Source organism: Tepidimonas charontis (assembly GCF_007556685.1).
GTDB classification, from domain to species: Bacteria; Pseudomonadota; Gammaproteobacteria; order Burkholderiales; family Burkholderiaceae_C; genus Tepidimonas; species Tepidimonas charontis.
In genome coordinates, this window is sequence record NZ_VJON01000013.1 from 1 (window position 1) to 55,453 (window position 55,453).

Annotated in this window: 53 protein-coding genes, 1 tRNA gene and 3 pseudogenes (1 of these 57 cut by a window edge); 24 read left to right on the forward strand and 33 right to left on the reverse strand. The window is 66.1% G+C overall.

What is annotated here, in order from left to right; translation table 11 throughout:
• Positions 1-329 (reverse strand): transposase (locus Tchar_RS05385; protein ID WP_144328053.1); only part of this gene is annotated, 329 nt, incomplete at its 3' end.
• Between Tchar_RS05385 and Tchar_RS13975 the strand changes: the two genes are divergently transcribed.
• The 4 genes from Tchar_RS13975 to Tchar_RS05405 all read left to right on the forward strand — a co-directional run bounded on the left by Tchar_RS13975 (position 328) and on the right by Tchar_RS05405 (position 5,740).
• Positions 328-588: a restriction endonuclease subunit S gene (locus tag Tchar_RS13975; RefSeq protein ID WP_144328054.1), complete on the forward strand. Its 261-nt coding sequence runs from the start codon at positions 328-330 to the stop codon at positions 586-588. The two genes, Tchar_RS05385 and Tchar_RS13975, sit on opposite strands and share 2 nt — an antisense overlap.
• A complete protein-coding gene (locus Tchar_RS05395) occupies positions 585-1,442 on the forward strand; it encodes a GIY-YIG nuclease family protein (RefSeq protein WP_144328055.1) in 858 nt (285 codons plus the stop codon). Before Tchar_RS13975 ends, Tchar_RS05395 begins: the two co-directional genes overlap by 4 nt.
• 74 nt (positions 1,443-1,516) lie before the next feature.
• Positions 1,517-2,515 (forward strand): virulence protein RhuM/Fic/DOC family protein, encoded by a 999-nt coding sequence (gene rhuM / locus Tchar_RS05400; protein WP_144328056.1) that lies wholly within the window; start codon positions 1,517-1,519, stop codon positions 2,513-2,515.
• A gap of 3 nt (positions 2,516-2,518) precedes the next feature.
• Positions 2,519-5,740 carry a type I restriction endonuclease subunit R gene (locus tag Tchar_RS05405; protein WP_144328057.1) on the forward strand — a complete coding sequence of 1,074 codons (3,222 nt, stop codon included), beginning with the start codon at positions 2,519-2,521 and terminating at the stop codon, positions 5,738-5,740.
• Between the two features lie 81 nt (positions 5,741-5,821).
• Here Tchar_RS05405 and ispH read toward each other — a convergent pair whose 3' ends face one another.
• A complete protein-coding gene (ispH, locus tag Tchar_RS05410) occupies positions 5,822-6,763 on the reverse strand; it encodes a 4-hydroxy-3-methylbut-2-enyl diphosphate reductase (RefSeq protein ID WP_144328058.1) in 942 nt (313 codons plus the stop codon).
• Positions 6,763-7,239, reverse strand: coding sequence for an FKBP-type peptidyl-prolyl cis-trans isomerase (locus Tchar_RS05415; RefSeq protein ID WP_236640254.1), 477 nt, complete (start codon positions 7,237-7,239; stop codon positions 6,763-6,765). The genes ispH and Tchar_RS05415 overlap by 1 nt, the downstream gene beginning before the upstream one ends.
• A 46-nt stretch (positions 7,240-7,285) precedes the next feature.
• Between Tchar_RS05415 and radC the strand changes: the two genes are divergently transcribed.
• Positions 7,286-7,957, forward strand: a complete 672-nt coding sequence (gene radC, locus Tchar_RS05420) for a RadC family protein (protein WP_144328059.1) — start codon at positions 7,286-7,288, stop codon at positions 7,955-7,957.
• A gap of 33 nt (positions 7,958-7,990) precedes the next feature.
• A complete protein-coding gene (locus Tchar_RS05425; RefSeq protein ID WP_144328060.1) occupies positions 7,991-8,653 on the forward strand; it encodes a Smr/MutS family protein in 663 nt (220 codons plus the stop codon).
• A gap of 92 nt (positions 8,654-8,745) precedes the next feature.
• Here Tchar_RS05425 and Tchar_RS05430 read toward each other — a convergent pair whose 3' ends face one another.
• The 5 genes and pseudogenes from Tchar_RS05430 to Tchar_RS05450 all read right to left on the reverse strand — a co-directional run.
• Positions 8,746-11,352, reverse strand: a complete 2,607-nt coding sequence (locus Tchar_RS05430; protein ID WP_144328061.1) for an ABC transporter permease — start codon at positions 11,350-11,352, stop codon at positions 8,746-8,748.
• A gap of 78 nt (positions 11,353-11,430) precedes the next feature.
• Complete coding sequence (upp, locus tag Tchar_RS05435; RefSeq protein WP_144328062.1) at positions 11,431-12,075, reverse strand: uracil phosphoribosyltransferase; 645 nt, start codon at positions 12,073-12,075, stop codon at positions 11,431-11,433.
• Complete coding sequence (locus tag Tchar_RS05440; protein ID WP_144328063.1) at positions 12,072-12,953, reverse strand: formate dehydrogenase accessory sulfurtransferase FdhD; 882 nt, start codon at positions 12,951-12,953, stop codon at positions 12,072-12,074. The genes upp and Tchar_RS05440 overlap by 4 nt, the downstream gene beginning before the upstream one ends.
• A gap of 111 nt (positions 12,954-13,064) precedes the next feature.
• On the reverse strand, positions 13,065-13,394 hold the full coding sequence (locus Tchar_RS05445) for a hypothetical protein (protein ID WP_144328064.1): 330 nt from the start codon (positions 13,392-13,394) through the stop codon (positions 13,065-13,067).
• 22 nt (positions 13,395-13,416) lie between these two features.
• Positions 13,417-13,647, reverse strand: a pseudogene (locus tag Tchar_RS05450) (formate dehydrogenase subunit gamma); the annotation flags it as partial.
• On the opposite strand from Tchar_RS05450, the pseudogene Tchar_RS05455 reads away from it, so the two are divergent.
• Positions 13,622-13,786, forward strand: a pseudogene (locus Tchar_RS05455) (IS3 family transposase); the annotation flags it as partial. The pseudogenes Tchar_RS05450 and Tchar_RS05455 sit on opposite strands and share 26 nt — an antisense overlap.
• An 8-nt stretch (positions 13,787-13,794) precedes the next feature.
• Here the strand turns inward: Tchar_RS05455 and Tchar_RS14255 are convergent.
• Together Tchar_RS14255 and apbC are read right to left on the reverse strand one after the other, a co-directional pair.
• Positions 13,795-14,001, reverse strand: a complete 207-nt coding sequence (locus Tchar_RS14255) for a hypothetical protein (protein WP_328592031.1) — start codon at positions 13,999-14,001, stop codon at positions 13,795-13,797.
• A gap of 337 nt (positions 14,002-14,338) precedes the next feature.
• Positions 14,339-15,430 (reverse strand): iron-sulfur cluster carrier protein ApbC, encoded by a 1,092-nt coding sequence (gene apbC / locus Tchar_RS05465; protein WP_144328065.1) that lies wholly within the window; start codon positions 15,428-15,430, stop codon positions 14,339-14,341.
• Positions 15,431-15,697: 267 nt separating this feature from the next.
• On the opposite strand from apbC, the gene metG reads away from it, so the two are divergent.
• From metG to Tchar_RS05495, 6 genes and pseudogenes are all read left to right on the forward strand, one after another.
• Positions 15,698-17,812 (forward strand): methionine--tRNA ligase, encoded by a 2,115-nt coding sequence (metG, locus tag Tchar_RS05470; RefSeq protein ID WP_144328066.1) that lies wholly within the window; start codon positions 15,698-15,700, stop codon positions 17,810-17,812.
• A 315-nt stretch (positions 17,813-18,127) separates the two neighbouring features.
• Positions 18,128-19,853, forward strand: a pseudogene (locus tag Tchar_RS14205) (SulP family inorganic anion transporter).
• Positions 19,854-20,028: 175 nt separating this feature from the next.
• Positions 20,029-20,241, forward strand: coding sequence for a DUF3460 family protein (locus Tchar_RS05480; RefSeq protein ID WP_144328067.1), 213 nt, complete (start codon positions 20,029-20,031; stop codon positions 20,239-20,241).
• Complete coding sequence (locus Tchar_RS05485) at positions 20,238-21,086, forward strand: segregation and condensation protein A (RefSeq protein WP_144328068.1); 849 nt, start codon at positions 20,238-20,240, stop codon at positions 21,084-21,086. Before Tchar_RS05480 ends, Tchar_RS05485 begins: the two co-directional genes overlap by 4 nt.
• Before the next feature lie 20 nt (positions 21,087-21,106).
• Positions 21,107-22,723 carry an L-aspartate oxidase gene (nadB, locus tag Tchar_RS05490; protein WP_144328069.1) on the forward strand — a complete coding sequence of 539 codons (1,617 nt, stop codon included), beginning with the start codon at positions 21,107-21,109 and terminating at the stop codon, positions 22,721-22,723.
• A 95-nt stretch (positions 22,724-22,818) separates the two neighbouring features.
• Complete coding sequence (locus Tchar_RS05495; protein WP_144328070.1) at positions 22,819-23,775, forward strand: DMT family transporter; 957 nt, start codon at positions 22,819-22,821, stop codon at positions 23,773-23,775.
• On the opposite strand, the gene Tchar_RS05500 is transcribed toward Tchar_RS05495, so the two are convergent.
• Positions 23,744-24,415, reverse strand: coding sequence for a sulfite exporter TauE/SafE family protein (locus Tchar_RS05500; RefSeq protein ID WP_144328071.1), 672 nt, complete (start codon positions 24,413-24,415; stop codon positions 23,744-23,746). The two genes, Tchar_RS05495 and Tchar_RS05500, sit on opposite strands and share 32 nt — an antisense overlap.
• Positions 24,416-24,547: 132 nt before the next feature.
• On the reverse strand, positions 24,548-25,942 hold the full coding sequence (gene hemN / locus Tchar_RS05505; RefSeq protein WP_144328072.1) for an oxygen-independent coproporphyrinogen III oxidase: 1,395 nt from the start codon (positions 25,940-25,942) through the stop codon (positions 24,548-24,550).
• Positions 25,943-26,096: 154 nt separating this feature from the next.
• Between hemN and fnr the strand changes: the two genes are divergently transcribed.
• Positions 26,097-26,855, forward strand: coding sequence for a fumarate/nitrate reduction transcriptional regulator Fnr (gene fnr, locus Tchar_RS05510; RefSeq protein WP_144328073.1), 759 nt, complete (start codon positions 26,097-26,099; stop codon positions 26,853-26,855).
• A gap of 6 nt (positions 26,856-26,861) precedes the next feature.
• Here fnr and Tchar_RS05515 read toward each other — a convergent pair whose 3' ends face one another.
• The 9 genes from Tchar_RS05515 to Tchar_RS05555 form a co-directional block, all read right to left on the reverse strand.
• Positions 26,862-27,197 (reverse strand): hypothetical protein, encoded by a 336-nt coding sequence (locus Tchar_RS05515; RefSeq protein ID WP_144328074.1) that lies wholly within the window; start codon positions 27,195-27,197, stop codon positions 26,862-26,864.
• Between the two features lie 45 nt (positions 27,198-27,242).
• Positions 27,243-27,554, reverse strand: a complete 312-nt coding sequence (locus tag Tchar_RS05520; RefSeq protein WP_144328075.1) for a hypothetical protein — start codon at positions 27,552-27,554, stop codon at positions 27,243-27,245.
• 53 nt (positions 27,555-27,607) lie between these two features.
• A complete protein-coding gene (gene ccoG / locus Tchar_RS05525; protein WP_144328076.1) occupies positions 27,608-29,032 on the reverse strand; it encodes a cytochrome c oxidase accessory protein CcoG in 1,425 nt (474 codons plus the stop codon).
• Positions 29,033-29,094: 62 nt separating this feature from the next.
• A complete protein-coding gene (ccoP, locus tag Tchar_RS05530; RefSeq protein ID WP_144328077.1) occupies positions 29,095-30,000 on the reverse strand; it encodes a cytochrome-c oxidase, cbb3-type subunit III in 906 nt (301 codons plus the stop codon).
• 26 nt (positions 30,001-30,026) lie between these two features.
• The gene (locus tag Tchar_RS05535) at positions 30,027-30,164 is read right to left on the reverse strand and encodes a cbb3-type cytochrome oxidase subunit 3 (protein WP_144328078.1); all 138 of its coding nucleotides are present in this window, start codon (positions 30,162-30,164) and stop codon (positions 30,027-30,029) included.
• Between the two features lie 24 nt (positions 30,165-30,188).
• Positions 30,189-30,887 carry a cytochrome-c oxidase, cbb3-type subunit II gene (gene ccoO, locus Tchar_RS05540; RefSeq protein WP_144328079.1) on the reverse strand — a complete coding sequence of 233 codons (699 nt, stop codon included), beginning with the start codon at positions 30,885-30,887 and terminating at the stop codon, positions 30,189-30,191.
• An 18-nt stretch (positions 30,888-30,905) separates the two neighbouring features.
• Positions 30,906-32,345, reverse strand: a complete 1,440-nt coding sequence (gene ccoN, locus Tchar_RS05545; protein ID WP_144328080.1) for a cytochrome-c oxidase, cbb3-type subunit I — start codon at positions 32,343-32,345, stop codon at positions 30,906-30,908.
• Positions 32,346-32,416: 71 nt separating this feature from the next.
• Positions 32,417-32,554 (reverse strand): cbb3-type cytochrome oxidase assembly protein CcoS, encoded by a 138-nt coding sequence (ccoS, locus tag Tchar_RS05550; protein ID WP_144328081.1) that lies wholly within the window; start codon positions 32,552-32,554, stop codon positions 32,417-32,419.
• A gap of 17 nt (positions 32,555-32,571) precedes the next feature.
• Positions 32,572-34,992, reverse strand: a complete 2,421-nt coding sequence (locus Tchar_RS05555) for a heavy metal translocating P-type ATPase (protein WP_144328082.1) — start codon at positions 34,990-34,992, stop codon at positions 32,572-32,574.
• 147 nt (positions 34,993-35,139) lie between these two features.
• On the opposite strand from Tchar_RS05555, the gene Tchar_RS05560 reads away from it, so the two are divergent.
• The gene (locus tag Tchar_RS05560; protein WP_144328083.1) at positions 35,140-35,583 is read left to right on the forward strand and encodes a universal stress protein; all 444 of its coding nucleotides are present in this window, start codon (positions 35,140-35,142) and stop codon (positions 35,581-35,583) included.
• A gap of 158 nt (positions 35,584-35,741) precedes the next feature.
• On the opposite strand, the gene Tchar_RS05565 is transcribed toward Tchar_RS05560, so the two are convergent.
• The gene (locus Tchar_RS05565) at positions 35,742-37,304 is read right to left on the reverse strand and encodes a malonate--CoA ligase (RefSeq protein ID WP_144328084.1); all 1,563 of its coding nucleotides are present in this window, start codon (positions 37,302-37,304) and stop codon (positions 35,742-35,744) included.
• 4 nt (positions 37,305-37,308) lie between these two features.
• Positions 37,309-38,118 carry a prolipoprotein diacylglyceryl transferase gene (lgt, locus tag Tchar_RS05570; protein WP_144328085.1) on the reverse strand — a complete coding sequence of 270 codons (810 nt, stop codon included), beginning with the start codon at positions 38,116-38,118 and terminating at the stop codon, positions 37,309-37,311.
• A 99-nt stretch (positions 38,119-38,217) separates the two neighbouring features.
• On the opposite strand from lgt, the gene Tchar_RS05575 reads away from it, so the two are divergent.
• The gene (locus Tchar_RS05575) at positions 38,218-38,463 is read left to right on the forward strand and encodes a hypothetical protein (RefSeq protein WP_144328086.1); all 246 of its coding nucleotides are present in this window, start codon (positions 38,218-38,220) and stop codon (positions 38,461-38,463) included.
• 10 nt (positions 38,464-38,473) lie between these two features.
• Here the strand turns inward: Tchar_RS05575 and ilvD are convergent, their stop codons facing one another.
• Both ilvD and Tchar_RS05585 read right to left on the reverse strand, forming a co-directional pair.
• On the reverse strand, positions 38,474-40,348 hold the full coding sequence (ilvD, locus tag Tchar_RS05580) for a dihydroxy-acid dehydratase (RefSeq protein WP_144328087.1): 1,875 nt from the start codon (positions 40,346-40,348) through the stop codon (positions 38,474-38,476).
• A gap of 256 nt (positions 40,349-40,604) precedes the next feature.
• On the reverse strand, positions 40,605-40,844 hold the full coding sequence (locus Tchar_RS05585; protein ID WP_144328088.1) for a TIGR04438 family Trp-rich protein: 240 nt from the start codon (positions 40,842-40,844) through the stop codon (positions 40,605-40,607).
• 220 nt (positions 40,845-41,064) lie between these two features.
• Here Tchar_RS05585 and Tchar_RS05590 point away from each other — a divergent pair, with 220 nt between their 5' ends.
• Positions 41,065-41,370, forward strand: a complete 306-nt coding sequence (locus Tchar_RS05590) for a c-type cytochrome (protein ID WP_144328089.1) — start codon at positions 41,065-41,067, stop codon at positions 41,368-41,370.
• A 185-nt stretch (positions 41,371-41,555) separates the two neighbouring features.
• Here Tchar_RS05590 and acs read toward each other — a convergent pair whose 3' ends face one another.
• A complete protein-coding gene (gene acs / locus Tchar_RS05595) occupies positions 41,556-43,550 on the reverse strand; it encodes an acetate--CoA ligase (RefSeq protein WP_144328090.1) in 1,995 nt (664 codons plus the stop codon).
• Between the two features lie 141 nt (positions 43,551-43,691).
• Between acs and Tchar_RS05600 the strand changes: the two genes are divergently transcribed.
• Together Tchar_RS05600 and Tchar_RS05605 are read left to right on the forward strand one after the other, a co-directional pair.
• Positions 43,692-44,291: a YqhA family protein gene (locus Tchar_RS05600; RefSeq protein ID WP_144328091.1), complete on the forward strand. Its 600-nt coding sequence runs from the start codon at positions 43,692-43,694 to the stop codon at positions 44,289-44,291.
• 33 nt (positions 44,292-44,324) lie between these two features.
• Entirely contained in the window at positions 44,325-45,875 is a 1,551-nt protein-coding gene (locus Tchar_RS05605; protein WP_144328092.1) for a fumarate hydratase, read from the forward strand.
• 65 nt (positions 45,876-45,940) lie between these two features.
• On the opposite strand, the gene Tchar_RS05610 is transcribed toward Tchar_RS05605, so the two are convergent.
• Entirely contained in the window at positions 45,941-46,558 is a 618-nt protein-coding gene (locus Tchar_RS05610; protein ID WP_144328093.1) for a DUF6806 family protein, read from the reverse strand.
• Between the two features lie 96 nt (positions 46,559-46,654).
• On the opposite strand from Tchar_RS05610, the gene Tchar_RS05615 reads away from it, so the two are divergent.
• A tRNA-Leu gene (locus Tchar_RS05615) sits at positions 46,655-46,739 on the forward strand.
• Positions 46,740-46,892: 153 nt separating this feature from the next.
• Here Tchar_RS05615 and Tchar_RS05620 read toward each other — a convergent pair.
• A complete protein-coding gene (locus Tchar_RS05620) occupies positions 46,893-48,275 on the reverse strand; it encodes an RsmB/NOP family class I SAM-dependent RNA methyltransferase (protein ID WP_144328094.1) in 1,383 nt (460 codons plus the stop codon).
• A 73-nt stretch (positions 48,276-48,348) separates the two neighbouring features.
• On the opposite strand from Tchar_RS05620, the gene Tchar_RS05625 reads away from it, so the two are divergent.
• Both Tchar_RS05625 and Tchar_RS05630 read left to right on the forward strand, forming a co-directional pair.
• Positions 48,349-49,968 carry a peptide chain release factor 3 gene (locus Tchar_RS05625; protein WP_144328095.1) on the forward strand — a complete coding sequence of 540 codons (1,620 nt, stop codon included), beginning with the start codon at positions 48,349-48,351 and terminating at the stop codon, positions 49,966-49,968.
• Between the two features lie 37 nt (positions 49,969-50,005).
• A complete protein-coding gene (locus Tchar_RS05630; protein WP_144328096.1) occupies positions 50,006-50,590 on the forward strand; it encodes a YqaA family protein in 585 nt (194 codons plus the stop codon).
• 52 nt (positions 50,591-50,642) lie between these two features.
• On the opposite strand, the gene Tchar_RS05635 is transcribed toward Tchar_RS05630, so the two are convergent.
• Positions 50,643-50,957: a cupin domain-containing protein gene (locus tag Tchar_RS05635; protein ID WP_132963670.1), complete on the reverse strand. Its 315-nt coding sequence runs from the start codon at positions 50,955-50,957 to the stop codon at positions 50,643-50,645.
• Between the two features lie 38 nt (positions 50,958-50,995).
• A complete protein-coding gene (locus Tchar_RS05640) occupies positions 50,996-51,382 on the reverse strand; it encodes a cupin domain-containing protein (protein ID WP_279388356.1) in 387 nt (128 codons plus the stop codon).
• Between the two features lie 172 nt (positions 51,383-51,554).
• On the opposite strand from Tchar_RS05640, the gene Tchar_RS05645 reads away from it, so the two are divergent.
• Both Tchar_RS05645 and Tchar_RS05650 read left to right on the forward strand, forming a co-directional pair.
• Positions 51,555-51,944, forward strand: a complete 390-nt coding sequence (locus Tchar_RS05645) for an AraC family transcriptional regulator ligand-binding domain-containing protein (protein WP_144328097.1) — start codon at positions 51,555-51,557, stop codon at positions 51,942-51,944.
• Between the two features lie 187 nt (positions 51,945-52,131).
• A complete protein-coding gene (locus Tchar_RS05650; RefSeq protein WP_144328098.1) occupies positions 52,132-53,583 on the forward strand; it encodes an IS5 family transposase in 1,452 nt (483 codons plus the stop codon).
• Positions 53,584-53,770: 187 nt separating this feature from the next.
• Here Tchar_RS05650 and Tchar_RS05655 read toward each other — a convergent pair whose 3' ends face one another.
• The 3 genes from Tchar_RS05655 to Tchar_RS05665 form a co-directional block, all read right to left on the reverse strand.
• Positions 53,771-54,142 carry a RusA family crossover junction endodeoxyribonuclease gene (locus Tchar_RS05655; RefSeq protein ID WP_019561894.1) on the reverse strand — a complete coding sequence of 124 codons (372 nt, stop codon included), beginning with the start codon at positions 54,140-54,142 and terminating at the stop codon, positions 53,771-53,773.
• Positions 54,143-54,218: 76 nt separating this feature from the next.
• Entirely contained in the window at positions 54,219-54,713 is a 495-nt protein-coding gene (locus Tchar_RS05660) for a hypothetical protein (protein WP_108377502.1), read from the reverse strand.
• Between the two features lie 90 nt (positions 54,714-54,803).
• Positions 54,804-55,453: the 3' portion of a C39 family peptidase gene (locus Tchar_RS05665; RefSeq protein WP_236640257.1), read on the reverse strand. It continues 73 nt past the right edge of the window; only the last 650 of its 723 coding nucleotides appear in the window; its start codon lies off the right edge, out of view; the stop codon is at positions 54,804-54,806.

Sequence of the window (55,453 nt, forward strand, 5' to 3'; positions counted from 1 at the left end):
ATGGTGCTCTCATCCGGCACCACATCCACCCCCAGGTCCAACCCAACAAACCGGGCCAGCAGCGGCGTGTCATACAGGGCTTCCTCCACCGCCGGGTCCGACAGACCAAACCACTGCTGCAAAAAATGAATCCTCAGCAGCTTCTCTACCGCAAAGGGTGCACGACCACCCTTGGGGCCTGCCTTGGGCGCATACGGCTCGATGAGCGCAACCAGCTCCTTCCAGGGCACCACACGCTCCATCTGCTCCAAAAACTCACGCTTGCGGGTGCGCTTGGTGCGCAGCTCAAAGCCCGTATACATCGGCACCTGAAGACTCATCTGCTTCATGTCGCTATTGTCCCATCCCGGCAGTCAGGTGGGGAGGTTTTGCAGACCTTCCTTAGCTCATTTTCAAGTCGTGGCACCACCAGGGCAAATAGCTGAGGCGTTTGGTCGTGCAGTGAAACCAAAATTCGCAAGATCCAGTGCTGCGATTCGTGAATCCCGCACCCTCGCCGCCCTGCGCGACACGCTGCTGCCCAAGCTCATCTCCGGCGAGCTGCGGGTGAGGGATGCTGAAACTTTTCTGGAACGGGTGATGCCATGAGCAAAGGCCAAGCCTTCTCGGTGCGGATCTTCATCCCCTCGGGTGAACCGGAGGGCCTGCGCGTGATTGAAAAGTCCAACTGGACCGGCCAGGGCCTGGTGTTCCCACGGGCGCTGTATGCCGAAGTTCGGCAGCGGCCCGAGTTGAAACGCACCGGGGTGTACCTGCTGTGGGGGCCCGCGGATATGGGGCAGCTGTCCAAACTCTACGTAGGGGAAGGTGACGCGGTGCTCCCCCGGCTTGACCAGCACGCCAAGCAGAAGGATTTCTGGACCCATGCCGCGGTGTTTACCAGCAAGGACCAGAACCTCAACAAGGCGCACGTGCAATATTTGGAAGCGCGGCTGGTACAACAAGCAAGAGACGCCAAGCGGGTGGAACTGGACAACGGCAACGTGCCGCAATTACCCGCTCTTTCCGAGGCGGATGCCGCCGACGCCGAGGCGTTTTTGCTCGATTTGCTGCTGTGCCTGCCGCTGATGGGCGCGCCGTTTTTTGAGCAGGCACAGACGCCACAGACCCGAGGGCGCGAGCTGATCCTCAAGGCCAAAGGTATCGAAGCGCGCGGCGTGGATACGGCCGAGGGCTTCGTGGTGCGCGCAGGCTCGCAGGCGATCAAAGAGGAAGTGCCCTCCATTCACGCCTATCTGGCGGAGCTGCGAAAGACGCTGCTGGCGCAAGGCGTACTGGTGCCGGATGGGCCGGTATGGCGCATGACCCAGGACTACGTCTTCAACTCCCCCTCCACCGCCGCCGGGGTATTGCTGGGTCGCAGCGCCAATGGCCGCACGGAATGGCGCGACGCCAAGGGGCGCACGCTCAAGGAGATTCAGGAGGCCGAGCTTGGCGGTTGATGCGTCACAATGGCGTAAAGCACGAATGCCGTAAAACTCCAGGCAACCGGCTGCCGTTTCAGGGAGGAACACCGATGAAGCCCACCGCCGAAGTCATCATCTACGACAGCGCCGAAGCGCGGGTGGAAGTGCGCGTCGAGCGAGAAAACATCTGGCTGAGCCTGCAGCAGCTGGCCGAGCTGTTCGGGCGCGACAAGTCGGTGATTTCCCGCCACCTGCGCAGCATCTTCGCCAGTGGCGAGTTGGAGCGGGAGGCAACCGTTGCAAAAAATGCAACGGTTCAACGAGAGGGTGCGCGCGAGGTAGTACGAGAAATCGAGTACTACAACCTCGACGCCATCATCTCGGTGGGCTACCGGGTGAACTCCACCCGCGCCACGCGCTTTCGCCAATGGGCCACCCGGGTGCTGCGCGAGCATCTGACCCAGGGCTACAGCCTGGACCGGCAGCGCTTCGAGCAAAACGCCGCCGAACTGGAAGCCGCGTTGGCGCTGGTGAGAAAGGCCGCGGCCGGCGAGACGCTGACCGCCGAGCAGGGCCGTGGGCTGGTGGACGTGATTGCCCGCTACACGCAAACGTTTTTGTGGCTACAACGCTACGACGAAGGCTTGCTCACCGCCCCGGCAGGCAGCCCGGGCGGGGTGCTGCCCGCCCTGGACGAAGCCCGCGCGGCGATCGCGCGGCTCAAAGCCGATCTGATGGCGCGCGGGGAAGCGTCCGATCTGTTCGGGCGCGAGCGCGGCGACGCCTTCGCCGCCATTCTGGGCAACCTGGAGCAGACGGTGTTCGGGGAGCCGGCCTACCCCAGCATCGAAACCAAGGCGGCGCATCTGCTGTATTTCGTCATCAAGAACCATCCGTTTTCCGATGGCAACAAGCGCAGCGGGGCCTTCCTGTTCGTGGATTTTCTGGCGCGCAACGGGCGCCTGCTGCGCAACGGCGAGCCCATCATCAACGACGTGGGGCTGGCGGCGCTGGCGCTGCTGGTGGCGGAATCCGACGCCAAGAACAAGGACGTGATGATCCGCCTGATCGAGAACATGTTGGCGCTGCCAACACCGGCCGGAGCTTGAAGGATGGCCTTTCTGTCGGAAGCCGAGGTAGAAAACGCCCTTCTGGATCAGCTGCGCGCGCTCGGCTACAGCATCGAACGCGAGGAGAACATCGGCCCCGACGGGCATCGCCCCGAGCGCGAAAGCCACGACGAGGTGGTGCTGAAGCGGCGCTTTGAGGAAGCGGTGGCCCGCCTGAACCCCTCGCTGCCCGCTGAAGCCCGGCACGACGCGATCCGGCGCGTGACGCAGTCCGAGCTGCCGAACCTGCTGGAAGAGAATCGCCGGCTGCATCGTCTGCTGACCGAAGGCGTGGATGTGGAGTACTACGCGGATGATGGCGTGCTCACCGCTGGCAAGGCGCGGCTGATCGACTTCGATGACCCGGCCAACAACGACTGGCTGGCGGTGAACCAGTTCGTGGTCATCAACGGACAGTATCAGCGGCGGCCCGATGTGGTGCTGTTCGTCAACGGCCTGCCGCTCGCGGTGATCGAGCTCAAAGCGCCGGGAGACCACCAGGCCACCGTCGTGGCCGCGTTCAACCAGTTGCAGACCTACAAGCAGCAGATTCCGCAGCTCTTCCACACCAATGCGGTACTGGTGGCGTCCGATGGACTCATGGCGCGGGTGGGCTCGCTCTCGGCCGATCTCGAACGCTTCATGCCGTGGCGCACCACCGACGGCCGGGAGGTGGCGCCCAAGGGAGCGCCGGAGCTGGAGACGCTGATCGCCGGCGTGTTCGAGCCTCGGCGCCTGCTGGACCTGCTGCGCGACTTCACGGTGTTCGGCGAGACGGGAGCCAGCCTCGTCAAGATCATCGCCGGCTACCACCAGTTCCACGCGGTGAAGAAGGCGGTGGAGCAGACGGTGCGTGCCATGCCGCCTGCCCATGTCGTGCAGGAAGACCCTGCCGATTACGGCCTGCCCTCGGTCAAGAGCCAGCGCCCCGGCGACCGGCGCGCCGGCGTGATCTGGCACACCCAGGGTTCGGGCAAGAGCCTGTTGATGGCCTTCTACGCCGGCCTCTTGGTCAAGCATCCCGCGCTGGAGAACCCCACGCTGGTCGTGCTGACCGACCGCAACGACCTCGACGATCAGCTCTATGCCACCTTCTCGATGTGCCGCGACCTGATCCGCCAGACGCCGGTGCAGGCCGAGGGGCGCGAGCACTTGAAGGAACTGCTCAACCGGGCGTCGGGCGGGGTGATCTTCACCACGTTGCAGAAGTTCGGCGAGGTCGAGGGGCCGCTCACCTTGCGGCGCAATGTTGTGGTCATCGCCGACGAGGCGCACCGCAGCCAGTACGGTTTCAAGGCCAAGGTGGACGCCAGGACCGGCGAGATTTCCTACGGCTTCGCCAAGTACATGCGCGATGCCCTGCCGAACGCCTCGTTCATCGGCTTCACCGGCACCCCCATCGAGGCCGACGACGTGAACACCCCGGCGGTGTTCGGCCACTACATCGACATCTACGACATCAGCCGCGCGGTGGAAGATGGCGCCACGGTGCCGATCTACTACGAGTCGCGCCTGGCGCGCATCGAGCTGGCCGAGGACGAAAAACCCAAGCTCGACGCGGAGATCGAGGAGATTCTGGAAGGCGAGGAAGAGTCCGCCCGCGAACGCACGAAGCAGAAGTGGGCCACGGTGGAGGCCCTGGTCGGCGCGGACAAGCGCTTGAGGTTGGTCGCGGAGGACATCGTCCGCCACTTCGAGGATCGGGTGGCGGCCCTGGACGGCAAGGCGATGATCGTCTGCATGAGCCGGCGCATCTGCGTCAAGCTCTACGACGAGATCGTGAAGCTGCGTCCCGGATGGCACAGCGATGACGACCACGCCGGCGTGATCAAGATCGTGATGACGGGCGCGGCGAGCGATCCGCCCGAATGGCAGCGGCACATTGGCAACAAAGCGCGGCGCGATTTGCTCGCCAGACGCATGCGTGACCCAAACGACCCCTTGAAGCTTGTGATCGTGCGCGACATGTGGCTGACCGGCTTCGATGCACCCTGCCTACACACCCTGTATGTGGACAAGCCGATGCGCGGCCACGGGCTGATGCAGGCCATCGCGCGCGTCAACCGCGTGTTCCGCGACAAGCCCGCCGGGCTGATCGTGGACTACATCGGCATCGCGCAGAACCTGAAATCGGCGCTGGCGCAGTATTCGCCACGTGATCGCGACCAGACCGGCATCGATGAGGCCGAGGCCGTCGCAGTGATGCTGGAGAAGGTCGAGGTCGTGCGCGCCATGTTCCACGGCTTCGACTACCTTTCGGCCTTGAACGGTTCGCCGCAAGCGCGTCTTGCGATGATGGCTGGCGCCATCGAGTGGATTCTGGAGAGGCAGCAACAGTGGGCCGCCCAGGAAAGGACGCCCGAGGGCAAGAAGGCGGCGCACCGACGCTACCAGGACGCCGTGCTGGCGCTGTCCAAGGCGTTCGCGCTGGCGGCATCCAGCGATGAGGCGCGGAATATCCGCGAAGAGGTGGGCTTCTTCCAGGCCATTCGCGCAGCGCTGGTCAAGTCGAGCGTAGGCGCAGGCACCTCCGCCCAGGATCGGGAGCTTGCGATCCAGCAGATCGTCAGCCGCGCCGTGGTCTCCACCGAGATCGTGGACATCCTGAAGGCCGCCGGGCTCAGGAGCCCGGACATCTCCATCCTCTCGGACGAGTTCCTGGCCGAGGTGCAGCAGATGGAGAAGAAGAACCTGGCGCTGGAAGCCCTGCGCAAGCTCCTCAACGACGGCATCCGCTCACGCGCCAAGGCCAACGTCGTGCAGACCCGTGCGTTTTCGGAGCGGCTGGAGGAGGCGGTCGCGCGCTACCACGCCAACGCGATCACGACGGCCGAGGTGCTGCAGGAGCTGATCCAGCTCGCCAAGGACATCCGCGCGGCGCGCCAGCGCGGGGAAGAAGCGGGCCTGTCCGATGAGGAAATCGCCTTCTACGACGCCCTGGCCGAGAACGACTCCGCCGTGCAGGTGATGGGCGACGAGAAGCTGCGCGTCATCGCCCACGAATTGTTGGTGAGCCTGAAGGCGAATATCACTGTCGATTGGGCGCACCGCGAATCGGCCCGCGCGCGAATCCGGGTGCTGGTCAAGCGCATCCTGCGCAAGTACGGCTATCCGCCGGATCTTCAGGACGCGGCGGTGCAGACGGTGCTGGCGCAGGCCGAGGCGCTGTCTGCGGCGTGGCAGCCAGTGCTTGGTGCCAGCGTGTGCGTGCCTGAAGTCAGATAAAGCAAGTCCACCCTGGCGCAGCAAATCGTCGACCGCCACACGTCGAGCAGCGCCTCTGCGCGGCGGCAGCATCGCGGTCCGTCAACCGGCTTTCAACCCCTTGGGCAGCGGAAAACGCATGGTCTCGACCGGCCCGACGAGGCGCCGCACGGCGGTCGCCCCCAGCGCCTTGAGGCGCTGCACCACGCCCTGCACCAACGCCTCCGGGGCGGAAGCACCTGCCGTCACGCCCACGCGCGGGGCATGGGCGAACCACTCCTCGCGCAGCTCGGTGGCGTCTTCCACCATGTGGGTGGACACGCCCAAGCGTTCGGCCAGCTCGCGCAGCCGGTTGGTGTTGGAGCTGGTGGGGCTGCCCACCACGATCACCACGTCCACCTGCCGCGCCAGCGCTTTGACGGCGTCTTGCCGGTTTTGCGTGGCATAGCAAATGTCTTGCTGCTTGGGCTCGCGCAGAGTGGGAAAACGCGCCCGCAGCGCCGCCAAAATCTCGGCCGTATCGTCCACGCTCAGCGTGGTCTGCGTGACCACGGCCAGACGTTCGGTTTGTGCGGGCTGCACGCGTACTACGTCCTGCAGCGTTTCCACCAAATGGATGCCGTCGTCCACCTGCCCCATCGTGCCTTCCACCTCGGGGTGCCCAGCGTGGCCAATGAGGATGAATTCGTAGCCTTCGCGGCGCAATTTGGCCACTTCCACGTGGACTTTGGTCACCAGCGGGCAGGTGGCGTCGAAGACGCGAAACCCGCGACGCTGTGCCTCGGCCTGCACGGCGCGGCTGACGCCATGGGCGCTGAACACCAGCACTGCCCCGGGCGGCACCTCGGCCAGGTCTTCGATGAAGATCGCACCACGACGGCGCAGGTCGTCGACGACGTGGCGGTTGTGCACGATCTCGTGCCGCACATAGACCGGCGCACCAAAGCGATCCAGCGCACGCTCGACGATCTCGATCGCCCGGTCCACCCCGGCGCAAAAGCCGCGCGGCTCGGCCAGCAGCACTTCCTGCACGGCAGCACGCATCACAACACCCCAATGATGTGGACTTCGAAGCGCACCGCCTGCCCGGCCAGCGGGTGATTGAAGTCGAACAGGACGGCACCGTCGGCGCGCACCTCGCGCACCGTGCCCGCGTATGCCCCCCGCCCATCGGGCGTGGGAAATTGCACCACCTCGCCCACCGGATAGCCCTCGGGCGGCGCACCCAGCTCCTCCAGCAGAGGGCGGGCCACCCACTGCAGCAACTCGGACCGGCGCGGGCCGAAGGCCTCACCGGCCGGCAGATCAAACGCCGCCCGCGCCCCTTCCGCAAGCCCCAGAAGGCGCTGCTCCAGGGCCGGCGACAGCTCACCCGTGCCCAGCGATAGCGTGGCGGGTTGCGCCTCGAAGGTGTCGATGAAGGGCGTGCCGTCGGCGGCGCTGAGGCGATAGTGCAACGTGAGAAACGATCCGGGTTCGACGACGGGCATGGTGCGGCGGCCGTGGCACGACCAGGTCATGGAAAATCGCCATTGTAGAGAAAGACCCATTTTCAGGGAGAACACCATGGTGCGCGACTTGCCCCGCGACGCCCGCCCGCGCGAAAAACTGTTGACGCGCGGCCCGCAAGCCCTGGCCGACGCCGAGTTGTTGGCCCTGCTGCTGCGCACCGGCACCGCGGGACAGTCGGTGCTGGTGCTGGCGCAGCAGCTGCTGGAGCGCTTTGGCGGACTGAGCGGCCTGCTGCAAGCCACGCCCGCCGCGTTGGCGCCGGTGAAGGGTTTGGGGCCAGCCAAGCGCGCGGAGCTGCTGGCCGTGACCGAAATGGTGCGGCGCGCGTTGGCCGAGCGGCTACGCGAGCGCCCCGTGCTGGACTCCCCGGCCGCCGTGGCCGACGTTTTGCGGCTGCAGTTGGGACACCGCGCGCATGAGGTATTTGCCGTGCTGTTTCTGGACAATCAGCACCGCTTGATCGCCCTGGAGGAGCTGTTTCGCGGTACGCTGGACCAAACGAGCGTGTATCCGCGCGAGGTGGCCCTGCGGGCGTTGCACCACAACGCGGCAGCGGTGATCTTGGCACACAACCACCCCAGCGGCGCGCGGGAGCCGTCGGCGGCCGATGCCGCCCTCACCCGCGCCTTGAAAGACGCGCTCGGCCTACTCGATATTCGGGTGCTGGATCACTTGATCGTCACGCGTGCTGGCTGCACGTCGATGGCCCAGCGTGGTTTGGTGTAGCTCGGCCCGGCTTGCCCGACAATGCGCCCTGCGATGAAGGTCAAGACTCTGTCGGAACTGCGGGAGCTGCAGCGGGTGATGAAACAGCGCGCTGCGCAAGCCGCCGCCCAGCGCGCCGCGGCCGAAGCCGCTCAGCGGGCCGCCGCCGAGCGCGCGCAACGCGATCGGCTGTTGTTTCAGCGGGCCGTGGGCGCGGTGCAGCCGCTGCCCCCGCATGGCCGCGCCGAGCCCGCGCGCCGCCGCCCGCTGCCGGTGCCACACCAGCGCCAAGCCGACGAACAAGCGGTGATGCAGGCAGCGCTGAGCGACGCATTCGACGTCGAGACCCTGCTGCACACCGACGAGCACTTGAGCTACCGCCGACCCGGTCTCGGGCCCGATGTGGTGCGGCGGCTGCGCCGCGGCGAGTGGACCATACAGGACGAACTGGACCTGCACGGCCTGCGCACCGATGAGGCGCGCACCCAGCTCGCTGCCTTCTTGCGCAACGCGCACAAGCAGGGGCTGCGCTGTGTGCGCGTGGTGCATGGCAAAGGGTTGGGGTCGCCGGGCAAGACACCGGTGCTCAAGGGCCGCGTTCACAGCTGGCTGGTGCAGAAAAGCGAAGTCTTGGCGTTCGTACAAGCGCGCCCGGCCGATGGCGGCGCCGGTGCCCTGATCGTGCTGCTGCGGGCGGCCACACACCACCGGGCGTGACCCTGACGGGTGCAACGTCTCTGGCGTTCTTCGGCGCGCCAGCCGCAGCGACGGCGCTGGCAGACACCGCCGCACACAGCGCCAACGTGGCCTCATTCCGCCGCGTGCCGCAAGGTCTGCACCACCGGCGCACGCAGCACCCCGCGCAGAGACCACCACCCCGCCAGCAGGGCCAGCAGTGCCCCCGCCACCGCCCCGGCCAGCGGCACCCAGGGCGATACCTGCCAATCGAACTCGAACACGCGCCGCGCCAGCGCCCAGCCGACCGCCGCTGCCGCTGCGGCGGCCAACAGGCCGGCCAGCGCCCCCACCCCGGCCAATTCGGCCCGCTGCATGCGCCGCAGCAACGCGGCCGACGCCCCCAGGGCACGCAGCACCGCATACTCGCGCTCACGTTGCGTGCGCGTGGCGCTGACGGTGGCCAGCAGCACCACCACGCCCGCCGCCACGCTGAAAGCGAACAGAAACTCCACCGCTCGAATCACTTGCTCCAGCACCCGCTGGACTTGGGCCAGCGCGGCGCTGGTGTCCACATTGGTCACATTGGGAAAGCGGCGCAACAACGCGCGGTCGAAGCCCGCCTGCGCAGGCGCGCGAAAGGCCGCGATATGGGTGTAGGGCACGTCATCAGCCAGCCGCGCCACGGGGTAGAGCGCAAAAAAGTTCACCCGCATCGACGCCCAATCCACCTTGCGCAGCGAGGTAATGCGGGCGGTGTGCAACACCCCAGCAATGTCGAACGTCAAGGTATCGCCCACACGCAGCCCCAGCGTCTGCGCCAGCCCCTGCTCGATACTCACGGCTTCTGCCTCGCCCGACTGCCAGCGCCCGGCCACCACCGGGTTGTGTGCGGGCAGCTCGGCGCTGTACGACAGGTTGAACTCGCGCTCGACGAGGCGCTGGGCGCGCTCGCCGGCAAATTGCTCGGGGCGCACCGGCCGTCCATTGAGCGCCACCAGTCGCCCGCGCACCATCGGGTACCAGTCGAAGCGCTGCACGCCGTGCTCGGCCAAAAAAGCCTGGAACGACGATGCCTGATCCGGTTGGATGTTGATGACGAAGCGATTGGGGGCATCCGGTGGCGTGGCGCGGCGCCAACTGTCGATGAGGTCGGTACGCAACAACACCAACAGCAACAGGGCCAACAGACCCACCGCCAAGCTGCATACCTGCACCACCGCATAACCGGGCCGAGCGGTGAGTTGGCGCGTGGCCAACACCAACCAACGCGGCGCCGACGATTCGGCCACCAGCGCCCGCAGCAGCCGCAGCGCCAGCCAGGTGACGGCGGCAAAAACGGCCACCGCGGCCCCAAAGCCGCCCACGGCAATGCCCCCCAGCGTCAGGTCGCGGCTGGCGGCCACCAGCAGGGCCACGAACCCGCCCGCTCCACCCAGCCACACCAGCGCCGAGGCAGCACGCACCCCGCCCACATCGCGCCGGATGACGCGCAGCGGCGGGGTTTGCGCCAACTGCAACACCGGCGGCAGCCCGAAGGCGGCCATCAGCGTCAACCCCACCCCCAGGCCGAGCGCTACCGGAGCCCAACCGGCGGCCGGCAGGCTGGCTTGCAGCAAATCGGCCAACCACCACACGAATACGAAATGCACGGCAAAACCCAACGCCACGCCTACCAGCGCCGCCACCACACCCGCCAAGCCAAAGCTCACCACGTAGGCGCCAGCCATGCGCCCCTGCGACAAACCCAAGACCCGCAGCAAGGCACAACCATCCAGGTGGCGCAACGCGTACTGACGCGCCGCCACCGCGACGGCCACCGCCGCCAGCAACGCCGTCAACAAGGCCACCAAACGCAAAAATTGTTCGGCACGCTGCAGCGTCTGCTGCAATTCCGGCCGTCCAGACTCGACGCTTTCGATGTGGGTGCCGCGTTCAGCCGTGGCCTGCAACCGCGCCTGCGCCCAGGTCTCGAAGCGCCGCACCGCCGCATCGTCTCCGGCCACCGCCAATCGGTACTGAATCCGGCTGGCCGGCTGCACCAAGCCGGTGGCGGGCAGATCGTCCAGCGCCATCAGCACGCGCGGCGCAAACGTCAAAAAACCCGCACCGCGGTCGGGCTCCAACGTGATGACGCGCGTCAACTCGAACGCACGCTCGCCCAGCCAAAGGCGTTGCCCCAGTTGCAGATTCAACGCCTCCAGCAGCGCAGCATCCGCCCACACCTGTCCGGGTGCGGGCTGGCCGGCACCGAGCTGGCCCACGCGGTCGGCCACATCGCCGCTGGTGCGCAGTTCCCCGCGCAACGGGTAGCCCGCCGAGACGGCCTTCAGAGACACCAGCCGCACCTCGCCGCCGTCGGCGTCATCGGCGCGCGCCATGGTGGGAAAGGTCACATGGTGCACCACCGCCAAGCCCAGCGCGCGCGCCTGCTGCGCGTACTCCGGTGGCAGGGGGTGATCGCTGCGCAGCACCACGTCGGCGCCCAGCAGCTGACGCGCATCGCGCTGCAAGCCGGCTTGCAGGCGGTCGGCAAAGAAAGCCACTGCCGCCAGCGCCGCCACCGCCAGCACGATGGCCAGCATCAATACGGTCAGTTCGCCAGCGCGCCAGTCACGCCACAGCGCACGCACCCCCAGCGACCACGCGGAAGGCGTGTGTATCGAGCCGTGCGAGGGAACGGCCCCTGCGGTGGAGCGGGGTGCGGACGACAAGGGCGAGGGGGACACATCAGACGACATGGCGGTGCAGGCGCGACGGCCGGGGCGGCGTCCGGTGTCTGAGCCTGCGGCTCGGCCCCAGGTTCCACGGCCACCGACTTATTTGGTGCCAAAAATCCGGTCGCCGGCGTCGCCCAACCCGGGCACGATATAACCGTGCTCGTTCAAACCCCGGTCCACGGCCGGGGTGTAGATGGGTACGTCCGGGTGGCGGCTGTGGAAGTTGGCGATGCCTTCCGGACACGCCACCAGGCAGACGAAGCGAATCGAGCGCGGTTGCAAGCGCTTGAGCAAATCAACCGCCGCCACCGCCGAGTTACCCGTGGCCAGCATCGGATCGAGCACGATGGCGTCACGCTCCTCCATGCCCGATGGCATCTTGAAGTAGTACTCCACCGGCTTGAGTGTCTGCGGATCGCGATACAGTCCGATATGGCCGACGCGGGCGCTGGGCAGCACTTCCAGCATACCGTCCAGAAAACCATTGCCGGCGCGCAAGATGGAGGCCAGCACGGTCTTTTTGCCATCGATCACGCGGCCAGTGGTTTTTTCCAGCGGGGTTTCGATCTCGACCTCCTGCATCGGCATGTCGCGCGTGACTTCGTAGGCGAGCAACGCGCTGAGCTCGTGGATGAGCTGGCGGAAGGTCTTGGTGCTGGTGTCTTTGCGACGCATCAGCGTCAGCTTGTGCTGCACCAGCGGGTGATCGATGATGTGGACACGCGGTTCGGAAGCTGCACTCATGGCGGCGGAGTATCCCACACCAGCCGCTGCGGATGCGTGTAGCACAGAAAGCGGGTGTGGGTGGCGCGACCGATGGCACACAGCCCCATACGCTCGGCCACTTCCAGCCCCATCTGGGTGGTGCCGCTGCGCGAGACCACGATCGGCACGCCCATCTGTGCCGCCTTGATGATCATCTCGCTGGTCAGCCGCCCGGTGGTGTAGAACACCTTATCGTCGCCGCGCAGCAGCTCGCCGCCTTGCAGCCACATCCAGCCCGCAATGGTGTCGATGGCGTTGTGGCGGCCCACGTCTTCGACGAACAGCAGCAGCTCCTCGCCGCGAAACAGGGCGCAGCCATGCACGGAGCCGGCTTGCTTGTACGTCGAGTCTTGCTCGCGCACGGCACGCAAAATGCCATAGAGCTGCGACTGGCGCAGCCGAGCGTCGGGGGAAAGGGTGATGCCGTCGAGGGCATCCATCAGTGAACCAAAAACGCTGCCTTGCCCGCAACCGGTGGTGACGACGCGCTGCGCGGTTCGCGCCTCGAGGTCGGGCAGACCGCCGCGTGTGCGAACCGCCGCAGCCCCGACATCCCAATCGACGGTGATGGACTCGATGTCGTCCAATGACGTCACCAAGCGCTGGTTGCGCAGGTAACCCAGCACCAACCACTCGGGGTGTGCGCCCAGCGTCATCAACGTGACCAGCTCGCGCTTGTCCACGTACACGGTCAGAGGCCGCTCGGCCGGAATGCGAATGCTGCGACGCTGACCGTACTCATCGACGACCTCGATCGACCGCGTCAGCGGCGCAGTGGCCGCACTCAAGCGGGGCTGTCGCGGCGTCGCTGGCGCTGCCGCCTGGCCACCGAAAGAAAGCGGTTCATTGAGCCACATGCGTACCATCCGATCGATCCGGCCTCTGCTGCCGCAGGTCAACCCCAAGCGGGTAGCAGTTGCGCAGGCGCCTTCGCCGCTCAACCCGGAAGTCCCCGCTGCGGTGACGCCTCACGACTTCTTCGCTGCCGGCGCCGGTGCGGCAGAGGCGGCTGCTGCCCCCGGGGCGACGAATGGACCGGGATCATTGCAGGCCGGCGCGTTGGCCGGTTTGGCCGCCTGCGGGTGGGTTTTGAAGTAGTGGGCCGCCGCGCGCTCAGCGGCCCGACACGTGAGAAACGCTTCCACCTTCGCTTGGTGGGCGGCCTTGGCCTTGGCCACTTCGGCGGCGGCCTTTTGCTCGTCGGTCAATTGGGGCGCTGGCAATTTGGCATGCGCGGCCACCGCCGCGGCCAGCAACACCCCGCCCGCCACCCATGTCCACATTCCGGGTTGGTTCATCGCACGGTCCTCCTCATGCCCTTCAGGCTTGCGCTTCGGTGGCGCGGGCCGCCGTGGGCTGGCTGCCCGCTGCCGCGCTGCGCTGTGCCGGGATCTTGCCTGCCTTGATATCGTTGTACCAGAGTTCGTGGTGTTCACGCGCCCAGGTCTCATCGACATAGCCCGTCTTCATCGCGCGGTAGGCTCCCTCGGTCCCGATCGTGCCCATGTAGATGTGGCCGATGATTAGCGTACATGGGTGCAAATTCGCTACCCGTGAGCAGGCCAGGCAGGCGGTGATGGACTGGATAGCCTTCTACAATCACCGCAGGCCGCATTCGTCGCTGGGCTACCTCAGCCCGATGCAGTACGAGCAGCGCTGGTACGAGGCACAGCGTAAAAAGGCCGCGTGAACCGTGGGTTAAGAGCTACACGAAACAGGGGCAAGGTCACCTTCGGTGTGCCCCAGCTCGTCGGCTTGCAGCGCCACGGGAGCGCCCGCCGCCACCGGCCAATACGGCAGCCGTGACCCGTCGGGCCTTTGCACGACGACGACATCGGCCAGCACCCAGCGCCACGGCTGCCAGCGCGCCATCGGACCGGGCACCGGCTCGCGACGCATGACCACCGCCGTAACCAGATGGGGACGTGGGTCGGCAACCGCAGGGTTGGATCGATCGCGGAGCTCTTCGGCCATCACAGCGGCTAATGTACGGCAAAATGCCGCTGCTGGGGATAGCCAAGGCGACACCAGGGGCTCCACCCCACGGCGCCCGCCACCGCCCCATCCGCACGTGCGCGGGGAACGGGCTGGGCCTGTTGCGCGACGCCCACTTCGGCGTGCGCCCCATCCGCACACGTGCGGGGATCGGTGCGCCCGCCGTAAATCCCAGCCGGGCGCCCACCCACACGCGCCCACGGGCATGCCCGCCAGCAGCCCCGCGCCGGCGAGGGCACCGCTGCCCTCACGTCTGCCGACTGATGGTGATGGTTGGAAACTTGCTGCTGTAGTCCTTGGCTTTGGCGGCGATGGCCAGCGCCACCTGGCGCGCCACGGCTTTGTACAAAGCAGCCAGTTCGCCGTTGGGGTCGGCCACCACGGTGGGCCGCCCCGTGTCGGCCTGCTCGCGAATCTGGCGGTTGAGCGGCAACGCCCCCAAGTAGGCCACCCCCAATTCCTGGGCCATGCGCTTGCCGCCGTCGGCACCGAAGATGTGCTCGGTATGCCCACAGTTCGGGCAGCAGTACACGGCCATGTTTTCGACCACGCCCAAAATCGGCACCCCGACCTTCTGGAACATGGTCACGCCCTTGCGCGCATCCAGCAGCGCAATGTCCTGCGGCGTGGTGACGATCACCGCTCCGGTGAGCGGCACGCGCTGTGACAAGGTGAGTTGGATATCGCCCGTGCCGGGCGGCATGTCCACCAGCAGATAGTCCAGTTCCTGCCAGTTGGTCTGGCGCAGCAGTTGCTCCAATGCCTGCGTGGCCATCGGGCCGCGCCAGATCATGGCCTCGTGCTTGTCCACCAAAAAGCCGATGGACATCACCTGCAAGCCGTAGTTCTGCAGCGGCTCCATGGTTTTGCCGTCCACACTCTCCGGGCGGCCCTCGATGCCCATCATCGTCGGCTGGCTCGGACCGTAGATGTCGGCGTCCAGGATACCCACGCGCGCGCCCTCGGCGGCCAGGGCCAGCGCCAGATTGACGGTGGTGGTGCTCTTGCCCACCCCGCCCTTGCCCGAGGCCACGGCGACGATATTTTTCACCTGCGGCAGCAGCTGCACACCGCGCTGCACCGCGTGCGCGACGATGCGTGTGACCAGATTGACCGAAACGTTTTGCACCCCCGGCACCGTCTTGGCGGCCGCAATGAGGGCGCGCCGCAGCGCGGCATGCTGGCTCTGACAGGGATAGCCCAGCTCGACGTCGAACGCCACGTCGCCGTCGTGGGCTGTCAGATTTTTCAAAGCCTTGGTCGTGACGAAATCCTTACCCGTATTCGGATCGATGACCGCTTGCAGCGCCTGCAGCAAAGCTTGGGTGTCGATGGCCAAGGTGTGCTCTCCTCGTCTGTACCCATCCGGGGGATCGGGGTGATGGTTCAGCGCGCATTGTGGCAGACACCCAGCAGCGGCGGCCACCCGCTTGGCCATGGACCCATTCGGTGTAGGCGCTTACCCACGCGGCGTGGGCGCTGCAGCGGCCCCGGGGACGCCGCCGCCTGCGCCATGGCGGCCGCCGCTCGGCCGCGCTGGTCGCCCTGCAGCAGCCCGGACCGATAGAATCAGAAGCTTTCCTGGTTCCATTTCGCGCCGATTCGCATGCCTGCCTCCAAGCGCCGCCTGTTCGTCACCACCGCCCTGCCCTACGCCAACGGCCACTTTCACATCGGCCACATCATGGAGTACATCCAGGCCGACATCTGGGTGCGCACGCAGCGGCTGCTGGGGCACGAAGTGCACTTCGTCGGTGCCGACGATGCGCACGGCGCCCCCATCATGATCGCCGCCGAGAAAGCGGGCAAGACGCCGCAGCAATTCGTGGCCGATATCGCAGCGGGCCGAGCAGCCTATCTGGACGGCTTTCACATCCGCTTCGACAACTGGCACAGCACCGACGCCCCCGAAAACCACGAGCTGGCGCGCGCCATTTACCTGGGGCTGAAGGAGGCGGGTCTGATCGAGACGCGTACCATCGAGCAGTTCTACGACCCCGTCAAGGGCATGTTCTTGCCCGATCGCTACATCAAGGGCCAATGCCCACGCTGTGGCGCGCCGGACCAGTATGGCGATGCCTGCGAAGTGTGTGGAGCGGTGTACGCGCCCACCGAATTGCGCAACCCCACCTCGGCGCTGTCGGGCGCCACGCCCGAGTTGCGTCAATCCGAACATTTCTTCTTCAAGCTGTCCGACCCGCGCTGCGTGCAGTTCCTACAAGAGTGGACGAGTGCGCCCGGGCGTCTGCAGCCGGAGGTGGTCAACAAAATCCGCGAGTGGTTGGCCCCGGACGACGAGGGCCGCGGCGGCCTGGGCGACTGGGACATCAGCCGTGACGCGCCTTACTTCGGTATCGAGATCCCCGACGCGCCGGGCAAATATTTCTACGTCTGGTTGGACGCACCGATCGGCTACCTGGCCAGCCTGAAAAATCATTTCGACCGCGGGCAGGCGGCCCATCACTGGCACGCGCCGTCGCGCACGACCCAAAGCTTCGACGAATTCATGGCCGACCCGGCGGTGGAGCAGATCCACTTCATCGGCAAGGACATCACGTACTTTCACACGCTGTTTTGGCCGGCGATGTTGCATTTCTCCGGCCGCAAAACGCCCACGCACGTGTTCGTGCATGGCTTCATCACGGTCAGCGGCGAAAAAATGAGCAAAAGCCGCGGCACCGGCATCGATCCGATGCGGTACTTGCGCATCGGGCTCAACCCCGAGTGGCTGCGCTACTACCTGGCGGCCAAGCTCAACCCACGCGTCGAAGACGTCGACTTCAACCCGGACGACTTCGTCGCCCGCGTCAACAGCGACCTGATCGGCAAGTACGTCAACATCGCCTCACGCGCCGCCGGCTTCATCAGCAAGCGCTTCGAGGGACGGCTGGGGGCCATCGCGCCGGATGGGGAAGCGCTGCTGGATACGCTGCAAATCGCGCTGCCGGCGGTGGCCGAGCTGTGGGCCGAGCGCGAATACGGTAAGGCCGTGCGCGAGATCATGGCCCTGGCCGACCGCGTCAATGCCTACGTGGACCAAAACAAGCCCTGGGAGCTGGCCAAGCAGCCCGCACTCAGCGCCCGCTTGCACGATGTCTGCACGGTCTGTATCGAGGCCTTCCGGGTGCTGACGGCCATGCTCAAACCCGCCTTGCCTGCCACCGCCGAGCGGGTGGAGGCGTTTTTGCAGTGTGCGCCGCTGGACTTTGCCAACGCGCGCCAGCCGCTGGGGGAGGGACACACCATCGCCCCCTACGCTCACCTGATGCAGCGTGTCGACGCCAAAGCCGTGCAGGCCCTGTTCGAGCCACCTACCGCCGACAGCGCCGGCGCGCCGGGCACGGCGTCGGCGACCCTGCCCGGCGGCGAGGCGATCGCGCCCACCATCACCATCGACGATTTCGCCAAAATCGATCTGCGTATCGCCCGCATCGTCGATTGCGAGCGCGTGCCCGGCTCAACGAAGCTGCTGCGCTTGACGCTGGACGTGGGCGAAGGGCGCACGCGGCAGGTGTTTTCCGGCATCGCCAGCGCCTACACGCCTGAGCAGCTCAAGGGCAAACTCACGGTGCTGGTGGCCAATCTGGCGCCGCGCCAGATGAAGTTTGGCCTGAGCGAAGGCATGGTGCTGGCCGCCAGCCACGCCGACGGCAACACCCACCCGGGCATTTTCGTGCTCGAACCCCACCCCGGAGCGCAGCCCGGCATGCGCGTGCGCTGAGCCTTCACTGCAACACCCCCGCGCCGTGACATGCCGTGGGGGGGTCATCGGGTGTTGCGCGTCCCGCAAGGGGACCTCGGGTCATTTTGGGTTCGCATCGGGTCGAAGGCCCGATCGCCCACGTACGTCGGCACGCCGGAGTACACTACGCGCTGACCATGCCTGACACATCCGCGCACCCCCGGTGTCTCGGCCTGACGGCGCGCCGGCGCTTCATCACGCGGCAGCGGCACTGCGGCCCGCCAGGCGGCGCGTGGCGCCTTGGGCGTCCGATCCATCCGTTGCTTGGTTGCCGTGCGTCGTTGGAGTTTTGGCATGTCGCGTTTGCCTGTCGCTGTCCATCCGTTTCGTCCCCGTCTGCTCGACGATCTGCGCACCTGCTCGCGCGAACGTCTGGTGCGTGACGTCGGTGCCGGCCTCACCGTCGGCATCGTCGCGCTACCGCTGGCGATGGCGTTTGCATTCGCCAGCGGTCTCAAACCCGAAGCCGGACTGTGGACAGCCATCATCGCTGGCTTTATCGTCGCCGCACTGGGTGGTACGTCGGTGCAAATCGGCGGCCCGGCCGGCGCCTTCATCGTCATCGTCATGGCATCGTCGAGCGGCACGGCGTCGGTGGTTTGCTCGTGTCCACCTTCTGTGCCGGGGTGCTGTTGTTTGCCATGGGTTGGCTGCGGCTGGGGGTGTTGGTGCGCTTCGTGCCGGTCAGCGTGGTCATTGGATTCACCAATGGCATCGCGGTGCTGATTGCCTTGTCGCAGCTGCGCGACGCCCTGGGGCTGCAAGTCAGCAAGATGCCCGCCGATTTTTTCGGCATCGTGCACACGGTGGGTAGCGCCCTGGACACCATCAACCCGTATTCGGTGGCGCTGGCTGGGTTGTGCATCGTAGGGCTGTTCATTTGGCCACGGCTGTGGGCATCGGACTCGGCCTTTCGGCAACGGCTCGACGCGTTGCAAGGCGGGGTGACCGCGCTGCGAGCGACTTCCCGCCTGCCGGCACCGGTGGTGGCGCTGGTCACGCGGTCCCTGCTGGCGTGAGCCCTGCAATAGCCGGTGGAGACCATCGGTAGCCGCTTCGGTGGCATCCCGCAAAGCTTGCCCACGCTGCCGACGTATCGTGGCAAACGGTGCGTCAGCTGGTGACGCCAACGCTGACGATCGCGTTGCTGGGGGCGATCGAGTCCTTGCTGTGCGCTCGGGTGGCCGACCAGCTGCATGGTGGCCGCCGACACGACCCCAACCAGGAACTGATGGCGCAGGGGCTGGCCAATGCCATCGTACCGTTCATCGGTGGTATGCCGGCCACCGGCACCATCGCACGCACCGTCACCAACATTCGCAGCGGAGCCACCAGCGGGGTGGCAGGTGTGATACACGCCTTCACTCTGATGGCCATCGTGTTGTTGGCGGCGCCGCTGGCGCGGCATGTGCCCCTGGCGGTGTTGGCTGGTATCCTGTTGTTCGTGGCCTGGAACATGGGTGAGTGGCACGAGTTCGCCCGCCTGCGCCAATTCAGCCCGCACTATCGGCTGATGCTGCTGTCCACCTTCGCCGTCACGGTGATATTCGACCTCACGGTGGCGGTGGAACTGGGGCTGGTGCTGGCGGTGGTGCTGTTCGTGCGCCGGCAAAGCAGCCTGTTTCGGGTCGACGTGCGGCGTGCCGACGACCAGCGTGTCGAAGCGCGTTTGTACGGATCGCTGTTCTTCGGTGCCGTCACCAAGCTCGACGCCCTGCAGGAAGCGGTGGAACGCGCCGGCCCCGGCGTCGCGCTGGTGCTGGATGCACACCACCTGCAACTGCTCGACACCACCGGGCTCGACGCGCTCAGCGGCATCATCGAGGTGGTACAGCAACGGGGCGGACAAGTCGCCATTCATGACCTGCACGCGCAGCCGCTGTCGCTGCTGCGGCGCGCGGGACTGCTGGAGCATCTGTCGGCCTGGACGGCACTGCCCGAGGCAGACGAGGACCTGTCAGAGGCGGATGCGACGACCGATGGCGCAGTCAGCTGGTCCGACGCGCCAACGGGGCCGTAGTCCGCCGTGTGGATAGCGGCGACCTGCGCCCACAGGTCGCCGCCAGCGCCAGCCGGTCCAGCGATCGCGCTGTGGCGACCGCGGCAACCCCAAACCTTCAGACTCAACGGTGTGCAAACACAATGCCTGGCTACGCCTAAAATGCGGGCCAGTGTGATACAACGACGCTGCGACGATGAACCTCCTCGGCTTGCCTGATTACGTCTCCGACGCCACGCTCTTCATCGAATCGCTCAAGCGCGCCAAGCCCACGCTGGAAGCCGAGCAACGGGCCGGGCGTGCCTTGCTGTGGGAGCGCCCGCAAGACCGTGAGTTTCTGCGGCAGGCACAGGCAGCACGGGTGCCGCAAAAGCCGTACGTCTATCAGCCCGAGCCGACGCGGTCGTGAGCACCGGGCTCGACGCCTCCCTGGCGGATGGCCCGGCGCCCGCCGACGGCCCCGCCCTGATCGACCAAGTGGCGATCGCGCGGCTGTACGGCGAGCCACTGTTTCAGCTGCCGCACGATCTGTACATCCCGCCGGATGCGCTGGAGGTTTTTCTCGAGGCCTTCGAAGGCCCGCTGGATCTGCTGCTGTATTTGATCCGACGGCAAAATTTCAACATCCTGGACATCCCGATGGCCGAGGTCACGCGCCAGTACCTCGGTTATGTCGAACAGATTCGCGCCCGCAATCTGGAATTGGCTGCTGAATATCTGTTGATGGCGGCCATGCTGATCGAGATCAAGTCGCGCATGCTGCTGCCACCGCAACCCAGCGCAGACGGCGCCGAACCCGAGGATCCGCGCGCGGAGCTGGTGCGACGCCTGCTGGAGTACGAGCGCATGAAAGTGGCGGCACGCGAGCTCGACGCCCTGCCCCAGCTCGGGCGCGACTTCTGGCGTGCCCAGGTCTGGGTCGAACGAGCGACCGCACAGCGCTGGCCCGAGGTGTGCGTGGACGACTTGCGGGCCGCCTGGGCCGACATCGTGCGGCGCGCCCGACTGGTGCAGCGCCACACCATCACCCGCGAAGCGCTGTCGGTGCGCGAAACGATGAGTCACGTCCTGCGCGCCCTGCACGGTCGGCGCTTCGTCGAATTTCACGAGTTGTTCGATCCGGCGCGCGGCGTTGCCGTCGCCGTGGTCACCTTCATCGCCGTGCTGGAGCTGGCCAAAGAGCACCTGATCGAGCTCACCCAGGCCGAAGCCTACGCCCCCATTTATGTGCGGCTGGCCTACGCCAGCGCCTGACCTTCGTCCACGTCCGCCCCATGACCGACACCTTGCCCGCCGACGCCCCCCACCGGTACGACGTGCTGATCATCGGCAGCGGCCTGGCGGGACTCGCCACCGCGTTGCACCTGCCCACCGACTGGCGCATCGCCATCGTCACCAAGCGCAGCATTGCCGACGGCTCCAGCGGTTGGGCGCAGGGCGGCATTGCCGCCGTGCTGGCCGAGGACGACAGCTTTGCGCAGCACATCGAAGACACGATGGTCGCGGGCGCCGGGCTGTGCGACCCCGAGGCCACGCGCTTCACCGTCGAGCATGCCCCCGAGGCCATCGCCTGGCTGCGGGCCATGGGCACGCCGTTTACCGTCGAGGGCGACGACCTGCACCTGACCCGCGAAGGCGGCCACAGCCACCGCCGCATCGTGCACGCCGCCGACGCCACCGGCGCAGCCGTGCAGCAGACCCTGATCGAGCGCGTGCGCGCCGCGCGCCACATCGATGTCTTCGAAACCCACGCGCTGGTCGATCTGATCTTGAGTGATCGCCACGCAGCCCAGCCGCAGCGGCCGCGGCGCGTGCTCGGCGCCTACGTCCTCGATGAAGTCACCGATCGCGTCGAGGTCTTCGCCGCCCCCCATACGGTGCTGTGCACGGGCGGCGCCGGCAAGGTATACCTCTACACCTCGAACCCCGATACCGCCACGGGTGACGGCATCGCCGCCGCGTGGCGCGCCGGCTGCCGGGTGGCGAATATGGAATTCATCCAGTTCCACCCCACCTGCCTGTATCACCCCAAGGCCAAGAGCTTTTTGATCAGCGAGGCGGTGCGCGGCGAAGGCGGCATCCTCAAGCTGCCCGCACACCTGGGCAGCCGCCGCTTCATGCCCGACCACGACCCGCGTGCCGAGCTGGCGCCGCGCGACATCGTGGCGCGCGCCATCGACTTCGAGATGAAAAAGCACGGTATCCCGTGTGTCTACCTGGACATTTCGCACCAGAGTCCGGCCTTCCTGCGAGAGCATTTTCCCAATATCCTCAAGCGTTGCGCCGAACTGGGCATCGACATCACACGCGAGCCCATTCCGGTGGTGCCGGCGGCCCACTACACCTGCGGTGGCGTCGTCACCGATCTGCGCGGACGCACCGATTTACCCGGACTGTACTGCGTGGGCGAAGCCAGCTACACCGGACTGCACGGCGCCAACCGGCTTGCCAGCAACTCGCTGCTGGAGTGTTTGGTCTTTGCGCGCGCAGCGGTGCAGGACATGACCGCCCAGCTGCGCACTACGCCACCGCTCATTCGGCCGTGGGACGACAGCCGCGTCATCGATGCCGACGAGCAGGTCGTCATCGCCCACAACTGGGACGAGCTGCGCCGCTTCATGTGGGACTATGTCGGCATCGTGCGCACCGACAAGCGGCTGGAGCGCGCCGCGCACCGCATCGCCTTGCTGCAAGGTGAAATCCAGGAGTTCTACGCCCGTTTTCACGTCAGCCGCGACCTGCTGGAGCTGCGCAATCTGGTGCAAGTGGCCGACCTCATCGTGCGTTCGGCCCAGCAGCGCAAGGAAAGCCGCGGCTTGCATTACAGTCGCGACTACCCGCACACCCTGCCACACGCCAAACCCACCATCCTGACCCCGTCGCCGCGCTGAGCGCGTGCCATGCACGCCGCCGGCGCCCCTTAAAGCCGGCCCCGCAGCTGACGGCGCGGCGGCTGGGCTGGATGCCTCGCTCGTTCGACGCGACCATGCCTTCCGCCCACCGCCCGCCCTGGAGCGCCTATCTGGCATTGGCCGCCAGCATGGCCTTGGTGGGGAGTTACGTCGCCTTGTCCAAGCCTTTGGTCGCGGCCATGCCCGTTTTTTTGCTGGCGTGGTTGCGCTATCTGATCGGAGCGGTGGCGATGGCGACGTGGGTACGCCGCCCACCTCACGAGCCCGCCCTGACGCGACGCACCCAGGGTCTGTTGTTTTTGCAAGCATTGCTGGGCAATTTTTTGTTTTCGCTGTGCATGCTCTACGGCGTCAGTCTGACCACGGCCAGCGCCGCCGGTGTCATCATGGCCGCCATCCCGGCGGTGGTGGCGCTGCAGTCGGCGCTGTTTTTGCGCGAGCGGCTGGATACGCGCTCCTGGGTTGCCATCGCACTGGCCGCCGGGGGCATCGGCCTGTTCTCGCTCGACAAGGCCGACGGTATGTCCGCCGACTACGCCCCGGGCACGTGGTTGGGCCTGCCCCTGGCGCTGTGGGGCAATGCCCTGGTGTTGGCCGCCGTGTGTTGTGAAGCCGCCTATGTCGTCATCGGCAAACGGCTGAGCGACCGCGTGGGACCGAAGCGTATCGCCGCGCTCATCAATCTGTGGGGACTGGCACTGATGACGCCGCTGGGCCTGTGGGCCGCCGCAGATTATGACTGGGGCCGCCTGAGCGCCCCCCTGTGGCTGCTGTTGGTGTTTTATGGGCTGGCGGCCAGCGTCTGGACGGTGTGGCTGTGGATGACCGGCCTGCGCCATGTGCCGGCTGCGCGCGCCGGCGTGTTTACCGTCATGCTGCCCGTCAGCGCCACCACCATCGGGGTACTGTTCATGAACGAGCAGCTGTCTGCGCTGCAATGGGCAGCGTTCGTGCTGGCCCTGGCCGGTCTCGTGCTGGCCACGCTGCCGCCGCAGAGGTTCAAGCGCACCACAGACCGCTGGGCTGGGTGATGCCCATCCACAGCGCCCAGGCCGAAATCGCCACCAGTGCGGCTCCCGCGGTGCGGATGCCCCAGCCGCCGGAACGCATCGACCCCAAACGCAGCAACACCCACGGCCCCAACGTCAGCGACACCATCGTGCCCAGTGCGAAGGCCGCCATGATCAGCGCCCCCGACAGCGCCGAAGCCGACAGCGACGCCACCAGCAGCGCGGAGTAAAGCAGGCCGCAAGGCATCAGCGCCCAGCCCAGGCCGAGCACCAGCGGCGCACGCGTGCCCAAGCGCCCCAACACAGGGCGGGCGCGCCGCCACACCGCTTGCGCCCAACCATCCAGAAACGCGGGCTGACGCGCGTGCCACACCAGCGCCATCCCCAACAACAGGGCGGCCACATGCATCATCGTCCAGACGGGGCGCAGCACGGCAGTCTGCTGCCCCAACCAGCCCATGCCTTGCACGGTTCCGCCCGCCAGCGCCCCCAGCACGCTGTAGCCAAGCACGCGGCTGGCCTGCCACGTCCACAGTGCGCGCTGGCTGTGCGGCTCGGCGGCACGCGCAATGCCCGCGCAAGCGGCACCGCACATGGCCACGCAGTGCGGCCCGCCCACCAAGCCCATCACCCACGCCGACAACACCATCGACCCCAGCATGCCAGCATCCTATCAGCCCCGCGGGGCCCGTTGCGGCCACGCCCTTTCAGCCATGCCACCGCCAAGGAAGACGCCACTCCCGCGCCACCCCTGCCGCGGCGCCGTGACCAGAAAACGCATCGGGCAACGCCCTCAAATGATCTTGGAAAACCGCGCCCGATCCTGATCGACCTGCAAGTAGCGGTCGAACACCATGGCGATGGCACGCACCAGATACCAGCCGGTGGGCGTCACTTCCAGGTGTGTATCGTCGATGCGCACCAGCCCCACCGCCTCCAACTCCCGCAGCGCTTCCAGCTCACGCGCGAAGTAGCGGCGAAAGTCGATCAGATGGGCCAGGTTGATGGATTCGAAATCCACCAGCCCTTGACACATGATGGCCATGATGACACTGCGTCGCAGCGCGTCGTCGCGCGTCAACGCCAGCCCCCGCACGATGGGCAGCCGCCCTTGGTCGAGCGCGTCGTAATACTCCTCCAGCGTCTTGGCATTCTGGCTGTAGGTGGCACCAATGCGCCCGATCGCCGACACGCCCAGTGCAATCAAATCGCAGTCGGGCTGGGTACTGTAGCCTTGGAAATTGCGATGCAGCCGACCCTGCCGCTTGGCCACCGCCAGCGCGTCGTTGGGCAGCGCGAAGTGGTCCATCCCCACATAGACGTAGCCTGCGGCGCTCAAGTGATCCAACGACAGCGACAGCATCGCCAGCTTGTCGGCGGCGCTGGGCAAATCGGCGGCATGGATACGCCGCTGCGGCTTGAAACGCGCCGGCAGGTGGGCATAGGCATACAGCGCCAGCCGGTCGGGGCGCAGGCGCTCGATCTGCTGCAGTGTGCGGCGGAACGACTCGGGCGTTTGCTGCGGCAGCCCGTAAATCAGGTCCACGTTGATCGATTCGAAGCCCAGCGCGCGCGCGGCGGCCACCAACTCGAACACCTGCTCGGCCGGCTGAATGCGGTGCACCGCTTTCTGCACCGCTGGGTCGAAATCCTGCACCCCGAAACTGAGTCGATTGAAACCCAAGCGCTGCAGATGCGCCAGCCGCTCGGCCGTGACCGTGCGCGGATCGACCTCGATCGAGTACTCGCCCCCGGGGACGAACTCGAAATGGCGGCGCAGCATGGCCAACACGTCTTCGAGCTCGGCGTCGCTCAAAAAGGTGGGGGTGCCACCGCCCAGGTGCAGCTGGCTGACGCGATGCCCGCGGCCAACATGCTCGGTTTGTAGCTCCAGCTCGCGCCCCAGATAACGCAAATACTCCGCTGCCGTGTCGTGGTGTTTGGTGATGACCTTGTTGCAGGCACAGTAGTAGCACAGCGAGGCGCAAAACGGGATGTGCACGTACACCGACAGCGGCAACGCCATCGAGCCGGCGCGGCGCTGCTGCAGCGCCTGGATGTAGTCACGCTCCGTGAAGGCCTCGACGAAGCGGTCGGCCGTCGGATACGAGGTATAACGCGGGCCGGGCACGTCGAACCGACGCAGCAAGGATTCATCGATGACGTGTTTCACGACGGCAGACTCCATGGAAGCCGTATTGTGCCCCATGGGGCGGGAAGACCTCTTGACGTGAGTCAAACGCCCTGTGCTTCGGCGTGCGCCCCACCCTGGCCACCACAAACCCTGCAGGGCCTGTGGGCGCTGAGACGCATCCCGCGCGCGGGCTTGTTATGATCGACGCATGGCAAATCCCCTTCAGCCCGTTGCCGGCGCAGCGCTCGACCCCGCCACCGTGCGGGTGGCCTGCTCGAATTGCAATCTGCGCGAGCTGTGTCTGCCGGTGGGGCTGAGCGCCGACGAGATGCAGCGTCTCGATCACCTCATCGCCACGCGGCGTCGGGTGCGCCGCGGCGCCACGCTGTTTTCGGCGGGTGACCCGTTTACCTCGCTGTACGCCGTGCGTTCCGGGTTTTTCAAAACCACGGTCACGACGGCTGACGGGCGCGACCAGGTCACGGGCTTTCAAATGGCTGGGGAAATTCTGGGCCTGGATGGCATCGTGCAAGACAAGCACTCGTGCTCGGCGGTGGCACTGGAAGACGCCGAAGTGTGCATCCTGCCGTTTGACCAGCTGGAGACTTTGTCGCGCGAATTCAGCGCCCTGCAGCATCACGTGCACCGTATCATGAGCCGCGAAATCGTGCGCGACCAAGGTGTCATGCTGTTGCTGGGCAGCATGCGCGCCGAAGAACGCGTCGCCGCTTTTCTGCTCAATCTGGTGCAACGCTTGCACGCCCGCGGCTTTTCGCGCTCAGAGATGATCCTGCGCATGACGCGCGAGGAAATCGGCAGCTACCTGGGGATGAAGCTGGAGACCGTCAGCCGCACCTTCTCGCGCTTTCAGGACGAAGGCATCATCGAGGTCAAGCAGCGCTACGTGCGCATCTTGGCGCCGCAGGCTCTGGAGGCCATCGTCAACCAGGCCGACACCCAACTGTAGCGCAGCTCAGGCGCAGCCGCCGCAACCCGGTCGCGCTCCACCATCGGTGACGGACGGCGCTTGGTTGCGCACGCAGTCGGCGGGGCGTTGATCGGGCGGCACCGGACAGCGGTTGATCTCCCACGGTGACATCGACAGCAGCGTGGTCAGCGCGCTGGAAGCCATCGTCAACCCCCAGAACACGAAAAACGCCAGCGTGTAGACCGCCTGCCGCGACCAGCCCAGCCGCTCGCCGGCCCAGTGGAGTTCGGCGGGATCGACGAATGCGAACACCACCATTTCCAACACTGCCGCCATCAAAAAAGCGGGCCAGGCGATCCACATCAGGCGTTGGGCCAACATCGTCCTTTGCTCCTCTGTCGTTCGGTGTGGCCCATCCCAGGCCACTCAGTCTTTCTGCGTATCGTCTTTGGGTAGCGTGGGCGAGACCACATGATTGCGCGCCACGCCAGCCGGCAGCACCGCCTTTTCGGCCTGCAACCGCTCGGCCTCAGACAACCCCTCCAACGGCGCTGCCACGCGCGCCGGCGCTGCCTCGCGCGGCAATACCGTATCGGCGTTGCGCACCGCGATGGTGACGGTAACGATGGAGGCGATCACGACCACCAACGGACCGCCGATCACGAGCCACAGGTAGGGCTCGCGGTACCAGGGGCGCGCTGGCGCGGGCGTGGGCGCACGGGTCGTCATTGTTTGCATAGTGTATGCCCTCGTGGGTATATCGTCATCCCGGGACTATCCCTAGCCTCGCCTCAGCGTGGCACCAGGAAGGTGGTTTTTTCGCGCACCGCGATGCTGCCGTCGGTGCTGCGGAAGACGAAGACGATCGGATGGGAACCCGACGGTTGTCCGGGCGGCACCTGCACCCGCACCGCCACCGAGCGCACCTCGGTGGGCAGCAGGTGCACACTGCGCTCCGAGGCGACCTCGATACCCGGCAAACCCTCGACCTCCACCAGCACGGTACGCTCGGTCTCGGACGCATTCATGAATTGAATGCGATAGACGTTTTCGATACGCCCCATCTCGACCATGCGCGCCAGCGCGCCGCGGTCGCGAATCACGTCCACCTTCAGCGGCACTCGCAGCCACAAACTCACGCCCAGGGCAGCTACGATCGACAGCAAAATCGCGCTGTAAATCAACACACGAGGTCGGAAAGCGCGTCGAATCATCTGCGCGCGCGTCCAGCCGTTGGCCATGCCATTCTGGGTGGAGTATTTGACAAGCCCGCGTGGATAACCCATCTTGTCCATCACTTCGTCGCAGACGTCGGCGCAGGCGCCGCAGCCAATGCACTCATACTGCAGGCCGTTGCGGATATCGATACCCGTGGGACACACCTGCACGCACAGCGTGCAATCGATGCAGTCGCCCAAGCCCAGCGCCTTCGGGTCGGCCGAGCGTTTACGCGCACCACGCGGCTCGCCGCGCCGGCTATCGTAGGTCACGATCATCGTGTCCTTGTCGAACATGGCGCTTTGAAAGCGCGCATACGGACACATGTATTTGCACACCTGCTCGCGCATGTAGCCCGCGTTGCCGTAGGTGGCAAATCCGTAGAAGAAAATCCAGAAGGTCTGCCACGGACCCAAATCCCAGCTCAGTACCGCCTGGCCCAGCTGCTGGATGGGCGTGAAATAACCAGCGAAGGTGAAGCCCGTCCACAGACCAAACAGTATCCAGACGAGTTGCTTACCCCCTTTGCGCAACAGCTTGTTCAGGTTCCACGGAGACTGGTCGAGCCGCATGCGCGCGGAGCGGTCACCCTCGAACAGCTTTTCGAACCAGAGGTAGATTTCGGTATAGACGGTTTGCGGACAGGCGTAACCGCACCACAACCGGCCGGCAATCGCCGTGAACAAGAACAGTGACAGCGCCGATACGACCAAAATACCCGTCAGGTAGATGAAGTCCTGCGGGTACAGCACCAAACCAAACAGGTAAAAGCGCCGCGCTTCCAGGTCGAACAGCACCGCCTGGCGCCCGTTCCAGCTCAGCCACGGCAACCCGTAGAACACCAGCTGCGTCAGCCACACGAAGACCCAGCGCCACTTCGCGAACACCCCGCTGACTGCGCGCGGATAAATTTTTTTGCGCGCCGCGTACAGCGAAATCTCGACTTCCTCGTCGGTCGGCACGCGCGGAGAAGATGACGACGTGGCTTGGGTACTCATGGTAGTATTTGAGAAAAGTCAAAAAAGGGCCCGGCAAGCGCCGGGCCCTCGAGACCGTGGCCTCAATTTGCGTTCGACAGCTTCCAGACGTAGCTGGTCAAGACGTGGATTTGGGGCTCGGTGAGCAGCGCATTTTGCGCTGGCATCACGTTGTTGAAACCTTGATTGATGGCGCGGATGATGGCCTCCTCGCCCCAGCCATGCAACCAGACCTGATCGGTGAGGTTCGGCGCGCCGGTGGCGTGCATGCCCTTGCCGTCGGCACCGTGGCAGGCGGCACAGGCCCCCCATTTGGCCGCGCCCTGGGCGGCGCGCACGCTGTCGTGCGGGCTGCCCGACAAGCTCAGTACATAGTGCGCCAGATTGCGCACGTCTTCCGCGTTGCCTACGGCAGCCGCCATCGGCGGCATCACGCCCATGCGACCTTGGGCAATGCTCTGGTGAATGTAGGCCGGCGAGCCATCACCGCCCAACCAGTCGGCATCGGTCAGGTTCGGGAACCCCTTGCTGCCGCGCGCATCCGACCCGTGGCACTGGGCGCAGTAATTCATGTACAGACGCTCGCCCACCGCCATCGCTTGGGCGTCCTTGGCCAGATCCTTCGGATCCATGCCTTGGAACTTGGCGTACAGCGGCTCAACCTTGGCCAGCGCCCGGGCGCGCTCGGCCGCCCACTGGTCGTGCGAGGTCCAATTCAAGGCGCCGCCCATCTTGCCGAACATTGGGTACAGCGCGCCGTAGGCCAGCGCGAACACGACGGTGATGATGAACAGGTACACCCACCAGCGCGGCAGCGGGTTGTTCATCTCGCGCAGGTCGCCGTCCCAGACGTGGCCGGTGGTGTTGTCGGCCGCCGGCATCACGCGCGTCTTGCCGCTGGCCCACAGGAAGAAGGCGCAGGCCAGAATACTGATCAGCGTGATGCCGCCGACATAAACATGCCAGAAATCACTGGTGAAATCGCTCATGATGTTGCTCCTGGTCGGTGGGGCGTTCAATCACTCTGGAACGGCAGGCGGGCGGCCTCATCGAAGCGCGCTTTGTTCTTGCGCGACCACGCCCACACCCAGATGCCGACGAAGGTCACCAAGCTGACGACGGTGACGATGACGCGCAGGTCGTTGATGTCCATGGTGCAAGCCCCTCCGCACTGGTTTTATTGGGCGGCCGAGGCCGGGGTTTGAACGCTGACGCCCTGCTGGGCCGTCTGGCCCTGCTGGGCCAACTTGTCCCACGAGCGCGCGGTACCCAGGCCTTGCAGGTAAGCGATCAAGGCCTCCAATTCGGTCTTGCCCTTGACCTCCTCGGCCGCCTTGGCGATTTCCTCGTCGGTGTACGGCACCCCCAGCTTGCGCAGGGCACGCATCTTGCCGGGCAGGCTGTCGGCATCGACCTCACGCCGCTCCAGCCATGGATACGCCGGCATGTTCGACTCCGGCACCAGGTCGCGCGGGTTGATCAGGTGGATGCGGTGCCACTCGTCGGAGTAGCGGCCACCGACGCGCGCCAGGTCGGGCCCGGTGCGCTTCGATCCCCACTGGAACGGGTGGTCATAGACGAACTCACCCGCCACCGAGTATGGGCCGTAGCGCAGCGTCTCGGCGTGGAAGGGACGCACCATCTGCGAGTGACAGACGTAGCAGCCTTCCCGGATGTAAATATCGCGCCCGGCGAGTTGCAGCGCCGGATAGGGTTTGACGCCCTCGATGGGCTTGGTGGTGGAGTGCTGGAAGAACAGCGGCACGATCTCGACCAGACCGCCCACCGCCACCACCAGGGTGATGAGGACGATCATCAGGAAGTTGTTGGTCTCGATACGCTCGTGACCGCTGGGCTTGTGTTCGGTATGGGCCATGATGGGTTCTCCTCAGGCTCAGGCGTGCGTGGGCGCGGGGATGGGCACCGGCGTGACCTTGCCTTGGGTGGCGGTCTTCCAGACATTCCAGGCCATGACGAACATACCACCCAGGTACAGCAGACCACCGAGCAGACGAATCACGTAGAACGGATAGGTGGCTTTGACCGATTCGACGAAGGTGTAGGTCAGCGACCCGTCGGGGTTGACCGCACGCCACATCAGACCCTGCATCACGCCGGCAATCCACATCGCGGCAATGTAGAGCACGATGCCAACGGTCGAAATCCAAAAGTGCAGCTCGATCGCCTTGATGCTGTACATCTTGGTTTGACCGAACAGACGCGGGATCAGGTAGTACAGCGAACCCATCGTGACCAGGCCCACCCAGCCCAACGCGCCGGAGTGCACATGGCCAATGGTCCAGTCGGTGTAGTGGCTCAACGCATTGACGGTCTTGATCGACATCATCGGCCCTTCGAACGTGGACATGCCGTAGAAGGACAGCGAGACGATCAGGAAGCGCAGGATCGGGTCGTCACGCAACTTGTGCCAGGCGCCCGACAGCGTCATGATGCCGTTGATCATGCCGCCCCACGACGGCGCCAGCAGGATCAGCGAGAACACCATGCCCAGCGATTGCGCCCAGTCAGGCAGCGCGGTGTAGTGCAGGTGGTGCGGGCCAGCCCACATGTAGGTAAAGATCAGGGCCCAGAAGTGGACGATGGACAGCCGGTAGGAGTACACCGGGCGCTCGGCCTGCTTCGGGATGAAGTAGTACATCATCCCCAGGAAGCCCGCGGTGAGGAAAAAGCCCACCGCGTTGTGCCCGTACCACCACTGCACCATGGCGTCTTGCACCCCGGCATAGACCGAGTAGGAGTGCGTCAGACTGGTGGGGATCTGGATGTTGTTGACGATGTGCAGCATCGCCACGGCGATGATGAAGGCGCCGTAGAACCAGTTGGCCACATAGATGTGCCGCACTTTGCGGGTGCCCACCGTGCCGAAGAACACGATGGCGAACGCCACCCACACCACGGCCACCAGAATGTCGATCGGCCAGATCAGTTCGGCGTATTCACGGCCCTGGGTGTAGCCCAGCGGATAGGTGATCGCCGCCAGCACGATGACGGCCTGCCAGCCCCAGAACGTGAACGAGGCCAGTGCCGGCGCAAACAATTGCGTCTGACAGGTACGCTGCACCACGTAATAGGCGGTGGCAAACAGCCCCGAGCCACCAAAGGCGAAAATGACCGCGCTGGTGTGCAGCGGCCGCAAGCGGCTGTAGGTCAGGTACTCGATGCCGAAGTTGAGCTCCGGCCAGGCAAGCTGGGCCGCGATGATGACGCCGACCAGAAAGCCGACGATGCCCCAGACCACGGTCATGATGGCAAATTGCCGCACGACCTTGTCGTTGTAGACCCCCGCCGTGGAGGCCGTAGCGGTTGCTGACATGGGAACACTCCTGTTGTGAAAACACCCCGTCACAGTATCCGACAGGCGGCGCCCGACGCCCTTGACATACATCAATCCTGCCGCAGGATGCGTTCGCCCTCGCGCTCGATGTTGTCGAACTGGCCCGACTGCAAGGCCCACCAAAACAGGCCGATGATGAGTAGCACCAGCACCACGGACAGCGGGATGAGCAAGTAGAGGATTTCCATCGCAGCGACCTCACGGTTCAGACGGTTGATTCGGGCACCGGCGTGGACGCTGCCGACACCGCGGGCAGCGCCGAGGCGGTTTCGGCAGCGTCGGGCAGGCGCGACAGGCGCATGGCATTGCCGATGACGAGCAGCGAACTGGCCGCCATGCCCAGCCCCGCGGCCCACGGCGGCATCCAGCCCAGCAGGGCCAGCGGCACCGAGACGGCGTTGTAGCCCGCGGCCCACGCCAGGTTCTGGCGCACCACGCGCAGCGTGGCGCGGGCGTGCTCCAGCACCGCCACCACGTCGGACAGGCGCGCGCTCTGCACCACGAAATCGGCGCGCGTCTGCGTCAGCGGCGCCCCGTGGCCCAGCGCAAACGACACGTCGGCACGCGCCAGCACCGGCGCGTCGTTCATGCCGTCGCCCACCATCGCCACGCGGTGGCCCTCGGCCTGCCAGCGCTGCACGGCCACGAGCTTGTCCTCGGGACTGGCACCGGCGATGACGTGCTCGATACCCAAGGGGCGCGCCACCCGCTGCGCCGCACCCAGTCGGTCGCCCGACAGCAGCCACACCTGCACGCCGAGCGCGCGCAGACGCTGCACGGCGGCACGGGCGTCGGCACGCACGCCCTCGTCGAGCACGAAGGTGGCCACCCAACCGGCTTCGTCGGCCAGATAGGCGCAGGGCATATCCGGCACGCTGCGGCCAGCCGCCGCCAACGCGCGCTCATCCAGTCCACAGTGCGCCGCCGACCCCAGACGCCACGTCTGGCCCTGCGGGTCGCGCGCCGTCAATCCGCGGCCAGGCGACTCTTGCACTACCCACGGGGCCTCCACCGCCCCCGCTCGCGCCACGATGGCGCGCGACACCGGGTGCAGCGAGGCCTGCGCCATGCGCGCCGCCACCTGCAGCGCGCGTGCCGCATCCCAGCCGGGACGGGTGTGCACCTCGTGGACGACCACGCGGTCTTGGGTGAGCGTGCCGGTTTTGTCGAACACCACCGTATCGACCGCCGCCAACGCCTCGAAGGCTTGCAAGCGGCGCGTCAGCACGCCGCGCTGCGCCAGGGCGCCGGCTGCTGCCAGCATGGCTGCCGGCGTGGCCAGCGACAGCGCGCACGGGCAGGTGACGATGAGCACCGCCACCGCCGTGGCCACCGCGCGGTGTGGGTCGACCGACCACCACCCCCAAGCCGACAGCGCAGCGGCCAGCAGCACCAAGCCCAAGAACGGCGCGGCGACGCGGTCGGCCAGCCGCGCCAGGCGCGGACGCTCGGTGCTGGCCTGCTCCATCAAAGCCACGATCTGTCCGAACCGCGTCTCGCGCCCGAGCCGATCGATGCGCACCCGCACGGTGCCAGCGACGTTGTAGCTGCCGGCGACCACGCTGTCGCCCTGGCGCCGCGTCACCGGGTGCGACTCACCCGTCAATAAGGCCTCATCCACCGTGGCGGCGTCGCTAAGCACGGTGGCATCACCCGGAAAGGCTTGCCCGGCTTCGATGCGCACCACATCGCCGATCTGCAGCCGTTTGAGCGAGACACGCTCCAGCGTACCGTCGGGGCGCTCGCGTTGCACCTGCTCGGGCAGGCGGTTCATCAGGGCATCCAAGGCACCCGCCGTGCGGTCGCGCAACCGGAACTCCAGGTATCGGCCGCCCAGCAGGAAGAATACGAACATCGTCAGCGAATCGAACCAGACATCCGAACCCCATGGTCCGCCGGGCTCGAACGTGGCCAGGCTGCTGACGACGAAGGTAACCAGAATGCCGATCGACACCGGCACGTCCATGCCGATGCGGCCCTGCCGCAGGTCGCGCCAGGCACTGGTGAAAAACGGTCCGCTGGCAAACAGCATCACGGGCAGACTCAGCACCCACGAGGCCCAACGCAACAATTGCACGATGTCGGGGGGGATTTGCCCCGGGGTGGTGACATACTCGGGCCAGGTGTACATCATCACCTGCATCATGCAAAAACCGGCCACGAACAGGCGCCACAGGGCTTGGCGGGTTTCTTGCACGCGGGCACTGACGGCCAGGGCGTGGCGCATCGGCAGCAGACGGTAGCCGGCACGCCCCACCGCGCGCGCCAGCTCCGACAGGCGAACGCGCGCCGGGTCCCAGCGCAACACCAGACGCCGGGTGGCGGCGTGCACCTGTGCTTCCAGCACGCCGGGCTGGGCGGCCAACGCGGCCTCCACCGCGTCGGCACAGGCGGCGCAGTACATTCCCTGCACCATCAACACCGACTCCTGCACGGGCGCTGCGGGTCCGTCCACCGTCTGGGTGAAGTCGCGCTGCTCCAGCGGGTCATCGAGCACGCTGAAGTCGTCGTCCACCGTCAGCGGACCGCGGTGTGGGCCCCACGGCGCGGCCACGTCGTTGGTGTCCGCGCGCCGGGCTGACTCAGCCGCGCTGACACCGGGGGACGACACGTATTTTTCGGCCATCGTGTAACCGTAACCGATTCCAACCGATGAAGGCTTGACCTAGGTCAAGTGCCACGGCCAGTGGAGTGATAGTCTGACGGTCTGACGGGGCCGGGTCGCGTCGTGGGCACTGGCCACACACCGCACCCATCCGTGGAGGGATTATCGATGTATCAGCGCATTCTGGTGGCCACCGACGGTTCGCCGTTGTCCGAGCGCGCCGTCGAGCATGCCTTGGCCCTGGCCGACCTCACGGGCGCCGAGGTGGTGGCGCTGCGCGTGGTACCACGCTACCCGCAAACCTTTTACGAAGGCGGCATCGCGCCGGGCACCGATGAGGTTCGGCGTATCGAGCAGCAATGGGCGGACGAAGCCCGGCAAACCGTACAGGCCGTCAAAACACTCGGCCAACAGCGTCAGGTCAAGGTCAAGCCGTTGACGGTGAAGTCCGACCTGATCGCCGAGGCCATCGTGGCGGCGGCCAAGCGCCACAAATGCGACCTGATCGTGATGGCCTCGCACGGACGGCGCGGGCTCAAGCGCCTGTTGCTGGGCAGCGAGACGCAACAGGTGCTCACGCACGCCCACGTCCCGGTGTTGGTGCTGCGCTAAACGATGCGTGTCTTTCGCGCGCATCGTCCGCAGCCGGGGCTGTCGCCTGCATACAGGGCGCGGTGAATAGGGGGCACTGAACGGCCCCTGGAGTGAGCGCGACGGGGGAACGTCGGGGGCCCAGCGACGGCGACACAGACCGCCACCGCGGCCCAGACTCAGGCGGCGGACAGATCCATGCCGCGCCAACGCTCGCGCAGCAGGTTTTTCTGCACCTTGCCCATGGCATTGCGTGGCAGCTCGTCCACCAGCACACAGCGCTTGGGGATTTTGTAGCCGGCCAGCCGCCCGCGCAGGGCGGCCAACAGCGCATCGGGGTCGAGCGTGGCGCCGGGCTGCGCAATCACCAGCGCCAAGCCGACTTCGCCCCACTCGGGGTGCGGCACGCCGATGACCGCGCTCTCCGCGACGCCGGGGAGTTCGTTGATCGCCCCTTCGACTTCGGCCGGATAGACGTTGTAGCCGCCGCTGATCAGGACGTCTTTGCTGCGCCCGACCAAGGTCAGGTAGCCGCGCGCGTCGATGAAGCCGACGTCGCCAGTGCGAAACCAGCCGTCGGCGGTGAAGTCCTCGGCCGTTTTCTCCGGCATACGCCAGTAGCCTTGAAAGACGCTGGGGCCGCGCACCTGCACGCCGCCGACTTCGCCCGTGGGCAGGGGGCGATCCTGGGCGTCGGCAATGCGCACCTCCACCCCCGGCAGCGGGAACCCCACGGTGCCGCCGCGCCGCTCGCTTTGGCCGCCAAAGCGATCGTCCGGCCCATACGGGTTGGAGGTGAGCATGATCGTCTCGCTCATGCCGTAGCGCTCCAAGATGGTGTGTCCCGTGCGCTGCTGCCAGGCGCGAAAGGTCTCGATGAGCAGCGGCGCCGACCCCGAGATGAACAGGCGCATGTGCGCGCAGCGCTCGGGGGTGAGGTCGGATTCGCTCAACAGCCGGGTGTAGAGCGTCGGCACGCCCATGAAGACGGTGGCGCGCGGCAGCCAGTCAAGCACGAGGCGGGGATCGAATTTGGCCGCCCACAGCATGGGGCTGCCGTTGAGCAAGGCCCCATGCACTGCCACGAACAGCCCATGTACGTGAAAGATCGGCAGCACGTGGATCAAGACGTCCTGGGGCTGCCAGCCCCAGTAGGTCCGCAGCGTCTGCGCGTTGGCCAGCAGGTTGCCGTGCGTCAGCATCGCGCCTTTGCTGCGGCCGGTGGTGCCGCTGGTGTAAATGATGGAGGCCAACGCATCTCGCCCCACGGGCACGGGGGTCTGGGTATCCGCTCGGTGGGCGGCGCGCTCCAGCAGGGTTCCCTGCCGGTCGGGGCCAAGCGTGTACACCGCCTGCGCACCGGCGCGAAAGGCCAGCTTGCTCACCCAGCCGAAGCGATCGGGCGTGCAGACCACGGCCGCCGGCTCGGCGTTATCGATGAAATAGGCGACCTCGGCGGGTTGGTAGGCGGTATTGAGCGGCACGTACACCAGCCCGGCGCGCAGCGCGGCCAGGTACAGCATCAAGGCTTCCACCGACTTGTCCACCTGCGCCACCAACCGTGCGCCGGGCACGAGCCCACGGCCGATCAGCTCGTTGGCGAGCATCGCACTGCCGCGATCGAGGTCGCGCCAGGTATAGACGAAGCCAGTGTCGGTCTCGATGGCCCAGGCGTCCAGCGCTGCGGGGAAGGCCGCGCGCAGTGCGTCGTACAGATTGGCGGTCGAAGCGGTGTCGGTCATGGTCTCACTCCTGGGGGCGGTTCGACGTCTGCCGCCACGCCCAGCCCCACAGCGCCAGGCCAGCGACGATCAGTGGCATGCTCAGCCATTGGCCCATGCTCAGATTCAGCGCCAGCAGCCCCAAGTGCGCATCCGGCTCGCGGAAAAACTCCGCCACGAAGCGAAACACCCCGTAGCCAACCAGGAAAGCCGCCGACACCTCCCCGATGCGGCGCGGCCGACGCGCAAACAGCCACAGCAGCACGAACAACGTCAGCCCCTCCAGCAGCGCCTGGTACAACTGCGATGGATGACGTGGCAGCGGCCCAGCGGCGGGAAACACCATCGCCCACGGCAACGAGGGGTCGGCCACGCGGCCCCACAGCTCGCCGTTGATGAAGTTGCCGATGCGCCCGGCGGCCAGCCCCGCCGGCACGCATGGGGCCACGAAATCCATCACCTGCAACCACGGGCGCCGTTGGCGCCGTGCCCACAGCCACATGGCCACCAGCACCCCCAACAGGCCGCCGTGAAAGCTCATGCCGCCTTCCCAGACGGCCAACACGCGCCAGGGTTGCCCCAGGTAGGTCAGGGGTTGGTAGAACAGCACGTAGCCCAAGCGGCCGCCCACGATCACGCCCAGCACGCCCCAAAAGAGCATGTCCTCGACGTCACGCGGCTGCCAGCCCAGCCTCCGGTAGGGCTCGTGACGCAAGCGACGCTGTCCGAGCCACCAAAACAACGCGAACCCAACCAGATACATCAAGCCGTACCAATGCACGGCCAGTGGCCCGACGCGCAGCGCCACGGGGTCGAAACCCGGGTGCATCAGCATGGCGCCCCCTCCATGAGCCGGGCTTGCCAGACCACAGCACCTTCACGGACAATACACATCATTGTCATCATTTCAACCCCGACCCATCAAGAGGCCACCGTGAACGAGTTCGTCGAGCGCCGTCAACATCTGGGCATCCGCGCCATTTTCGAACGTGCTTATACGTTGGCCGCGCCGTTTTTGGACCCGCAGCAGGGCATTGGCGGGCAAGCCTTGGTCCACCACGTCCCCCTCGTGTTGCGCGAGCATTTTCCCTATCTGTCGCGCGAAGAGATCTTGGTGTTGGTGCCGGCGTTGCAAACAGCGTGGCGGCTGCGCAACCGGCGCACCGCCATCGTCGATTGAGGTGCCGCCCTCACGCACCGCCTTGCCGGGACCCAAGCGACCCCAAATCACGCACCGCGCCCTGATCGGCGGAGGTGGCCAGCAGCGCATAGGCCTTCAATGCCGACGACACCTGGCGTGGGCGCGGCGCCGCCGGCTGCCAGCCGCGCGCGTCTTGTTCGGCGCGGCGGCGCGCCAATTCGGCTTCGCCCACCAGCAGCTCGATGCGCCGGTTCGGAATGTCGATGCGGATGCGGTCGCCATCGCGCACCAGGCCGATCGGACCACCCGCTGCGGCCTCGGGCGAAACATGTCCGATCGACAGGCCCGAGGTGCCGCCGGAGAAGCGCCCATCGGTGAGCAGCGCACAGACCTTGCCCAGCCCCTTGGATTTCAGGTAGGACGTCGGATACAGCATTTCCTGCATACCGGGGCCGCCACGCGGCCCCTCGTAGCGCACCACCACCACCTCGCCTGGCTGCACCCGGTCGCCCAGGATGTGCGCCACCGCTTCCTCCTGCGATTCGACCACGTGTGCCGGGCCTTCGAACACCAAAATGCTTTCATCGACCCCGGCCGTTTTGACCACGCAGCCGTTGGGCGCCAGGTTGCCGGTGAGCACCGCCAGGCCGCCGTCACGCGAGTAGGCGTGCTCGACGCTGCGGATACAACCCGCGCGACGGTCGGTGTCCAGTGACGGCCAGCGCGTGGCCTGGCTGAAGGGCGTCTGGGTGGGAATGCCCGCCGGGCCGGCGCGGTAGAAGGTCTGCACCGCCTCGGAGGGCTGGCGCATGATGTCCCAGGCGTCCAGCGCGTCCTTCAGGGTCGGGCTGTGTACCGTGGGCACATCGGTGTGCAGCAAGCCGGCGCGGTCGAGCTCACCCAAAATGCCCATGATGCCGCCGGCACGGTGCACGTCCTCGATGTGGTATCGGTTGGTGTTCGGTGCCACCTTGCACAACTGCGGGATGCGGCGCGACAGGCGGTCGATGTCGGCCATCGTGAAGGGAATTGCGGCCTCTTTGGCCACGGCCAACAGGTGCAAGATGGTGTTGGTGGAGCCACCCATCGCGATGTCCAGCGCCATCGCGTTTTCGAAGGCTTTGAAGCCGACGGCGCGGGGCAGCACGCGATCGTCACCCTGCTCGTAGTAGCGCCGCGCCAGCTCGACGATGAGGCGCCCGGCGCGTTTGAACAGCTGCTCGCGGTCGGCATGCGTGGCCAGCAACGTGCCGTTGCCCGGCAGGCTCAGGCCGAGCGCTTCGGTCAGGCAGTTCATCGAGTTGGCGGTGAACATACCCGAGCACGACCCACAGGTTGGGCAGGCCGAGCGCTCGACTTCGGCCACGGTGGCATCGTCGACCGTGGGGTCGGCCGCCATCACCATGGCGTCCACCAGATCGAGCTTCTTGATCTGTACCGCCTGCTCACCCGGCACCGCCAGCCGCACCTTGCCCGCCTCCATCGGCCCGCCGGAGACGAACACGACCGGGATGTTGAGGCGCATCGCGGCCATCAACATGCCTGGCGTGATCTTGTCGCAGTTGGAAATGCACACCAGCGCATCGGCGCAGTGGGCATTGACCATGTACTCGACGCTGTCGGCGATGAGCTCGCGGCTGGGCAGCGAGTACAGCATGCCGTCGTGCCCCATGGCGATGCCATCATCCACCGCGATGGTGTTGAACTCCTTGGCCACGCCGCCGGCGGCCTCGATCTCGCGCGCCACGAGTTGCCCCAGATCCTTCAAGTGCACATGGCCCGGCACGAACTGGGTAAACGAGTTAGCCACGGCGATGATGGGCTTGTCGAAATCGCCGTCTTTCATGCCGGTGGCGCGCCAGAGCGCGCGCGCGCCGGCCATGTTGCGGCCCTGGGTGGTAGTGCGGGAACGATAGGTAGGCATGATGAGCAGCAGATCGACCAAAGAAACGCGGGAAGACGATGCACGGCGAGGGGCGCACAGATGGGACACCCGCCGCTGCCAGTCGGCGCGCGGGACGGCACACGCGCCGCGTTCGGGCGGCGCACCCCGCTATGGGGTACGCACGCGCACGATTGTGCCAGCAACGACATCCGCCGCCACGGCCGCGTGATGGAAACACGACGCCCCGCTGTCACCCAGCCGCGCCGGCTGGGGGGCGATGGCTGGCGGCCTTACTTCAAACCCGAGAGGGCGGCAGCCGCAACGCACGCCGCGCCTTGGCCTCGCGTTTGGCCTTGCGGGCCGCCTCTTTCTCCATCGCCTTGCGTTGGGTGTAGCCCGACCAGTCCGCCCACCACCACCAAAGCACGGCCGCGCCGAATGGCGCCGCCACCCAGCCCCAATCCAGCCCCGCGACCGGCTCGACGCCGCCCCATTTGAGGGCCAGCAGAACCACGCCCACCAGCAAAAAGGCCATCTTCACGCCTCCTGCGCAGCGACAGGGCACGCGGCCAGCGGACGCGCAGACGCCCTCGCATCCGGGACGCTCACCCCACGTGTCGCGCGGTCTCGCCGCACGCACCTGTCTGTATCGATTGCAACAAGCTGTAAGCGACCATTGTGCCCGCAATCGACGGTCTTTTATAATCCCGCTCGACGATGCGTCGTTTTCTCTCATTTACCAGGAGGCTCACACGATGAAACGCGTTCTTCTCACCATGGCGGCGCTGGCTGTCGTCAGCGGCCCCGCGTTGGCCGACGAAGCCTTGGCCAAGGCGAAAAATTGCACGGCCTGCCATGCGGTGGACAAAAAGCTCGTCGGCCCGGCGTACAAGGATATCGCCAAGAAGTACGCCGGTGATGCCAAGGCGGCCGACATGCTGGCCACCAAGATTCAAAAGGGCAGCTCGGGCGTGTGGGGCGCCGTTCCGATGCCGGCCAACCCGCAGGTCAGCGACGCAGAGGCGAACAAGCTGGCGGCGTGGGTGCTGAGCCTGAAGTAAGGCCACGCCGGCTCAACACAAAAACCACGCCTGTCGGCGTGGTTTTTTTGCGCCTCGCAGGCCGAGTGCTGCGCAGCAACGGGCCGTGTGGGCGCTGAGCCAGGAGCGCCCCCTGACTCGGTGGGTGCGCTCGGCACAACGGAGCCCGCGCACGGGTGGGCTCCAGGGCCGGGTCGCGGCGCTCGTTAGTTGTTGCGGGCAAGCTGCTCGAGGATGTGTGGGTTTTCCAGCGTCGAGATATCCTGCGTGATGGCCTCGCCCTTGGCGATGGCGCGCAGCAGGCGGCGCATGATCTTGCCCGAGCGCGTCTTGGGCAGGTTTTCGCCAAAGCGGATTTCTTTCGGCTTGGCGATGGGGCCGATTTCCTTGGCCACCCAGTTGCGCAGCTCGTTGGCAATCGCCTTAGCCTCGTCGCCCTGCGGCAGCGGACGCTTGAGCACCACGAAGGCGACGATAGCCTCGCCGGTGAGCTCGTCCGGCCGCCCCACCACGGCGGCTTCGGCCACCAGATCGGTCTTGGCCACCAGGGCCGACTCGATCTCCATCGTGCCCATGCGGTGGCCGGAGACGTTGAGCACATCGTCGATGCGCCCGGTGATACGGAAGTAGCCCCGATCTTCGGAGCGCACCGCGCCGTCACCCGCCAGGTAGTAGCCCTTGAGCTCCTCGGGGAAGTAGCTCTTCTTGAAGCGCTGCGGATCGCCCCAAATGGTGCGGATCATCGACGGCCAGGGCTTCTTGATGACCAGGATCCCGCCCTGGCCATTGGGCATGTCGTTGCCCTGCTCGTCCACGATGGCGGCGAAGATGCCCGGCAGCGGCAGCGTGCAGGAGCCGGGCACCAGCGGCGTGGCGCCGGGCAGCGGGGTGATCATGTGCCCGCCGGTCTCGGTCTGCCAGAAGGTGTCGACGATCGGGCAGCGCTCACCGCCGACGTGCTTGTAGTACCACATCCAGGCTTCGGGGTTGATCGGCTCGCCCACCGAGCCCAGGATACGCAGCGTCGACAGATTCCAGTTTTTCGGATGGACCCGCTCGTCGGTGTCGGAGGCTTTGATCAGCGAGCGAATGGCCGTGGGCGCGGTGTAGAAGATGGTACAGCCGTGCTTTTCGATCATCTGCCAGAAGCGCCCGGCGTTCGGGTAGGTGGGCACGCCCTCGAAGACGATTTGCGTGGCGCCGGCCGCCAATGGCCCGTAGGCCACGTAGGTGTGGCCGGTGATCCAGCCGATGTCGGCGGTGCACCAAAAGACATCGCTGTCCTTCAGGTCGAAGGTCCACAGCATGGTCTGCTTGGCCCACAGCAGATAGCCGCCGGTGCTGTGCTGCACGCCCTTGGGCTTGCCGGTGGAGCCGGAGGTGTACAGAATGAACAGCGGATGCTCGGCACCGACCATTTCGGGCGCGCATTCGGTGGACTGCCCCGCCAGCAGCTCGTGCATCCAGACGTCACGCCCGGCCACCATGTTGCAGGCGCTGCCGGTGCGCTGGAACACCACCACGTTTCGCACCGACTCACAGCCGCCCAGGCCGATGGCCTCATCGACGATGGCCTTCAGCGGCAGCTCCTTGCCGCCGCGCATCTGGAAGTTGGCGGTGATGACGACCACCGCCCCGGCATCCTGGATGCGGTCCTTCAGGGCGCCAGCCGAAAAGCCGCCGAACACCACGCTGTGGGTGGCGCCGATGCGCGCGCACGCCTGCATGGCCACGATGCCCTCGATCGTCATCGGCATGTAGATGACGACGCGGTCGCCTTTTTTGACGCCGAGCGACTTCAGCGCATTGGCGAACTGGCTCACGCGCGCCAGCAGCTCTTTGTAGGTGACGCGGGTGACGGCACCGTCGTCGGCCTCGAAGATGATGGCGGTCTTGTTTTCGACCGGGGTGCCAAGGTGCCGGTCCAGACAGTTGTACGAGGCGTTGAGCTCGCCGTCGGCGAACCACTTGTAGAACGGTTTGTTCGACTCGTCCAGCACCTGGGTGAAGGGCTTGTGCCACACCAGCAGCTCACGCGCGCGGCGGGCCCAGAACCCTTCGAAATCTTGCTCGGCCTCGGCACACAGGGCGTGGTAGGCCTGCATGCCGGACACACGCGCCTGGGCCACCAGCGCCGGGTTGGGTTCGAAAACGCGGTTTTCCACCAGCATGGACGCGATGGCAGCGGACGGTTCAGCCATGTTCAGGTCTCCTCAGGACAAGATAAACGATAAACGGATCTAGGACAGCCAAACACTGTGCAGGCAACGTCTGACAAGGGTCTTACGGGAGACGACTCTACAATTCGCAGGCTGTCCGTCACCGATTGATCGCTGCCTGCCATGTCGACCATCCACAAACCCATTGCTCCGCTGCCCAAACTGATCTTTGCCAGCCGCTGGCTGCAGCTGCCACTGTACATCGGGCTGATCGTGGCGCAAGCGGTCTATGTCTACCACTTCTGGGTCGAGCTGGTGCATCTGATCGAAGCGGCGTTTGGCAACACCGCCGCGTTGGACAAGCTGGTGACAAGCATCGGCTACGTGCCGGACAAGCCGCTCGATGGCCTGAATGAGACCATCATCATGCTGGTGGTGTTGGCGCTGATCGATGTGGTGATGATCAGCAACCTGCTCATCATGGTCATCGTCGGCGGCTACGAGACCTTCGTCAGCCGTCTGCGGCTGGAAGGCCACCCGGACCAGCCCGAGTGGCTCAACCACGTCAACGCCGGTGTGCTCAAGGTCAAGCTGGCCACGGCCATCATCGGCATCAGCTCCATTCACTTGCTCAAAACCTTCATCAATGCGGCCAACTACACCGAGAAGGTGCTGTTGTGGCAAACCGTCATCCACGGCATCTTTTTGTTGAGTGCGCTGGCCATCGCGCTGACCGAGCGCCTGATTCACCACCCCGCAAACGATAAGGCAGACACGCACTGAGGGCCCGACGTCCCGCCACACGGAAAGCCGACCATGACCGCCATTCGCCAGGAAGATCTGATCCAGTCCATCGCCGATGCCTTCCAGTACATCAGCTACTACCATCCGGTGGACTACATCCAAGCGCTGGGCAAGGCCTACGAGCGCGAACAAAGCCCGGCGGCCAAGGATGCCATCGCGCAGATTCTGACCAACTCGCGCCTGAGCGCCGAGGGGCACCGCCCGATCTGCCAGGACACCGGCATCGCCGTGGTGTTTTTGAAAGTGGGCATGAACGTGACCTGGCCCGACGCCACGATGAGCGTGCAGGAGATGGTCAATGAGGGCGTGCGACGCGCTTACACCCACCCCGACAACCCGCTGCGGGCCTCGGTGCTGGCCGACCCGGCCGGCGCGCGCCGCAATACCCGCGACAACACCCCGGCCGTGGTGCACTACGAAATCGTGCCGGGTGACAGCATCGAGGTCATCTGCGCGGCCAAGGGCGGCGGCTCGGAAAACAAGTCCAAGCTGGCGATGCTCAATCCGTCGGACTCTATCGTCGATTGGGTGCTCAAAACCGTGCCGACGATGGGCGCCGGGTGGTGTCCGCCCGGCATTTTGGGCATTGGCATCGGGGGCACACCCGAAAAAGCCATGTTACTGGCCAAAGAGGCGCTGATGGCGCCCGTGGACATCCACACGCTGATCGACAAGAAAGCAGCCGGCGCTGCGCTCACGAGCGTGGAGGCGCTGCGGCTGGAACTGTACGAAAAGGTCAACGCGCTGGGCATCGGCGCGCAGGGCCTGGGCGGTTTGACGACGGTGGTGGACGTCAAGATTCTGGACTACCCGACGCACGCCGCCAGCCTGCCGGTGGCGATGATCCCGAACTGCGCGGCCACGCGCCACGTGCACTTTCACCTGGACGGCAGCGGGCCGGCCCGGCTGGAGCCACCGCGCTTGGAAGACTGGCCCGCCGTGACCTGGACGCCGGATACGAAAAATGCGCGGCGCGTCAACCTGGACACCTTGACCAAGGAGGAAGTGGCCACGTGGCGGGTGGGTGAGAAGCTGTTGCTCAACGGCAAGATGCTCACCGGGCGCGACGCCGCCCACAAGCGCATCGCCGACCTGTTGGCCAAGGGTGAGAAGCTGCCGGTGGACTTCACCAACCGCGTCATCTACTACGTCGGTCCGGTGGACCCGGTGCGCGACGAAGTGGTCGGCCCAGCCGGTCCGACGACGGCCACGCGGATGGACAAGTTCACCCGCATGATGTTGGAGCAGACCGGGCTGATCGCCATGATCGGTAAGTCCGAACGGGGCCCGGTGGCGATCGAGGCGATCCGCGACAACCGCAGCGCCTACCTGATGGCCGTGGGCGGCGCGGCGTATCTGGTCGCCAAAGCGATCAAGGCCGCGCGTGTGGTGGCTTTCGAAGATCTTGGCATGGAGGCCATCTACGAGTTCGAGGTGCGCGACATGCCGGTGACGGTGGCTGTGGATGCCACCGGCACCAGCGTGCACGAAAGCGGTCCGGCCGAGTGGCGCCAGCGCATTGCCAGCGGCGAGTTCAAGGGGATTGCGCTGACCGTGGCGTGATGACCGCCACTCGACCCCGCGCCGGGCGGGGTCGGGGGCGGCTCAGGAGGCAACGAGCCCGCTCTTCAGTGCAAGTGGCGGGGCTTGCGCGGCCCGCCGTGGCCACCGCTGCCACTGCGAGGTGGTTTACCCAGCTGTAGCGAGTTGACCATCGCGTCGAAGCGGCTGGCGAACAGCTGATCGATGGCCTGCACCACGCCGCCCAACTCGGAGGCGTCGAAATGCCGCTCCATCAGTTGCACCACGTCCTGCACCAGTAGGTCGCGCTGCACCTGCATGATGGCCGCTGGCGTCGGCCCGACGAAGCACATGAGAAAATCATCGCGCGCTTCCGCGTCGGGCGGCGCTTCCTCTTCATCGAATTCCAGGTCGTAGAACGAGACTTCGATGGCCGCGCCCGCCGCGGCGATGTCGTTGAGTCCCATGCACGCCTCTTCGATGGCCAGGCGGAAATCGTCGGCCCCTTCGATGGTCCAGCACAGGTGCAGGACATGCTCTTTGGGGTCGAAGCGGATGCCGGGCTCTTCTTCGTAAGCGCTGGCGGCCGCATCGATGAGCGAGCGGGCACCGACGTAGCTCCACAGCGGCCGCAGCGCCTCCTGAATGTGGTGGTAGTCCACGTCGTCGCGCAAAGGAATGTCGCCGTGCACGTGGATCTCGAACGGAGGGTTGTCGTGGCTCATGGTCGGGATCCGTCGCAAAAAGCCGCATTGTACGCGTTGGGGGTAGCGGACGGCAGCGCCCGCGCGCGCCGCCCTATTAGAATGGCCGGCTGCGTTGCGAGTGTGATGGAACCGGTAGACATACAGGACTTAAAATCCTGGGGCGCAAGCCGTGCGGGTTCGAGTCCCGCCACTCGCACCACCGCCGACCTCGCGCCACCACCGACGTCTGGCGGACGTGCAGACCACGCGCAGCAGACGATGCGGGGCGCCGCCAAGGTGCAGACACCACTGCCGCGTGGCAGCGCCGACCGATTCCGACCGACTCCTCCAACCGATGGCACCGCTGCGTGGTTCAACGGCGCTGCCAAGCCACCGCATAAAAGCCATCGGTACCGTGTACGTGCGGCCACAGGCGCAGCGCACCCTGCTCGGTGAGACTGTGTGCGTCAGTCACGCGCGCCTGTGTGAGCAGGGTGCACGCATCCAGCGGTTCGAAGCGGCCGCGGGTGGACTCGGTGAACGCCTGCGCCACGGCCTCGTTTTCTTCGGGCAACAAGCTGCAGGTGGCGTACACGAGCCGTCCGCCGGGGCGCACCAGGCGCGCCGCCGCTTGCAAGATGCGCTGCTGCAGGGCGGCCGCTTGCGCGATGGTGCTCGGATCGTGGCGCCACTTCAGTTCCGGGTGGCGCCGCAGGGTTCCCAAACCGCTGCACGGGGCGTCCACCAGCACCCGGTCGATTTTGCCGGCCAGGCGCTGCAGGCGGGGGTCGCTCTCATCGCTCAAGGCCATCGGGTGGACGTGGGTCAGGCCGGCGCGCTGCACGCGCTCTTGCAGCCGTTGCAGGCGCGCGGCCACCGTATCGAAGGCATACAGTCGTCCGGTGTTGCGCATTTCGGCGCCCAGCGCCAGGGTTTTGCCGCCCGCGCCGGCGCAAAAGTCCACCACCGTCTCGCCGCGGCGCGCGCCCACCAGGGCCGCGATGAGCTGTGAGCCCTCGTCTTGCACCTCCACATGTCCCCAGACCCACGCGGGCTGCGTCTGCAGCGGCGTGCGCGCTGGCAGCCGTATGCCCCAGGGCGCGTAGGGGGTGGCGACGGCCGGCAAACCAGCCGCGCACCATTCGGACAGCACGGCCTCGCGCTTGGCACGCAGGGCGTTGACGCGCAGGTCCAGCGGCGCCGGGGCACGCAGGGCATCGGCCAACGCAGGCAGCGCCTCCCCCACCACGGCGCGCAGACGTTGATACAGCCAATCGGGCAGCCCGAAGCGCACGCCGTCGGGCAGCGGTGCTGCGGCCAGCGCGGCAGCCGCGGCGCGCAGGGCCAGCGCGCGCTGAGCTTGCGGTGCATCGTCGCTGCCCCACACCGGCACGGCGTCGTCGGGCCAGGCCAAGGCCACGATGTCGCCACAGGCGTCGATGTCCTCACGCAGGCGCTGCACGTCCAGCGGCGTCGGTGCATCGCCGCGCACGCGCGCGCGCAGGTGGTGCCAGCGCGGCAAATCGCGCAGGGCGGCAAACAGCGCATCGCCGACGGCGGCGCGCCCGCGCACGCCCAGCCGCTGCGGCCCACGCAGGGCTTGCGCCAGCAAGGCGTCGGGCGGCTGGCGGAAGTGCAGGCTTTGCTGCAACAGCCGCGCGGCCAGCTCCAGCCCCTTGGCCCCTGCCGGTGCGGTGTCACGACCGTGCGGGCGGCCAGCGGGTCCAGCACGGGATGCTCGCGTCGAACGGTTCATGCCGTGGATTGTCCCCGATGGATCGTCGCGCCGCTAGCCGCGGCCCGGATGGGTTGCCGGATAATCGCGCCCCATGTCCGATATCGCCGCTGAGGTGCGCCGCCGGCGCACGTTTGCCATCATCTCGCACCCCGACGCGGGCAAGACCACGCTGACCGAAAAGCTGCTGTTGTTTTCCGGGGCCATCCACATCGCCGGCAGTGTGAAGGCGCGCAAGGCCGCGCGCTATGCCACCAGCGACTGGATGGAGATCGAGAAGCAGCGTGGCATCTCGGTGGCCAGTTCGGTGATGCAGATGGAGTACCGCGACTGCGTGATCAATCTGCTCGACACCCCCGGCCACCAGGATTTTTCCGAAGATACCTACCGTGTGCTCACCGCGGTGGACGCAGCGCTGATGGTGATCGATGCTGGCAACGGCGTGGAGCCGCAGACGCGGCGGCTGCTGCAGGTCTGCCGCGCGCGCAACACGCCGATCCTGACCTTCATCAACAAGATGGACCGCGAGGTCAAGGCGCCGCTGGACCTGCTCGATGAGATCGAACGCGAGCTGGGCATGACGGTGGTGCCGTTCACCTGGCCAGTGGGCATGGGCAAGCGCTTCCACGGCGTGTGGGACCGGCGCGCCGATCAAATGCGCGTCTTCACGGCGGGTGAGGACCGTCGCGGCGGCGACGAGGAGATCCTGGCCGGCCGGGACAATCCCGCCATCGCGCAGCGCTTCGGCGCCGAGTGGCAACAGGCGCAGGAGGAGCTGGAGCTGGTGGAAGGCGCCACCCCGCCGTTCGAGCACGCGGCGTTTCTGGCCGGCACGCAGACGCCGATGTTCTTCGGCTCGGCGATCAACAACTTCGGCGTCAAGGAGGTGCTGGACGCGTTGGTGGAGCTGGCGCCGCCGCCTGGGCCCAAACCGGCGCTGCAGCGCGAGGTGGCGCCGACCGAGCCCAAATTCAGTGGCGTGGTGTTCAAGATTCAGGCCAACATGGACCCGGCACACCGCGACCGCATCGCCTTCGTGCGGGTGGCCAGCGGGCGCTTCGAGCGCGGCATGAAGCTGCGCATCACACGCACGAGCAAGGAGTTCAAGCCCAACACCGTGGTGTCGTTCCTGTCGCAACGGCGCGAACTGCTGGAGGAGGCCTACGCAGGCGACATCATCGGCATTCCCAACCATGGCTTGCTGCAGTTGGGCGACACGCTCACCGAGGGCGAAACCCTGCAGTTCACGGGCTTGCCCTTTTTCGCCCCAGAGATCATCCGCAGCGTGGAGGTGGCCGACCCGCTGCGCACCAAGCAGCTCAAGGCGGGGCTGCAGCAACTGGGCGAGGAAGGCGCGATCCAGGTGTTTCGGCCGATGGCAGGGTCGGTTCTGCTGCTGGGCGCGGTGGGGCAGCTGCAGTTCGAGGTGGTGCAGCACCGGCTGGAGACGGAGTACGGCGTCAAGGCGCGTATCGGCGCCAGCCCCTACCACGTGGTGCGCTGGGTGACCTGCCCGCCGGAAAACGGCGGCGAGGCGGAACTCAAGCGCTTCATCGACGCCAACGTCCACCGCATGGCCTGGGATGCGGTGGAGGCGCCGGCCATCTTGCTCGATCACGCTGCCACGCTGCGGGCGGTGGAGAGCAACTGGCCCAAGATCCGCTTCCACGCGATGCGCGAGCACGCGGGGCTGGTTTTTCACGGCCACGCGTGAAGGCGCGCAGGAATGGCCTCTTGTTGGTGAGCGTTTTATGGCATCAATGTTTCGGCAGCTATACGACCGCGCGCTGGGCTGGGCACGGCACCGGCACGCGCCGCGCTACCTGGCCGCGATCAGCGTCGCCGAGTCGTCGTTTTTTCCGGTGCCGCCCGACGTCATGCTGGCGCCGATGGTGCTGGCGCAGCCGCAGGCAGCCTGGCGGCTGGCTTGGCTGACGACGTGGACCTCGGTGCTGGGCGGCCTGATCGGCTACGGCATCGGGGCGCTTGCCTTCACCGCCATCGAGCCATGGCTGCTGGCCAGTCGCTACGCGGCCGCGTACCAACAGGCGGTGGCCTGGTTCGGCCAGTGGGGCGTGTGGGCGGTGTTCGTGGCCGGCTTCTCGCCCATACCCTACAAGGTATTCACCATCGCGGCCGGCGCGCTGTCGATGGCGGTGCTACCGTTCACGCTGGCCTCGCTGGTCGGACGTGGGGCGCGCTTCTTCCTGGTGGCGGCCCTGTTGCGCTGGGGCGGCGCGCGGATGGAGGCACAACTGCGGCGGCATATCGACCGCGTCGGCTGGGCCATCGTGGCGCTGGTGGTGGTGGGCGCGGCAGCGTACGCCGTGCGCTGACCCGCTACCCGATTCGGTGACGCTGGCCCTGACGATCCGATCGTCTCGGCGCTTATACCGACCCGGCCCGCTCCACGACCAGAATGCGCGCTGGCCCCTGCGGATGGGCCACGTGCTCACAGCCCGTCTCGGCAAAGAAAATATCGCCCGGCGCGAGCAGCGTGCAGCGCTCCTGGCCGGCCTCGCGCCAACGCATCTCGACACGACCGTCGAGCACGGTGAACACCTCTGAACCGTCATTGACGTGCCAGTGGTAGGGTGCATCGGTCCAGTGCAGACGCACGGTGACGCCGTCGAGCTGGGCGATCTGGAGGGCCCCCCAAGCGCGCTCGGCGGTGAAATCACGGGGATGGGTGATGGTGGGCATGAAACGCTTTCGGGGTCACGGGGGATCGGCACACGACCTCAGTAGGGTCGGCCGTCCTTGTGGGTAAAAACCCAGCGCCCGTCGATGTGCACGGCTCGTAGGTCATCGTCGGGGTAGTACACCGTATCCTGCGGGGTTCGATCGCCGACCTCCAGATAGATCACCGTCTCGGCCGTCGGGTTGAAGAGCTGGTGCGCATCGCCACGCCCCGCGGCAAAACCGGCGCACATGCCGGGAGCCAGCGGCGTGTCGCCAGCGTCGGTGCGCAGCACGGGGTAGCCTTGCAAAATGTAGATGAACTCGTCCTGATGGCTGTGCGCGTGACGCAGCGACGACAGCGCACCAGGCGCCAGTTCGGTAAGGTTGACACCAAACCGCCTGAGCCCGAACACATCGCCCAGCGCGCGCTTGACCCGGCCGGCCATGCGGGCCGCAAACGGTGGCGGATAGAGCGATGGCTGGGTGCGGGGTGGAACATGTGCGGCAACAACGGCCGCACTGGTCGGACCTGGGAGATGAGGTGTCATAACGATAGATTCCTGCCGGCTGGCGCTGCCGGATGGGGTTCTTTGCTTTCGCCGTGGTCGATTTTCAATCATGAAGCATTCCGCCGCGACCGCGGCGTCCCCCTCTGCAACGGTGTCTGCCCGCATGGGCGCCATGATCGTGGCCGCAGCTGCGGCGCGCGGTGCGGCAGCCGACGGGCTCATGGCTGCGGCCGGCTTCGACCCCGCCTGGCTGCACGACCCCGACGCGCGCATACCGCTGACGGTCGAGACGCGCCTATGGGACGAGGCGGCGCAGCGCAGCGCAGACCCGGCTTTCGGTCTGCATGTGGCCGCCGCGATCCGTCCCGGGATGTTCCAGGTGTTGGACTATGCGGTGCGCACGGCGCCGATCTGGGCACAGCCCTGCAGCGGCTGGCGCGTTACAACCGGCTGCTGCACGATGTGGCCACGTTCGACATCCAGCCCGAGGGCACGGTGACGCGCATCGAACACCGGTTTGCCGACCCGAGCGTCCGCCCCAGCCGACATGCAGTGGAATTCGTCAGCCCTGCAAAACGCCCTGAAGCCGCATGGACACTGAGTTGGTGAGGTGATGTTGCGGGGTTGGAACTCCCGAAGATGAATCGGCTCGATGCGAATTTCTGGGAGTTTGGAGAGGGATTTCGATGAGCACGCCGGACTTTTTCCGCGCCCGACTGGACCAGATGATCGACCTGCGCCACCCGCTGGCGGTGCTGGCCACACGCATGCCGTGGCAGCAGATCGAAGCGAGCGTGGCGCCGCTGCTGGCGCGCAAGGACCGGCGCGGGCGCAGCATCGAAGGTGCAGACCTGTTCGGCCCCACGGTGCAGGTGGTCGGCGCAGGCGTGAGCGCGGCAGGCCGCCCGCGCCTGGCGATCCGCTTGATGGTGTCGCTGCTGTACCTGAAGCATGCCTATGGCCTGAGCGACGAGGCCGTGGTCGAGCGCTGGGCCGAGAACGTGGTGTGGCAGTTCTTCAGCGGGCAGGAGTACTACGAGCCACGCCTGCCGTGCGATGCCACGCAGATCGGGCGCTTCAGGCGGGTGCTGGGCGAGGCCGGCGTGGAGGAGTTGCTGGCCAAGACGATCGAGGCGGCCGTGCAGATGCAGGCGGTGCGCAAGAGCGAACTGCAGCGTGTGATCGTGGACACCACGGTGCAGGAGAAGGCGGTGGCCTATCCCGCCGACAGCCGGCTGCTGGAAGTGGCGCGGGCCAAGGTGGTGCAACTGGCGCAGCGTGCCGGGCTGCGGCTGAAGCAGACCTTCGAGCGCGAGGGCCGCAGCCTGCGCCGGCGTGCCGGCGGCTATGCGCACGCCAAGCAGTTCAAGCGGCTGCGCCGGGTGCTCAAGCGCCAGCGCACCGTGCTCGGGCGCGTGCTGCGCGACGTGCAGCGCCGCCTGCTGGCAGCGCCGCAAGACGTGCGTGATCGCCTGCAGCCATGGCTGGAGCGCGCCGAGCGCATCCGCTCGCAGCGCCCCAAGGACAAGCACAAGCTGTACGCGCTGCATGCGCCGCAGGTCGAGTGCATCGGCAAGGGCAAGGCCCGCCAGCCCTACGAGTTCGGCGTGAAGGTCAGCGTGGCCGTCACAGCCAAACAGGGCTTGATGGTCGGTGCGCGCAGCCTGCCGGGCAACCCCTACGACGGCCACACGCTGGCCGAGCAACTGGAGCAGACCACCGTCTTGCTGCAGGACCTGGGCGTCAAGCCGCACACGGCCATCGTCGACCTGGGCTACCGGGGGGCGGATGCCGACATTGGCGGGGTGACATTGATCCATCGCGGCAAGAGCCGCTCGCTCACGCGCAGCCAGCGGCGCTGGCTGAAGCGGCGTCAGGCGGTCGAGCCGGCCATCAGGCATGCAAAGCACGATCACGGCATGAAGCGCTGCTGGCTCAAGGGCGCTGAGGGTGACGCGCTGCATGCGGTGTTGTGCGCAGCCGGCTTCAACATCCGCTGGCTGCTGCGTGCCATCGCCCGGCGGGGCATTGCTCCAGCCTTTTTGCGCTCGCTTTGGCTGCTGTCAGCGCTCGCAGCGTCGGCGAGTCGACTCGCTACTCTTGCACGTCCGGCGCTTCTCGTCGGCGCCGCGAGATGAATTTTACAGGGCCGACTAGCTACGCATGTCCAAGCTCAAGCACCTGCCGGCCAGTCCGTTCGCGCCAGCCATGCCGACATGACGCGAAGCGTTTCCACACAAAACGGCATAGAGCCCCTAACGTTTGAGCTCACCTGCGGGCGACAGACGGCGAAGCCGGCTGGCGAACGTCAGGTGGAGCGAAGGGTTAGGCCACGCTGACGGGCAAGACTTCAAGATGAACCCCTGAGTCCTCAGATGACGCGACCTTGGTCTTCATGACGGTGAGCATGATGACGCAGGAATCACCGCCATGCGTGTCTGAGAAGATTGTGTGATTCAGCGCGTCCATGAAGCGCTTGAGAAGATTGTCGAGATCCGGGCCGTACGGGAAGTCGGTAGGGAACTTGTCGGGTGGTAGGAGAAACGTGACCTTCAGCGTGCACGCCTCTTTGACACGGGGAAGTGAAGCGGTCTGCTCTCTGACTTGGACAGACCATTCATCGGCCGCCCCGATCTTGCCGCGGCTCTTGTTGCGGCTGTAGGGCACGCCGCGTATGAAGCAGTTGATGTACGACACGATAGCTAAAGGTGCGTGGCCTAACGTTGAAGCTCAGCGGTCGGCGTAGCCGTCCGCTGCAGCGACCAGTTAGATTTCATGACCACTTCGCCTGGGCGGCCTCAAGCTGAGCGAACGCAAGAAGCTCTTTTTTGCCAAGATCACCGCTAGACAAGTTGAACTTCTCTGGCTCCGGCGCTGGACCTACCGGGTGGTCTTGCCATTCGGCAAGGCTCTTGTTGTATTGCGCTTGTTTCAAACAATACTCAACCGCCTTCGAGTGGGTTGCATCTAGGAAGTTGTTTGACTCGGCGTCAACTGTCCGCCAGTACGCGGCCATGAACCAGTGCTGATACGCAAATTCGTATTGCGCGGTCGCGTGGTATTGGTTCGCGTAGCGTTCGAGCCCGTGGTACTCGGTGTTGTTCTTCGCCGGAATCCGGGAGTCCACGACATCGGGCCTATGGTCGCCCCAAGGGTAATCATCCCGCATGCATAGGAATGTCGAAGTTAGGCCGCTCGTCCCGCCAAAGTGCTGCTGGAGGAACTGCCTAGCGAGCACGCGGTATTCCGCTTTCCATTCGTATGACATCGACTGACCTCGTCTTTGAAATCTAACGTTTGAATTCAGCGGCGGCTGAAAGCCGTCCGCTGGAATGATTGGTTAGCAGCGTGTTTGATTTTATGGAATGTTCCTAAAACCCAATTGCTGGGTGGCTTGTGCGCTTTGGCGGTGCGGGGTTTTGGTGAAGAAGTCATTGCCTGCGGTAATGCCTTCTTGATTGGGCAATACAGCCAAAAACTTGCCCGCCAGTTCCGCATTGTCTTTATCGCCGCGTGTTTGCCACATTTCAAGAAACTGGGCTTTGCTGTAGGTGCGATTTCCAAGGCTGGGGTCTGCCAACCAAACAGTGTTTTCGTCAATGCCGCGCAGCACTGAAAAATGATCGTCCTTGCGGTGCTTCAAATACACCACCACTGGCGCTTTGAGCCGCATCAGTTGCTCGTAACTGGCGGCAAAGCCTTGCGCCTTAAAGCCAAACTGCGGCAGGGCTTTTTTCATGTCTTCAAACGAGGCGCGCAAATCACCTTTGTCCATGGCTTTGAGCAAGGCTTCTTCGGTGACCGATTGGCCGTAAAACTCATTGAGCAAAGTCGCCAATGATGCAGCGCTGCATGAGTAATCGAGGTCTTGCTTGACGATGCGAGAGTCGCGTTGGGTTTTCCAGCTTTGGATGGGAATGCGGATGTGAGCGGTTGGGCTGTTCAAGAAAAGCATACTTTTAGCGATATATTTCGTTTCTGAATGAGAGGCCAACTCAGAAGAAAAAG

Coding starts and splice junctions, on each gene's coding strand:
- Tchar_RS13975 (WP_144328054.1), top strand. CDS start 328: ATGTCGCTATTGTCCCATCCCGGCAGTCAGGTGGGGAGGTTTTGCAGA.
- Tchar_RS05395 (WP_144328055.1), top strand. CDS start 585: ATGAGCAAAGGCCAAGCCTTCTCGGTGCGGATCTTCATCCCCTCGGGT.
- rhuM (WP_144328056.1), top strand. CDS start 1,517: ATGAAGCCCACCGCCGAAGTCATCATCTACGACAGCGCCGAAGCGCGG.
- Tchar_RS05405 (WP_144328057.1), top strand. CDS start 2,519: ATGGCCTTTCTGTCGGAAGCCGAGGTAGAAAACGCCCTTCTGGATCAG.
- ispH (WP_144328058.1), bottom strand. CDS start 6,763: ATGCGTGCTGCCGTGCAGGAAGTGCTGCTGGCCGAGCCGCGCGGCTTT.
- Tchar_RS05415 (WP_236640254.1), bottom strand. CDS start 7,239: ATGACCTGGTCGTGCCACGGCCGCCGCACCATGCCCGTCGTCGAACCC.
- radC (WP_144328059.1), top strand. CDS start 7,286: ATGGTGCGCGACTTGCCCCGCGACGCCCGCCCGCGCGAAAAACTGTTG.
- Tchar_RS05425 (WP_144328060.1), top strand. CDS start 7,991: ATGAAGGTCAAGACTCTGTCGGAACTGCGGGAGCTGCAGCGGGTGATG.
- Tchar_RS05430 (WP_144328061.1), bottom strand. CDS start 11,352: ATGTCGTCTGATGTGTCCCCCTCGCCCTTGTCGTCCGCACCCCGCTCC.
- upp (WP_144328062.1), bottom strand. CDS start 12,075: ATGAGTGCAGCTTCCGAACCGCGTGTCCACATCATCGATCACCCGCTG.
- Tchar_RS05440 (WP_144328063.1), bottom strand. CDS start 12,953: ATGTGGCTCAATGAACCGCTTTCTTTCGGTGGCCAGGCGGCAGCGCCA.
- Tchar_RS05445 (WP_144328064.1), bottom strand. CDS start 13,394: ATGAACCAACCCGGAATGTGGACATGGGTGGCGGGCGGGGTGTTGCTG.
- metG (WP_144328066.1), top strand. CDS start 15,698: ATGCCTGCCTCCAAGCGCCGCCTGTTCGTCACCACCGCCCTGCCCTAC.
- Tchar_RS05480 (WP_144328067.1), top strand. CDS start 20,029: ATGAACCTCCTCGGCTTGCCTGATTACGTCTCCGACGCCACGCTCTTC.
- nadB (WP_144328069.1), top strand. CDS start 21,107: ATGACCGACACCTTGCCCGCCGACGCCCCCCACCGGTACGACGTGCTG.
- Tchar_RS05495 (WP_144328070.1), top strand. CDS start 22,819: ATGCCTTCCGCCCACCGCCCGCCCTGGAGCGCCTATCTGGCATTGGCC.
- Tchar_RS05500 (WP_144328071.1), bottom strand. CDS start 24,415: ATGCTGGGGTCGATGGTGTTGTCGGCGTGGGTGATGGGCTTGGTGGGC.
- hemN (WP_144328072.1), bottom strand. CDS start 25,942: ATGGAGTCTGCCGTCGTGAAACACGTCATCGATGAATCCTTGCTGCGT.
- fnr (WP_144328073.1), top strand. CDS start 26,097: ATGGCAAATCCCCTTCAGCCCGTTGCCGGCGCAGCGCTCGACCCCGCC.
- Tchar_RS05515 (WP_144328074.1), bottom strand. CDS start 27,197: ATGTTGGCCCAACGCCTGATGTGGATCGCCTGGCCCGCTTTTTTGATG.
- Tchar_RS05520 (WP_144328075.1), bottom strand. CDS start 27,554: ATGCAAACAATGACGACCCGTGCGCCCACGCCCGCGCCAGCGCGCCCC.
- ccoG (WP_144328076.1), bottom strand. CDS start 29,032: ATGAGTACCCAAGCCACGTCGTCATCTTCTCCGCGCGTGCCGACCGAC.
- ccoP (WP_144328077.1), bottom strand. CDS start 30,000: ATGAGCGATTTCACCAGTGATTTCTGGCATGTTTATGTCGGCGGCATC.
- Tchar_RS05535 (WP_144328078.1), bottom strand. CDS start 30,164: ATGGACATCAACGACCTGCGCGTCATCGTCACCGTCGTCAGCTTGGTG.
- ccoO (WP_144328079.1), bottom strand. CDS start 30,887: ATGGCCCATACCGAACACAAGCCCAGCGGTCACGAGCGTATCGAGACC.
- ccoN (WP_144328080.1), bottom strand. CDS start 32,345: ATGTCAGCAACCGCTACGGCCTCCACGGCGGGGGTCTACAACGACAAG.
- ccoS (WP_144328081.1), bottom strand. CDS start 32,554: ATGGAAATCCTCTACTTGCTCATCCCGCTGTCCGTGGTGCTGGTGCTA.
- Tchar_RS05555 (WP_144328082.1), bottom strand. CDS start 34,992: ATGGCCGAAAAATACGTGTCGTCCCCCGGTGTCAGCGCGGCTGAGTCA.
- Tchar_RS05560 (WP_144328083.1), top strand. CDS start 35,140: ATGTATCAGCGCATTCTGGTGGCCACCGACGGTTCGCCGTTGTCCGAG.
- Tchar_RS05565 (WP_144328084.1), bottom strand. CDS start 37,304: ATGACCGACACCGCTTCGACCGCCAATCTGTACGACGCACTGCGCGCG.
- lgt (WP_144328085.1), bottom strand. CDS start 38,118: ATGCTGATGCACCCGGGTTTCGACCCCGTGGCGCTGCGCGTCGGGCCA.
- ilvD (WP_144328087.1), bottom strand. CDS start 40,348: ATGCCTACCTATCGTTCCCGCACTACCACCCAGGGCCGCAACATGGCC.
- Tchar_RS05585 (WP_144328088.1), bottom strand. CDS start 40,844: ATGGCCTTTTTGCTGGTGGGCGTGGTTCTGCTGGCCCTCAAATGGGGC.
- Tchar_RS05590 (WP_144328089.1), top strand. CDS start 41,065: ATGAAACGCGTTCTTCTCACCATGGCGGCGCTGGCTGTCGTCAGCGGC.
- acs (WP_144328090.1), bottom strand. CDS start 43,550: ATGGCTGAACCGTCCGCTGCCATCGCGTCCATGCTGGTGGAAAACCGC.
- Tchar_RS05600 (WP_144328091.1), top strand. CDS start 43,692: ATGTCGACCATCCACAAACCCATTGCTCCGCTGCCCAAACTGATCTTT.
- Tchar_RS05605 (WP_144328092.1), top strand. CDS start 44,325: ATGACCGCCATTCGCCAGGAAGATCTGATCCAGTCCATCGCCGATGCC.
- Tchar_RS05610 (WP_144328093.1), bottom strand. CDS start 46,558: ATGAGCCACGACAACCCTCCGTTCGAGATCCACGTGCACGGCGACATT.
- Tchar_RS05620 (WP_144328094.1), bottom strand. CDS start 48,275: ATGAACCGTTCGACGCGAGCATCCCGTGCTGGACCCGCTGGCCGCCCG.
- Tchar_RS05625 (WP_144328095.1), top strand. CDS start 48,349: ATGTCCGATATCGCCGCTGAGGTGCGCCGCCGGCGCACGTTTGCCATC.
- Tchar_RS05630 (WP_144328096.1), top strand. CDS start 50,006: ATGGCATCAATGTTTCGGCAGCTATACGACCGCGCGCTGGGCTGGGCA.
- Tchar_RS05635 (WP_132963670.1), bottom strand. CDS start 50,957: ATGCCCACCATCACCCATCCCCGTGATTTCACCGCCGAGCGCGCTTGG.
- Tchar_RS05640 (WP_279388356.1), bottom strand. CDS start 51,382: ATGGCCGGCCGGGTCAAGCGCGCGCTGGGCGATGTGTTCGGGCTCAGG.
- Tchar_RS05645 (WP_144328097.1), top strand. CDS start 51,555: ATGAAGCATTCCGCCGCGACCGCGGCGTCCCCCTCTGCAACGGTGTCT.
- Tchar_RS05650 (WP_144328098.1), top strand. CDS start 52,132: ATGAGCACGCCGGACTTTTTCCGCGCCCGACTGGACCAGATGATCGAC.
- Tchar_RS05660 (WP_108377502.1), bottom strand. CDS start 54,713: ATGTCATACGAATGGAAAGCGGAATACCGCGTGCTCGCTAGGCAGTTC.